General features: G+C 65.0%; 53 protein-coding genes, 3 tRNA genes, 1 other RNA gene and 1 pseudogene (2 of these 58 only partly in view). 27 read left to right on the top strand and 31 right to left on the bottom strand.

Annotated features, from left to right (window positions below):
- Positions 1 to 86, top strand: the final stretch of a protein-coding gene (locus tag DX905_RS00555; protein WP_116089591.1) for a DEAD/DEAH box helicase. Its footprint begins 1381 nt before the window's first position; only the last 86 of its 1467 coding nucleotides appear in the window; its start codon lies off the left edge, out of view; its stop codon occupies positions 84 to 86.
- A 24-nt stretch (positions 87 to 110) separates the two neighbouring features.
- On the opposite strand, the gene DX905_RS00550 is transcribed toward DX905_RS00555, so the two are convergent.
- Positions 111 to 187, bottom strand: a tRNA-Ile gene (locus DX905_RS00550).
- 129 nt (positions 188 to 316) lie between these two features.
- On the opposite strand from DX905_RS00550, the gene DX905_RS00545 reads away from it, so the two are divergent.
- Positions 317 to 796, top strand: coding sequence for an Lrp/AsnC family transcriptional regulator (locus tag DX905_RS00545; RefSeq protein WP_116089590.1), 480 nt, complete (start codon positions 317 to 319; stop codon positions 794 to 796).
- Positions 797 to 835: 39 nt separating this feature from the next.
- Here the strand turns inward: DX905_RS00545 and DX905_RS00540 are convergent, their stop codons facing one another.
- On the bottom strand, positions 836 to 2116 hold the full coding sequence (locus DX905_RS00540) for a hypothetical protein (RefSeq protein ID WP_162875399.1): 1281 nt from the start codon (positions 2114 to 2116) through the stop codon (positions 836 to 838).
- A 155-nt stretch (positions 2117 to 2271) separates the two neighbouring features.
- On the opposite strand from DX905_RS00540, the gene DX905_RS00535 reads away from it, so the two are divergent.
- From DX905_RS00535 to DX905_RS00525, 3 genes are all read left to right on the top strand, one after another.
- Complete coding sequence (locus tag DX905_RS00535; protein ID WP_116089588.1) at positions 2272 to 2508, top strand: DUF6356 family protein; 237 nt, start codon at positions 2272 to 2274, stop codon at positions 2506 to 2508.
- A 121-nt stretch (positions 2509 to 2629) separates the two neighbouring features.
- On the top strand, positions 2630 to 5413 hold the full coding sequence (gene gyrA / locus DX905_RS00530; RefSeq protein WP_116089587.1) for a DNA gyrase subunit A: 2784 nt from the start codon (positions 2630 to 2632) through the stop codon (positions 5411 to 5413).
- 11 nt (positions 5414 to 5424) lie between these two features.
- Positions 5425 to 5772 carry a DUF952 domain-containing protein gene (locus DX905_RS00525; RefSeq protein ID WP_116089586.1) on the top strand — a complete coding sequence of 116 codons (348 nt, stop codon included), beginning with the start codon at positions 5425 to 5427 and terminating at the stop codon, positions 5770 to 5772.
- A gap of 35 nt (positions 5773 to 5807) precedes the next feature.
- Here the strand turns inward: DX905_RS00525 and DX905_RS00520 are convergent, their stop codons facing one another.
- The gene (locus DX905_RS00520; RefSeq protein ID WP_338053746.1) at positions 5808 to 7472 is read right to left on the bottom strand and encodes an AmpG family muropeptide MFS transporter; all 1665 of its coding nucleotides are present in this window, start codon (positions 7470 to 7472) and stop codon (positions 5808 to 5810) included.
- 152 nt (positions 7473 to 7624) lie between these two features.
- Positions 7625 to 8047: a response regulator gene (locus DX905_RS00515; RefSeq protein ID WP_116089585.1), complete on the bottom strand. Its 423-nt coding sequence runs from the start codon at positions 8045 to 8047 to the stop codon at positions 7625 to 7627.
- Positions 8048 to 8121: 74 nt separating this feature from the next.
- Here DX905_RS00515 and DX905_RS00510 point away from each other — a divergent pair, with 74 nt between their 5' ends.
- Positions 8122 to 9378, top strand: a complete 1257-nt coding sequence (locus tag DX905_RS00510) for a dicarboxylate/amino acid:cation symporter (protein WP_116089584.1) — start codon at positions 8122 to 8124, stop codon at positions 9376 to 9378.
- On the opposite strand, the gene DX905_RS00505 is transcribed toward DX905_RS00510, so the two are convergent.
- A complete protein-coding gene (locus tag DX905_RS00505; protein WP_240320665.1) occupies positions 9379 to 10362 on the bottom strand; it encodes a serine hydrolase in 984 nt (327 codons plus the stop codon).
- A gap of 103 nt (positions 10363 to 10465) precedes the next feature.
- Between DX905_RS00505 and DX905_RS00500 the strand changes: the two genes are divergently transcribed.
- Positions 10466 to 11368, top strand: coding sequence for a pseudouridine synthase (locus DX905_RS00500; protein ID WP_116089583.1), 903 nt, complete (start codon positions 10466 to 10468; stop codon positions 11366 to 11368).
- Positions 11369 to 11371: 3 nt separating this feature from the next.
- Complete coding sequence (rsmD, locus tag DX905_RS00495; protein WP_116089582.1) at positions 11372 to 11926, top strand: 16S rRNA (guanine(966)-N(2))-methyltransferase RsmD; 555 nt, start codon at positions 11372 to 11374, stop codon at positions 11924 to 11926.
- On the opposite strand, the gene DX905_RS00490 is transcribed toward rsmD, so the two are convergent.
- On the bottom strand, positions 11880 to 13151 hold the full coding sequence (locus tag DX905_RS00490; RefSeq protein ID WP_116089581.1) for an MFS transporter: 1272 nt from the start codon (positions 13149 to 13151) through the stop codon (positions 11880 to 11882). The genes rsmD and DX905_RS00490 overlap by 47 nt on opposite strands.
- A gap of 92 nt (positions 13152 to 13243) precedes the next feature.
- On the bottom strand, positions 13244 to 13555 hold the full coding sequence (locus DX905_RS15880; protein WP_162875398.1) for a hypothetical protein: 312 nt from the start codon (positions 13553 to 13555) through the stop codon (positions 13244 to 13246).
- Positions 13556 to 13789: 234 nt separating this feature from the next.
- Here DX905_RS15880 and DX905_RS00480 point away from each other — a divergent pair, with 234 nt between their 5' ends.
- Complete coding sequence (locus DX905_RS00480) at positions 13790 to 16060, top strand: ATP-dependent helicase (protein WP_116089579.1); 2271 nt, start codon at positions 13790 to 13792, stop codon at positions 16058 to 16060.
- Positions 16061 to 16156: 96 nt separating this feature from the next.
- Here the strand turns inward: DX905_RS00480 and DX905_RS00475 are convergent, their stop codons facing one another.
- Both DX905_RS00475 and DX905_RS00470 read right to left on the bottom strand, forming a co-directional pair.
- Entirely contained in the window at positions 16157 to 16816 is a 660-nt protein-coding gene (locus DX905_RS00475) for a TauD/TfdA family dioxygenase (protein WP_162875397.1), read from the bottom strand.
- 22 nt (positions 16817 to 16838) lie between these two features.
- A complete protein-coding gene (locus DX905_RS00470; RefSeq protein ID WP_240320906.1) occupies positions 16839 to 17888 on the bottom strand; it encodes a radical SAM/SPASM domain-containing protein in 1050 nt (349 codons plus the stop codon).
- 882 nt (positions 17889 to 18770) lie between these two features.
- Between DX905_RS00470 and DX905_RS00465 the strand changes: the two genes are divergently transcribed.
- From DX905_RS00465 to DX905_RS00455, 3 genes are all read left to right on the top strand, one after another.
- On the top strand, positions 18771 to 19475 hold the full coding sequence (locus DX905_RS00465) for a TonB-dependent receptor (RefSeq protein WP_116089576.1): 705 nt from the start codon (positions 18771 to 18773) through the stop codon (positions 19473 to 19475).
- A gap of 78 nt (positions 19476 to 19553) precedes the next feature.
- The gene (locus DX905_RS00460) at positions 19554 to 20777 is read left to right on the top strand and encodes a tetratricopeptide repeat protein (RefSeq protein WP_116089575.1); all 1224 of its coding nucleotides are present in this window, start codon (positions 19554 to 19556) and stop codon (positions 20775 to 20777) included.
- Positions 20778 to 21139: 362 nt separating this feature from the next.
- Positions 21140 to 21325: a hypothetical protein gene (locus DX905_RS00455; protein WP_162875396.1), complete on the top strand. Its 186-nt coding sequence runs from the start codon at positions 21140 to 21142 to the stop codon at positions 21323 to 21325.
- An 18-nt stretch (positions 21326 to 21343) separates the two neighbouring features.
- Here the strand turns inward: DX905_RS00455 and DX905_RS00450 are convergent, their stop codons facing one another.
- The 5 genes from DX905_RS00450 to DX905_RS00430 form a co-directional block, all read right to left on the bottom strand.
- A complete protein-coding gene (locus DX905_RS00450; RefSeq protein ID WP_116089573.1) occupies positions 21344 to 22225 on the bottom strand; it encodes a DUF1796 family putative cysteine peptidase in 882 nt (293 codons plus the stop codon).
- A gap of 42 nt (positions 22226 to 22267) precedes the next feature.
- Entirely contained in the window at positions 22268 to 22786 is a 519-nt protein-coding gene (locus DX905_RS00445; RefSeq protein ID WP_116089572.1) for a hypothetical protein, read from the bottom strand.
- Complete coding sequence (locus tag DX905_RS00440; RefSeq protein ID WP_116089571.1) at positions 22783 to 24324, bottom strand: FAD-dependent monooxygenase; 1542 nt, start codon at positions 24322 to 24324, stop codon at positions 22783 to 22785. Before DX905_RS00440 ends, DX905_RS00445 begins: the two co-directional genes overlap by 4 nt.
- Positions 24325 to 24556: 232 nt before the next feature.
- Positions 24557 to 24937 (bottom strand): DUF1801 domain-containing protein, encoded by a 381-nt coding sequence (locus tag DX905_RS00435; protein WP_240320664.1) that lies wholly within the window; start codon positions 24935 to 24937, stop codon positions 24557 to 24559.
- A 99-nt stretch (positions 24938 to 25036) separates the two neighbouring features.
- The gene (locus tag DX905_RS00430; protein ID WP_116089569.1) at positions 25037 to 25804 is read right to left on the bottom strand and encodes an OmpA family protein; all 768 of its coding nucleotides are present in this window, start codon (positions 25802 to 25804) and stop codon (positions 25037 to 25039) included.
- Between the two features lie 188 nt (positions 25805 to 25992).
- Between DX905_RS00430 and DX905_RS00425 the strand changes: the two genes are divergently transcribed.
- The 4 genes from DX905_RS00425 (at position 25993) to DX905_RS00410 (ending at position 29026) form a co-directional block, all read left to right on the top strand.
- Entirely contained in the window at positions 25993 to 26820 is an 828-nt protein-coding gene (locus DX905_RS00425; protein WP_162875395.1) for a hypothetical protein, read from the top strand.
- Positions 26821 to 26873: 53 nt separating this feature from the next.
- Positions 26874 to 27626: a copper homeostasis protein CutC gene (locus DX905_RS00420; RefSeq protein ID WP_116089567.1), complete on the top strand. Its 753-nt coding sequence runs from the start codon at positions 26874 to 26876 to the stop codon at positions 27624 to 27626.
- Entirely contained in the window at positions 27623 to 28633 is a 1011-nt protein-coding gene (locus tag DX905_RS00415) for a glycosylasparaginase (RefSeq protein ID WP_116089566.1), read from the top strand. Before DX905_RS00420 ends, DX905_RS00415 begins: the two co-directional genes overlap by 4 nt.
- 141 nt (positions 28634 to 28774) lie before the next feature.
- On the top strand, positions 28775 to 29026 hold the full coding sequence (locus DX905_RS00410; protein WP_162875394.1) for a hypothetical protein: 252 nt from the start codon (positions 28775 to 28777) through the stop codon (positions 29024 to 29026).
- 48 nt (positions 29027 to 29074) lie between these two features.
- Here the strand turns inward: DX905_RS00410 and DX905_RS00405 are convergent, their stop codons facing one another.
- The 5 genes from DX905_RS00405 to DX905_RS00385 form a co-directional block, all read right to left on the bottom strand.
- The gene (locus DX905_RS00405; protein ID WP_116089564.1) at positions 29075 to 31132 is read right to left on the bottom strand and encodes a S9 family peptidase; all 2058 of its coding nucleotides are present in this window, start codon (positions 31130 to 31132) and stop codon (positions 29075 to 29077) included.
- Between the two features lie 44 nt (positions 31133 to 31176).
- On the bottom strand, positions 31177 to 32949 hold the full coding sequence (locus DX905_RS00400; protein ID WP_162875393.1) for an aspartyl protease family protein: 1773 nt from the start codon (positions 32947 to 32949) through the stop codon (positions 31177 to 31179).
- A 62-nt stretch (positions 32950 to 33011) separates the two neighbouring features.
- A complete protein-coding gene (locus DX905_RS00395) occupies positions 33012 to 33389 on the bottom strand; it encodes a DUF2497 domain-containing protein (protein WP_116089562.1) in 378 nt (125 codons plus the stop codon).
- 17 nt (positions 33390 to 33406) lie between these two features.
- Positions 33407 to 34882, bottom strand: a complete 1476-nt coding sequence (locus DX905_RS00390; RefSeq protein WP_116089561.1) for a TolC family outer membrane protein — start codon at positions 34880 to 34882, stop codon at positions 33407 to 33409.
- Positions 34882 to 35556 (bottom strand): protein-L-isoaspartate O-methyltransferase family protein, encoded by a 675-nt coding sequence (locus DX905_RS00385; RefSeq protein ID WP_116089560.1) that lies wholly within the window; start codon positions 35554 to 35556, stop codon positions 34882 to 34884. Before DX905_RS00385 ends, DX905_RS00390 begins: the two co-directional genes overlap by 1 nt.
- Before the next feature lie 224 nt (positions 35557 to 35780).
- Between DX905_RS00385 and DX905_RS00380 the strand changes: the two genes are divergently transcribed.
- Positions 35781 to 35854: transfer RNA gene (locus DX905_RS00380), tRNA-Cys, on the top strand.
- 313 nt (positions 35855 to 36167) lie between these two features.
- Here the strand turns inward: DX905_RS00380 and DX905_RS16440 are convergent.
- Positions 36168 to 37046 (bottom strand): annotated as a pseudogene (locus DX905_RS16440) (DUF763 domain-containing protein); the annotation flags it as partial.
- A gap of 164 nt (positions 37047 to 37210) precedes the next feature.
- A complete protein-coding gene (locus DX905_RS00370) occupies positions 37211 to 38278 on the bottom strand; it encodes an FUSC family protein (protein ID WP_116089559.1) in 1068 nt (355 codons plus the stop codon).
- Between the two features lie 101 nt (positions 38279 to 38379).
- On the opposite strand from DX905_RS00370, the gene ilvD reads away from it, so the two are divergent.
- From ilvD to pstB, 5 genes are all read left to right on the top strand, one after another.
- Positions 38380 to 40221, top strand: coding sequence for a dihydroxy-acid dehydratase (gene ilvD, locus DX905_RS00365; protein ID WP_116089558.1), 1842 nt, complete (start codon positions 38380 to 38382; stop codon positions 40219 to 40221).
- Positions 40222 to 40320: 99 nt separating this feature from the next.
- Positions 40321 to 41355, top strand: coding sequence for a phosphate ABC transporter substrate-binding protein PstS (gene pstS, locus DX905_RS00360; protein ID WP_116089557.1), 1035 nt, complete (start codon positions 40321 to 40323; stop codon positions 41353 to 41355).
- A gap of 58 nt (positions 41356 to 41413) precedes the next feature.
- Positions 41414 to 42367 (top strand): phosphate ABC transporter permease subunit PstC, encoded by a 954-nt coding sequence (gene pstC / locus DX905_RS00355; RefSeq protein WP_116089556.1) that lies wholly within the window; start codon positions 41414 to 41416, stop codon positions 42365 to 42367.
- Positions 42367 to 43209 carry a phosphate ABC transporter permease PstA gene (pstA, locus tag DX905_RS00350; protein WP_240320662.1) on the top strand — a complete coding sequence of 281 codons (843 nt, stop codon included), beginning with the start codon at positions 42367 to 42369 and terminating at the stop codon, positions 43207 to 43209. Before pstC ends, pstA begins: the two co-directional genes overlap by 1 nt.
- A gap of 14 nt (positions 43210 to 43223) precedes the next feature.
- Positions 43224 to 44030, top strand: a complete 807-nt coding sequence (gene pstB / locus DX905_RS00345; RefSeq protein WP_116092216.1) for a phosphate ABC transporter ATP-binding protein PstB — start codon at positions 43224 to 43226, stop codon at positions 44028 to 44030.
- A gap of 44 nt (positions 44031 to 44074) precedes the next feature.
- On the opposite strand, the gene DX905_RS00340 is transcribed toward pstB, so the two are convergent.
- The 3 genes from DX905_RS00340 to DX905_RS00330 all read right to left on the bottom strand — a co-directional run bounded on the left by DX905_RS00340 (position 44075) and on the right by DX905_RS00330 (position 48661).
- Complete coding sequence (locus tag DX905_RS00340) at positions 44075 to 46657, bottom strand: GAF domain-containing protein (RefSeq protein ID WP_240320661.1); 2583 nt, start codon at positions 46655 to 46657, stop codon at positions 44075 to 44077.
- Between the two features lie 100 nt (positions 46658 to 46757).
- A complete protein-coding gene (locus DX905_RS00335; protein ID WP_116089555.1) occupies positions 46758 to 47558 on the bottom strand; it encodes a LytR/AlgR family response regulator transcription factor in 801 nt (266 codons plus the stop codon).
- Between the two features lie 5 nt (positions 47559 to 47563).
- On the bottom strand, positions 47564 to 48661 hold the full coding sequence (locus DX905_RS00330; RefSeq protein ID WP_116089554.1) for a sensor histidine kinase: 1098 nt from the start codon (positions 48659 to 48661) through the stop codon (positions 47564 to 47566).
- Between the two features lie 186 nt (positions 48662 to 48847).
- Between DX905_RS00330 and DX905_RS00325 the strand changes: the two genes are divergently transcribed.
- A complete protein-coding gene (locus DX905_RS00325; protein ID WP_116089553.1) occupies positions 48848 to 49225 on the top strand; it encodes a hypothetical protein in 378 nt (125 codons plus the stop codon).
- Positions 49226 to 49364: 139 nt separating this feature from the next.
- The gene (locus tag DX905_RS00320; RefSeq protein WP_116089552.1) at positions 49365 to 49970 is read left to right on the top strand and encodes a DUF998 domain-containing protein; all 606 of its coding nucleotides are present in this window, start codon (positions 49365 to 49367) and stop codon (positions 49968 to 49970) included.
- 8 nt (positions 49971 to 49978) lie between these two features.
- Here the strand turns inward: DX905_RS00320 and DX905_RS00315 are convergent.
- A tRNA-Leu gene (locus DX905_RS00315) sits at positions 49979 to 50063 on the bottom strand.
- 78 nt (positions 50064 to 50141) lie between these two features.
- On the opposite strand from DX905_RS00315, the gene DX905_RS00310 reads away from it, so the two are divergent.
- The gene (locus DX905_RS00310; RefSeq protein ID WP_116089551.1) at positions 50142 to 50549 is read left to right on the top strand and encodes a SufE family protein; all 408 of its coding nucleotides are present in this window, start codon (positions 50142 to 50144) and stop codon (positions 50547 to 50549) included.
- A 27-nt stretch (positions 50550 to 50576) separates the two neighbouring features.
- Here the strand turns inward: DX905_RS00310 and DX905_RS00305 are convergent, their stop codons facing one another.
- The 5 genes from DX905_RS00305 to DX905_RS00285 all read right to left on the bottom strand — a co-directional run bounded on the left by DX905_RS00305 (position 50577) and on the right by DX905_RS00285 (position 54584).
- Entirely contained in the window at positions 50577 to 50903 is a 327-nt protein-coding gene (locus DX905_RS00305) for a hypothetical protein (protein WP_116089550.1), read from the bottom strand.
- Entirely contained in the window at positions 50900 to 51427 is a 528-nt protein-coding gene (locus tag DX905_RS00300; RefSeq protein WP_116089549.1) for a J domain-containing protein, read from the bottom strand. The genes DX905_RS00305 and DX905_RS00300 overlap by 4 nt, the downstream gene beginning before the upstream one ends.
- A 35-nt stretch (positions 51428 to 51462) precedes the next feature.
- Positions 51463 to 53412, bottom strand: coding sequence for a hypothetical protein (locus DX905_RS00295; RefSeq protein WP_116089548.1), 1950 nt, complete (start codon positions 53410 to 53412; stop codon positions 51463 to 51465).
- A 47-nt stretch (positions 53413 to 53459) separates the two neighbouring features.
- An RNA gene (gene rnpB, locus DX905_RS00290) (RNase P RNA component class A) lies at positions 53460 to 53837 on the bottom strand.
- 33 nt (positions 53838 to 53870) lie between these two features.
- Positions 53871 to 54584 carry an N-acetylmuramoyl-L-alanine amidase gene (locus DX905_RS00285; RefSeq protein ID WP_116089547.1) on the bottom strand — a complete coding sequence of 238 codons (714 nt, stop codon included), beginning with the start codon at positions 54582 to 54584 and terminating at the stop codon, positions 53871 to 53873.
- Here DX905_RS00285 and DX905_RS15875 point away from each other — a divergent pair.
- Complete coding sequence (locus tag DX905_RS15875) at positions 54571 to 55143, top strand: hypothetical protein (RefSeq protein WP_162875392.1); 573 nt, start codon at positions 54571 to 54573, stop codon at positions 55141 to 55143. The genes DX905_RS00285 and DX905_RS15875 overlap by 14 nt on opposite strands.
- Before the next feature lie 115 nt (positions 55144 to 55258).
- Here DX905_RS15875 and DX905_RS00275 read toward each other — a convergent pair whose 3' ends face one another.
- Positions 55259 to 55645, bottom strand: coding sequence for a M67 family metallopeptidase (locus DX905_RS00275; protein ID WP_116092214.1), 387 nt, complete (start codon positions 55643 to 55645; stop codon positions 55259 to 55261).
- Positions 55646 to 55709: 64 nt separating this feature from the next.
- Between DX905_RS00275 and DX905_RS00270 the strand changes: the two genes are divergently transcribed.
- Positions 55710 to 56728 carry the 5' portion of a serine hydrolase domain-containing protein gene (locus tag DX905_RS00270; protein ID WP_116089545.1) on the top strand. It continues 265 nt past the right edge of the window, so 1019 of the gene's 1284 nt are visible here — the first part of the coding sequence; its start codon is at positions 55710 to 55712; the stop codon falls past the right edge of the window.

Genomic DNA, 56728 nt, shown 5'->3' with positions numbered 1-56728 from the left:
AGCGCGAGGCGGAGCTGACCGACGATGGCTGGAATGGCCCCGTCCCGGGTTTCCTTGCGCACGGCTTCGGCACGATTTCCAAATAGCAGCCGCCGTACGGCTGGTGTGAGTGGTGGGCCCGGCAGGACTCGAACCCGCAACCAAGCCGTTATGAGCGGCCGGCTCTAACCAATTGAGCTACAGGCCCACGCCGATCCGTTACGGAGGCCGCTCGCCGCTGGCAAGAGACCTATCAGCAAACTTGCCCGCTATGATGTTGCGCGGCTCCGAAATTATATTATGCAGGATGCGAAAATAGAAACGGGATGATGCCGAAATGGCGGCTGCGACGACTATTGACGATCTTGACCGGTCCATCCTCGGAATTCTCCAGGAAGAGGGTCGAATAACCAACGTAGAGCTGGCGAGCCGAGTCGGGCTGACAGCGCCGCCGTGCCTGCGGCGGATGCGCGCCCTGGAAGAAGCCGGCGTTATCCGCGGCTACCACGCTGAGCTTGACGCCAGTCAGCTGGGCTATGGCATCATGGTATTCGTGCTCGTGAGCCTGCGCAGCCAGGCCGAAGATGCGCTGAAGGCGTTCGAATCGCACGTCGCCGAGCTTCCCGAAGTGCGCGAATGCCATATGCTCAACGGCGAGATCGACTTCATCCTCAAGATCGTGGCGCACGATCTGCAGTCGTTTCAAAGTTTCCTGACGTCGAAGCTTACGCCGGCCCCCAATGTGGCCAGCGTAAAGACTTCGCTCACCATCCGCACCTCGAAAGTCTCGTGCGGCATCCCGGTCGACCCGGCGTAAAAAAAAGGGGCGGCGCAACCGCCGCCCCTCTTCGTTCGGTCAAGCCTGCGGCTTGTTCGGAATGGTCGGGTGATCGAGATGGATGACCCAGAAGTCGGCGATCGGCTTCTTCGGACCGGTAACAGCGGCGAAAGCCGCCTTCGCGCCGGCCGTATCGCCGGACAAAGCCAGCGCCCAGCCGAGATGCAGGTTGACGACGTTCGCATCCACCCCGCTCTTGGTAAGCGCGACCTTATACAGATCGACCGCCTGCGGATATTGGGCGTAGCCGACATAGGCATCCGCCGTGCTGAGCGCACCCTTGCCGCTGGCCGACGCACGCGCCGCCTTTTCGGCAGCCGGTAGCGACGCCTTGTCGGCGGCGACCTTGCCCTTGACGATGCCCATCACGTCGGACGCGTCATTCTTGCCCGTGAGATTGACGATTCCTTTGGAATTGCCCTCCTGCAGCACCGACATGGCTTCATTGGGGAAGCGCAGGTAAACCTGGTCGGCATATTCGCGATAATCGGCGTCGCCGGCGAGCACGCCTGCGTGCCGCATCAGACGTAGCACATCGATGCGGCCATCATTGTCGAGCTTGAACTGCTCTTGATAAATCTGGAGCGCGGCGGTCCAGTTCTTCTTCTGCGGATCGGACGCGACCCAATTCTTGCTGAGCTCCAGCGTCGCGTTGTTGATCGCGGGAATGTCGGCCGGGTTCGCCTTCGCGCGATAGCCGATAGCGATACCGCGCTGATACCATTCTGGGGGCACCGGCTGGCCGGCAGCGGTGAGCTTGGCGGTCTGCTCGTTGAGCGTGGTGAGTGCCTGCAAAGTCTGCCCCGTCGCCGCCATCGATTCCACCATTGCCGGAACGAGCACCGGATCGGTCGATCCCGCGGCCTGCGCAGCCCGGAACGAGGCGAGCGCCTTGGCATAATCGCGCTTGTTGTAGGCGATCTGACCCTGGGCCACGGACAACTGCTGCTGGGCCTGGCCGGAAGCCTTGCCGCTCGCCAGCATCAGATCGATGGATTCGCCGAAGAGGGCCTCATCCTTGTTCTTCTGATAAATCTGGTAACCGACGCGGCCGACCATGAACTTGTCGTCGTCGTTGACGATCGCCGCCTTGGCGGTGGCGTAATTCGCAAGCGCGGTCGGCAGGTCGTTGGCATCTGCTGCCTTCTGCGCGTCGAAGGCAGCCTTCTGCACCGCGGGCGTAGGCTTGCCCGCTGCAGCCGCTGCCGCCTTGTCTTCCTTCTTGGCGGCGAATCCGGGAGCTGCCACGATTGCGCCGCCAAGCGCGACCGCGATGGCCATGGTGGATACGATCCTCATTGCATCATCTCCTGCTGGCCGGAGCCAATATGCTCCGGCGAAAAGCTTTGGTGCTTGCTAATAGCGCCTTTCCCTTGGGGCAAGCTGAACGGTGGACAGCTGCAAACGAGTTCGTAGCGATTGCCTCGACCAAGGGCTCGGTTTAAGCTGCCGCCATGATCCGACGCCTGTTTATCGACCATCCACAGAGCGTGGGTGAAAGCTATGGCGAGCACCTCCGCGTGGCCGGTGGCTTCGGCGTCGCTATGCTGGTCGGGGCGCTGGGCTGCTTCGTTCACGCGTTGATACCCGCGCTGTGCAAGCGCACCGGCAGCACGACGGTCAAACGTCTCAACGCCCGCCTCATCCATGATCCGCAGCGCGACGGCAAACGACCCGAATTCGAGATTTAATCCCCAACAATCCCTCGCGTACGCGCGCGGGCGCACCTGCGCGGGGTGGTTTTATGGGCGGGCGGTGATTAGATAGGTTATCCGGCTGAACGCCGCCTAATCAACCGAACGGAACAGCTTCTTGGCCACGACCCCGCCTGTCATTGACGGCAGCGATATTTCTCCCATCAACATCGTCGACGAGATGAAGTCGAGCTATCTCGACTATGCCATGTCGGTCATCGTTGCGCGGGCTCTGCCCGACGTTCGCGATGGCCTCAAACCGGTCCATCGGCGCATTTTGTATGCCAGCCAGGAAGGTGGATTCGTCCCAGGCCGGCCTTATCGCAAATGCGCCAAGATCGTCGGCGACGTGATGGGCAATTACCATCCGCACGGCGATGCCTCGATCTACATGGCGCTGGCGCGCATGGCCCAGGATTGGGCGATGCGCGTCATGCTCGTCGACGGCCAGGGCAATTTCGGATCGATGGATCCCGACCTTCCCGCGTCGATGCGCTACACCGAAGCGCGCTTGTCCAAGGCGGCGATGCAGCTGCTGGAGGATATCGACAAGGATACTGTCGATTTCGGCCCCAATTATGACGGATCGCGCGACGAGCCGCTGGTTCTCCCGGCGCGTTTCCCGAACCTGCTCGTCAATGGCGCGGGTGGCATTGCCGTCGGTATGGCGACCAACATCCCGCCGCACAATCTTGGCGAGGTGATCGCTGCCTGCAAGGCGATGATCGATCGGATGGTCAATAATGGCGATCCGCTCACCGACGAAGAGTTGATGGAGATCGTGCCCGGACCGGACTTCCCGACCGGCGCCCTGATCCTCGGCCGCAGCGGCGCGCGTAGCGCCTACACGACGGGTCGTGGCTCGATCATCATGCGCTCGCGTCACGTCGTCGAGGAAGGACGCGGCGATCGGCAGTCGATCGTCCTGACCGAGATTCCCTATCAGGTCGGCAAGGCCGGACTGGTCGAAGGCATTGCCGAGGCGGCCAAGGACAAGCGGATCGAGGGCGTCTCGGACATTCGCGACGAATCCAACCGTTTCGGCGTGCGCATCGTCATTGATCTGAAGCGTGACGCGACCCCTGAGGTTGTGCTCAACCAGCTCTGGCGTCACACCCAGGCGCAGACCAGCTTCCCCGCCAATATGCTCGCCTTGCGCGGCGGCCGGCCGGAAGTGCTCTCGCTGCGCGACATCATCGAGGCGTTCATCGGCTTTCGCGAGGAAGTCATCACCCGCCGCTCCAAATATGAGCTGCTCAAGGCGCGCGAGCGCGCGCATGTGTTGCTCGGGCTGGTCGTGGCGGTCACCAATCTCGACGAGGTGGTGAAGATCATCCGCGGCTCCGCCTCGCCAGTCGAGGCACGCGCGGCCTTGTCGGCGCGCGATTGGCCGATCGCGGAGATCGCTCAATATATCCGCTTGGTGGAGGCGGTCGAAGCCGAGATCGAGGGCAGTACCTATCGCCTGTCGGACTTTCAGGTTCGCGCGATCCTCGACCTGCGCCTGCACCGCCTTACCGGTCTCGGCCGCGATGAGATTGGCGGCGAGCTCGAGCAACTTGCCGGCTCGATTGGCGAGCTGCTCGAAATCCTTGGTAACCGGCGCCGTTTGTTCGAGGTGATGGAGGAAGAGCTCGACGCCATCACGTCCGCCTTCGCCACGCCGCGCCGGTCGGAGATCGCAGCGGCGGCCGACGGCATTGATGATGAGGACCTGATCGAGCGCGAGGACATGGTCGTGACTGTGACCATGGGCGGCTACATCAAGCGCACCCCGCTCCAGACCTTTCGCACGCAGAACAAGGGCGGCAAGGGCCGCTCGGGCATGGGCACGAAGGAAGAGGATGCCGTCGCCAAGCTGTTCGTCACCTCGACGCACACGCCGGTGCTGTTCTTCTCGACCGCCGGCAAGGTTTACCGGATGAAGGTGTGGCGCCTGCCAGAGGGCGCTCCGCAAGCGCGTGGCCGGCCGATGATCAACCTGCTGCCGCTGGCGGAGGGCGAGACCATCTCGACCGTGCTGCCCCTGCCCGAGGATGAGGCCGAATGGGGCAAGCTGCACGTCATGTTCGCCACCGCCAAGGGCAGTGTGCGGCGTAACTCGATGGATGCATTCGCCAATATCCGCACCTCCGGCAAGATCGCGATGCGCTTCGAGGAAGGCTCGGAGGACCGCCTGATCGGCGTGTCCTTACTGACCGAAGAGGATGATGTGCTACTCGCCACGCGCAACGGCCGCGCAATCCGTTTTGCATCGACCGACGTCCGCGAATTCCAGAGCCGCGATTCGACCGGCGTGCGCGGTGCGCGGCTTAATGGCGATGATGAAGTCATCTCGCTGTCCGTATTGCGCGGTTTCGACGCGACACCGCAGGAACGGGAAGATTATCTCAAGGCGGCCCCGTGGAAGGAGGGCGACCGTGAGGTAACGCTCAGCCCGGAACGCATGGCGGAATTCGAAGCCGCCGAGGAGTTCATCCTCACCGTGACGGCCAACGGCTATGGCAAACGCACCTCGGCATTCGAATATCGCCGCACCAATCGCGGCGGCCAGGGCATCACCAACATCGTCTCCTCCGACCGTAACGGACCGGTGGTGGCGAGCTTCCCCGCGCATAATGGCGAGCAGCTCATGTTGGTGACGGACCAGGCGAAGCTGATCCGCACTTCGGTTGGCGACATCCGCGTCATCGGCCGCAACACCCAAGGTGTGATCATCTTCCGCGTGGCGGACGACGAGCATGTCGTGTCCGCCGCCCGCATCGAAGAGAGCGAGGACGAGGCCGAGGACGATCTGCGCAGCGAAGTTGAGCTGCTCTCGCCCGAGGTCGATCCTCAAGTCGAAGCAGACACGTCGGAGGATTTATCCGACGGCGGCGAGGCGGAACCGCCAACCGAATAGGAGCGCGACCATTGCCCGAATCGATCGCTTACAAGGTCCTGACCGCCGATCAGCTTTCCATGCTGGAACATAGCGGCACGTTTGCGGGCGCCCCGGTGGATCTGGCCGATGGGTACATCCATCTTTCATCCGCCGAGCAGTTGGCGGAAACCGTCGCCAAGCATTTTGCGGGTCAGGACGACCTGCAGCTTGTCGCGGTCGATCTGGAGGCGCTGGGAGAAGCGGTGAAATGGGAGGAATCGCGCGGCGGTGCCCTGTTCCCGCATCTCTATGGGCCACTCACGCTCGACGTGGTCGTTGCTTATAGCGCGCTCGAATATGAGCCTGACGGATCGGTTCGGCTGCCGGTCACCGGGTAACATTCTCCACCGGCCGCTGAGTTTCCTCGCGAACGCTAGCCGGCCTCACCTGTGCCACCCGGTTCGGCCGGGCGTTCGGCGCGTGCGACGCGGACCCATTCGAACAGCACGAAGGCGATACCGACAATGCCGATGACCGCCGCGAAGCGGAACATCGTCGCATAGCCATATCCCTGAATCCCCTCTCCGAATGCCGCGCGCCCGAGTGCGCCGATCAGCAGCGTCAAAGAGGACAGCAAGGCATATTGCACCGCGCTGTGCTGTTTGGACGTGATGGAGGAGAGATAGGCCACATAGGCCCCTCCCGCGAGGCCGCTGCACGTATTCTCGATCCCAATCGTCAGCAGCAGTCGGTTCATGCGCAGGTCGAAGCCGAACAGGCCGGTCAGGCGATCGATCGCGAACATATGCGAAAAGGCGTCGAGCCATGCGCCGCCTGCGGCCAGATCCGCGTAAAGCAGGTTGGCTAGCGCCGTGATGACGGCGCCGATTAGCAGCGTCGGCAACCGTCCAACCGTCGCGAACAGAATGCCGCCCAGCGTGATGCCCACAATAAGCATCACCACGCCGAAAATCTTGGAGGCGAACGCGACCTCCTCGTTCGTGTAATGCATATATTGAAGGTAGAAGGGATAGGCGAACGGCCCCCAGATCGACTCGCACAGGCGATACGTGAGGATCAGGCCGAACACGATGATCGCGCCCCAGCGCAACCGCTCGATCAGCTCGCCCAGCGGCAGGACCAGGGCGCGATAAAGCCGATCGGCACCGCGGCTCAGCCGGCCGGAAGGATCGGCTTCTCCGTCATGCGAAACCTTGCCATTGAGCCAGGCTGCCACGATCGCAGGAACAAGGATCGTCGCGACGATGATCCAGGGTCCGTAATTACGGGTGAAGTCGCTGGCCGATATCGGCTTGCCGTCCGCGTCCGGTCCGTGAAGGGCCTTGACCATGAAGGCGGCAAGCGTGCCGATCGCCCATATCCACCCGATGCCAACGACGATCAGGCCGATCGTGCGCTCCCGTCTGTTCGGCACGTCGAAGCCGGCCAGCGGCACCACGTTCTGGCCTTCCGGCGAAGGTGTATCGGGCGCGGCAGATGTCGCGATCATGCACAGCGCCATCAGCCCCCCCATGATCGCGTAGACGGATTGCCAGGTCATCTGGGCGGCGAGCACCAGCGCGAAAGCACCCCCCACCAGCGCCGAGACCCGGAAACCGAACTGGTAGATGGAGGAGAGGATCTCCACGGTGGCATGTTCGTCGGCGACGTCCACGCGCCAGGCATCGATAGCGATATTCTGCGTGGCGGAAAGGAATGCGCCGATCACAGCCAGCCCGGCGAGACCGCCAAGCGCGACCGAGGGGTCGGTCGTTGCGAGCAGCACGAAGCATAGGGCCAGCAGACCCTGACATAGGAAGATCCAGCTTCGCCGGCGACCGAAGCGCGCCAGTAAGGGCGGCCGGAATTGATCGACCAGCGGCGACCAGAGGAATTGGAAACCGTAGGCAAGCCCGATCCAGGAAAGGATACCGATCGTGGCAAGGCTGACCTTGGCCTCTCCAAGCCATGCATTGAGCGTGCCGATGAGCAGGGTGAAGGGTAAGCCCGCGGAAAAGCCGAATGCCAGCATCACCGCCGTCTTCCGGTCGCTCAACGCCCTCCGCAGCAGCGCCATGCCACCGATCTTTTCCGCCACCAGCCCTCGCCCCCACTATTCGTGAGAAGCTTAGCGCAAAAGCGGCGTCAGGGAAGCATCAGGCTGCCGTCATGGATCGAACGCACCTCGGGCAGGCTTAGCCGGCCTTTTTTATGGGCTGGACGATCAACCGCGCTATTCGACGAAGTCCGCTATTCGACGAACAAGGTAAAGCTTTTGGGCACCCGTTTTGGCGTCTTGCCGGACAGCTTGGCGTCGACGGCATCGATCGCCGCAAGCAGATCGCGTTGGCTATAAGGCTTGGAGAGCAGGCCTACCGCCAGAGTCTTCGCGCCATCCGGGCAGCTGCCGGTGACGAATATGAGCGGCACGCCTTTGCCTTGCGCGGCACGGGCGACATCATGCCCGCTGCCGCCGTCGGAAAGATTGACGTCGGCGAGCACCAGATCGACCTCGTCGCTGATCGCACTTATGGCCTCAGGTACGGTGTCCACCGTCGCGACGATATCATAGCCGGCGTCACGCAGGAAATGCTCGTTGTCGAACGCGACGAGCGGCTCGTCCTCGACGATGAGGATTCGCTTGAGCTTCCGTTCACGCTTGCCGAACAGCATTCACAATCACCTCATCAGGCGGGCTTGACGGCCCGCCGCTTTGCCGTGACCACTTGGCGATCGGGAGAGCGCGCGTGGCCAAAAGAATTACCCTCTACATTCTCATCGCGATGATTCTGGGAATCATCGTCGGCTTCGTGCTCAACCAGACTATCGCCGATCCGTCCGTTACCGCAACGATCACGGACGGGCTTTCGATCCTGACCGGACTGTTCCTCAAGCTGATAAAGATGATCATCGCGCCGCTGGTGTTCGCGACGCTAGTCGGCGGCATCGCGCACATGGGAGATCGGTCTGCCCTGGGACGTATGGGTGCGCGCACGATCGGCTGGTTCCTCGTCGCCAGTCTCGTCTCGATCACGCTCGGCCTGTTGTTCGTCAACGTCATCAAGCCGGGAGCCGGACTCGGCTTGCCGCTGCCGCCGGTGAATGAGGCGAACGGCGTCGCCCAGGCGCATTTCATGCTCAAGGATTTCATCCTCGATCTGGTGCCGAGTTCGCTGTTCGACGCACTCGCCAAGAACGCCATTTTGCAGATCGTCGTGTTCGCCGTTTTCGCCGGCGTCGCGGCAACCGCGATCGGCGAGAAGGCGGCGCCGCTGGTGCGGGCCGTGGATGCCGTCGCCCAGCTCATGCTCAAGATCACCGATTACGTCATGCGCCTGGCTCCGATCGCCGTGTTCGCAGCGGTGACGAGCGCGGTCTTCAAGGAAGGTCTCGGCATATTGTGGACCTTCGGCTATTTCATGGGCGGCTTCTATCTTGCGTTGGCCGTGCTGTGGGCATTTCTGTTCGGCGTGGCCGTCATCGCGGTCGGGACCGGGCGCGCCAAGGACCTATTCCGCTTCATCCGCGCGCCGTTCCTGATCGCTTTCTCAACTGCCTCCTCCGAGGCTGCCTTTCCGCGCACGCTCGAGGCGCTCGAGGATTTCGGCGTGCCTCCCCGCGTCGCCGGCTTCGTGCTGCCGCTCGGCTACTCGTTCAACCTCGACGGTTCGATGATGTATTGCAGCTTCGCGACCATGTTCATCGCGCAGGCCTACGGCATCCACCTCTCCTTCATGCAGCAGGCGACGATGCTGTTGCTGCTGATGGTCACGTCGAAAGGCATCGCCAGCGTGCCGCGCGCGAGCCTGGTCGTGATCTCCTCGACGCTTGCCACCTTCCATATTCCCGAGGCGGGTTTGCTGCTGATCCTGGCGGTCGACCAATTCCTCGACATGGGACGAACCGGCACCAACGTCATTGGCAATGCGGTTGCCTCGACGCTGGTCGCCAAATGGGAAGGCGTGCTTGGCAAATCGAAGCCGGCCGCGATTACGGCCGGCTGATCAGGGCGCCGTTCCCCAGCTCAACTTGGGCAGGCCGACCGCGCTGAATCGATCGTAGAGCAACCGCGCGAGCTGAGCGATGCTGCGATCGCGCTCCCATTCCGAGCGCATGCCTTTGGCGAAGATGGCCAGCGCGAGGCGATGGCCGTTCGGCAGGCTGACGATGCCGACATCGTCCGACACGCCTGCGAGCGTGCCCGTCTTGTGCGCGACCGGCGTGCCGGCGGGCAGCATGCCCTTGATACGGTGCGGGCCGGTGACGCAGCGCCCCATGACTTCGAACAGATAGCGCGTGCTGTCCGGGCTCAGCAGCACGCCCTGGTGCAGCTTGGCCAGCAGCCCGACCATGGCCGTGGGCGTGGAGGTATCGCGCGCATCGCCGACGAAGGCCGGATTGACCTCGCCATCGTCGGTCAGCGTCGCGGATTGCGCCACCTCCTGCGGGGTCTGCGGGAGATTCGCGGCGACGCGCCGGCTGGGGCGACCGCGATCGTCGAGCACGAGCCGCGCGATCGTGCGGTCCATGCGCTGGCCGCGGATGCCGGCGCGGTTCAGCCAATTGTTTACTGCCTGCGTCCCGCCGACGGCCTGCAGCAAGATGTCGGCGGCGCCATTGTCGCTGCGGATCAGCATCAGTTCGATCAGGCGGCGTGCGGTAAGCACGGTTCCACCCCGCCGATACAATTGATCGAGATCGAAGCGCCTCCGATCGACGCCGGCGAGATAGGTCGCGGCGATCGCGACCTTGACCGTGCTTGCCATCGGGAACGGGTCGCGGGCGGCATAGGTGAAGCTCTCGCCTGTATCGAGATCGGTCGCGGCGATCCCGATCCGGCCGTTGCCACCGGCAGCGATCGTGGCGAGCTGCTCGGCGAGCGTGGGAAATGCGGCGGCCGCCGGGACCTGCGCGCTGAGCGGGAGCGGGAGCGCGAACGTGGTCAGCAAGGCCAGGGCGCTTAACCGATGCCACTTCGATACGCTCACTCAGACACTCCGTCGCCGTTACCTACCTCCACAGAATCGACGAATCGTCATGGCCGCAAGCTTTTTGTGGGAAGCCTGCGCCGCGATGGTCTAGAAGCGCGACGTGTCCCAGTCCCCACCCGAAACCAACCCTGCCCCCCGCCCTGGGCGCGAGCCGCAGCGGATCGCCAAATTGCTCGCGCGCGCCGGCGTCGCCTCGCGTCGCGAGATCGAGCGAATGATCGAGGCACGACGGATCGCGATCGACGGCAAGCCGATTGAAACCCCGGCGACGATCGTGACCTCTCTCCAGGGCGTGACCGTCGACGGCCAACCGGTCGCGGCACCCACCGCGGCGCGCCTGTTCCTCTATCACAAGCCCGCCGGCCTGCTGACCGCCGAGCGCGACCCAAAGGGCCGCCCCACCATCTACGACAAATTGCCGCGGGATCTGCCGCGGGTCGTGCCGGTCGGCCGGCTCGACTTGAACACCGAAGGGCTGCTGCTCCTCACCACCGACGGCGAGCTGAAGCGCCAGCTCGAATTGCCATCGGTCGGGGTCGAGCGTGCCTATCGCGCCCGCGCTTACGGCAATGTCAGCCAGGCGCAGCTCGAAGATCTGATCGACGGCATCGAGATTGAGGGCGTGCGCTACGGATCCATCGACGCCAATCTCGAGCGGCGAACCGGCGCCAATGTCTGGGTCGAGCTGCGGCTGCGTGAAGGCAAGAATCGCGAAGTACGTCGGGTGCTGGAGCATCTGGGGCTGCAGGTCAGCCGGCTGATCCGGACCGCCTACGGCCCCTTCATCCTCGACGATTTGCCGGCGGGCGAAGTCGGCGAGGTCCGCCAGCACGATCTCGCCCAGTTCCGGGCAACGCTCAAGAATCCGGGCGCGGGCCCGAAGCCCGGCCCCAAGCCGCCGGCCTCGGTCAAGCGAGCGGGCGCCCCTGCCCCGCTACCCGGCGGACGGCGTGGCCGTCCGCAACGCCGAACCGGGCCGGCGCCGTCCAAGGGCAAGGCCTGACCGATGCGTATCGTTGCAGGTCAGTGGCGCGGGCGGGTGCTGCGCGCGCCTTCGGGCGAGACTACGCGGCCGACCGGCGATCGCACGCGCGAGGCGCTGTTCTCGATCTTGACCAGCCGGCTTGGATCGTTCGAAGGTCTGGCGGTGGCGGATATCTTTGCGGGCACGGGCGCGCTCGGGCTGGAGGCGATGTCGCGCGGGGCGGCGAGTTGCACCTTCGTCGATCATGATCGCGAGGCGGTGAAGGCGATCAAGGCCAATATCGCGATGCTGGATGCGCGGGCGGATGTCATCGCCAGCCCGGTCGCGTCGCTCGGGCCGTCGCGGCGTGCCTACGATCTGCTGCTGTTCGACCCGCCTTACGGCAGCGGCGGCGCAGGCGCGCTGATCGAGCGGCTGACGCGGCTGGGCTGGGCGAGCGAAACGGCCGTGGCGACGGTCGAGACGCACAAGGACGAGACCGTGACCGCCGAAGGCTGGACGCTCGAGACCGAGCGCAAATACGGCCAGGCTAAGCTTTCCGTGCTCGCCCGAGCGCAAATAGCGCAACCAGACTGATCAGGGCGGCACCGCTGCAATAGAGACCGACCGACGTCAGCCCACCATGCTTCACGAGCACCTGAGCGACGGTCGGGGTAAGCCCGCCGCCGAGAACGCCGGCGACATTGAATGCCATCGACACGCCGGTATAGCGCACGCGCGCCGGAAACAGGCTCGGCAGCCATGCGCCGAGCGGCCCGTAGACGAAGCCCATCATCGTCAGCGCCAGTGCCAGGAAGACGAACACCAAAAGCAGCGAACCCGAGCCCATCAGCGGGCCCATCAGCAGCCCGGCGAACATCGTGCCGACGCAGCCCGCCATCAGGACGCGGCGCTCGTCGAAATGCTTATCGGCGAACCACGCGGCGGCGTAGATACCCGCGGCCATGAATAGGATCGCGCCGAGCTGGACGCCGAGGAATTGCTCCATCGAATAGCCCAGCGTCCTGGTGCCATAACCGAGCGCGAAGGCGGTCGCGACGTAGTAAAGCGCGAAGCAGGCGATTGCGCCGATCGTACCGGTCGCGAGCGCGCTGAAATGGCGCGACAGCAATTCGCCGAGCGGGATGGCGGGCGGCGGCGCTTCGGCCAGCGAGGCCGCGAATTCGGGGGTCTCCGCCAACTTAAGCCGGATCCATAATCCGACACCGACCAGCAAGGCCGACAAAGCGAACGGGACACGCCAGCCCCAATCGTGGAATTGCGCGGGCGTGAGCGTGGCCGCGAGGATGAGGAACAGGCCGTTGGCGGCGATGAAGCCGGCGGGTGCACCGAGTTGGGGGAACATACCATAGCGTGCGCGGTAGCCTGGGGGCGCGTTCTCGACCGCGAGCAGGGCCGCCCCGCCCCATTCCCCACCGAGGCCGAAGCCTTGACCGAAACGCAGCACGCACAGGAACAGGGCCGCGATCCAGCCGGCGGTGAGATAAGTCGGCAGAAAGGCGACGAGCGTAGTGGAGATGCCCATCGTCAGCAGCGAGGCGACGAGGGTCGACTTGCGGCCGACGCGGTCGCCGAAATGGCCGAAGAAGATCGAGCCCAGCGGGCGGGCGACGAAAGCCACGCCGATAGTGGCGAAGGACAACATCTGTTGCGCGGTGGGCGACGCGGTCGGGAAAAAGAGTTGCCCGAACACCAAAGCCGCAGCGGTGGTGTAGACGTAGAAATCGTAGAATTCGATACCGGTCCCGACCAGGCTCGCGACCAGCACGCGCCGTGTCGAAGGCCTTGCCGCACCTGTCATATCCCCACTCCCACAGCGGCTCGATGCCGTCGGGAGTGGGGATTGGCTTGGCCGGCGGCGGCGGTCAACCGCACGCGCGCCGATTCATGGTCTTAGCGGCGGCGAGCGCGGCCTTCATGCTGGACGCAATGGTCGTGCACGGTGCGAGAGCAGGCCGGGTAGCTCGACATGTCGGCCGTCGTCGGGGTCGGCATGGCGTTCATGCCGGCGCTCGGCGCTGGTGCCGCCGTAGTGTCGGCCGCAGGCGCGGTGGTCGTGCTGGCATCGGCCGGCGCGGTCTGCGTGCTCATGCTGCTGTCCGTCTGCGTCGTGGCCGGTGCCGAGGCGTCGGGCGTGGTGGTGGTCTGTGCGATCGCGGCGGTCCCGACGATCAGCGAAGCGGCGATCAGAAAAGTTGCCTTCATGGAATGACTCCTTGCTTGCCGGGCGATTGCGCCCGTTGCCCGCGCGTTTCCGGCGCGGATCGGCATGGCAGGTACGGTGTTGTCGCCGGAAAGTTCCGCCTCCGAAGCGATCCGTGGCAGGAACGGGCCGAAGTGGTCTTCGCGGTTCAAGGCGGAGTTTTTCGGAAAGGCGCGTTTCCGGTAGCGGTGCCGCGAAGGTTGCCCCGGGCGCTGCCGTTCCCTACCTGTTCGCTGGTGAGTCTCCCCGCCCCCTCCCCTAACGACCCGCCTTATCTGCGCGGATTGAACCCGCCGCAGCGTGAGGCGGTGCTGACGACCGACGGGCCGGTGCTGGTGCTGGCGGGGGCCGGCACGGGCAAGACGGCGGCGCTGACGGCGCGGCTGGCGCATCTGATCGCGACGCGGCGCGCCTGGCCGAGTGAGATCCTCGCGGTGACGTTCACCAACAAGGCGGCGCGCGAGATGCGCGAGCGCGTCGGGCGGATCATGGGCGAGGCGGTCGAGGGGATGCCGTGGCTCGGCACCTTCCATTCGGTCGCCGCAAAGATGTTGCGCCGCCATGCCGAGCTGGTCGGCCTGCAGAGCAATTTCACGATCCTCGACACGGACGATCAGCTTCGCCTGCTCAAGCAATTGATCATGGCCGCCGATCTCGATGAGAAACGCTGGACCGCGCGCGCGCTCGCCGGACTCATCGATCGCTGGAAGAATCGCGGCTGGACGCCGGCCGAGATCGACGCTGCCGAGAGCGAGGCGTTCGCCAACGGCCGCGGCCAGGAATTATACGCTGCCTACCAGACGCGGCTGAAGGCGGTGAACGCCTGCGATTTCGGCGATCTGTTGCTGCATATGCTCGTCATCCTGAAGACGCATCGCGACGTGCTGGAGCGATATCAGCAGCGCTTCCGCTACATATTGGTCGATGAATATCAGGACACCAATGCCAGCCAATATCTGTGGCTGCGGCTGCTGGCGCAGGAGCGCAAGAATATCTGCTGCGTGGGCGACGACGACCAGTCGATCTATTCCTGGCGCGGCGCCGAGGTGGCCAACATCCTACGCTTCGAGCGCGATTTCCCGGGCGCCAAGGTGATCAAGCTCGAGCAGAATTACCGTTCGACCCCGCACATCCTCGCCGCCGCATCGGGCGTGATCGCGCATAATGGCGGGCGGCTCGGCAAGACCTTGTGGACCGAGGAAGAAGCCGGCGAGAAGGTACGCGTGATCGGCGTGTGGGACGGGCCGGAGGAAGCGCGCCGCATCGGCGAGGAGATCGAAAGCGCGCAGCGCGCCGGCACCAGGCTCGACCAGGTCGCGATCCTGGTGCGCGCCCAGTTCCAGACGCGCGAGTTCGAGGACCGCTTCATCGCGATCGGCATGCCGTACCGCATCGTCGGCGGCTTCCGCTTCTACGAGCGCGCCGAGATCCGCGACGCGCTCGCTTATCTGCGCGTGATCGCCCAGCCGGCGGACGACCTCGCCTTCGAGCGGATCGTCAACACGCCCAAGCGCGGCATCGGCGACAAGGCGGTGACCAAGCTCCACCAATTGGCGCGCGCCGAGGGCCTCCCCCTCACCCACGCCGCCGCGCGCATCCTCGACACCGATGAGCTGACCCCGCAGGCGCGGCGCGCGCTCGGCAATCTGATCGGCGACATCGCGCGCTGGCGCGCCAAACTGGGCGAGCTGCCGCATGCCGAGCTGGCGCGGATCATGCTCGACGAAAGCGGCTATACCGCGATGCTGCAGGCGGAGCGTTCGGCCGAGGCCGCGGGCCGCCTGGAGAACCTCACCGAGCTGGCACGCGCGATGGAGGAATATGAGACGCTCGGCGCTTTCCTGGAGCATGTCAGCCTGGTGATGGACAATGACGCCAACGCCGACGAGGCGAAGGTGACGATCATGACGATCCACGCCGCCAAGGGGCTGGAATATGACACGGTGTTCCTGGTCGGGTGGGAGGAAGGCGTGTTCCCCTCGCAGCGTTCGCTGGACGAGGGCGGCACCGCCAGCCTGGAGGAAGAACGCCGCCTTGCCTACGTGGCGATCACACGCGCGCGGCGGCGCGCCTTCATCATGCATGCGGCCAATCGGCGCATCTATGGCCAATGGACCTCATCGATCCCCTCGCGCTTCGTCAATGAATTGCCCGCCGAGCATATCGAGAGCGAGACGACGATGAGCGGCGGCGAGAGCCTGTGGCGCGCGCAATGGAGCGAGCAGGCCGACCCGTTCGCGCATGTCGCGCGCGCACAGACGCGCGGCCCGGGCTGGCAGCGCGCGGTCGGCAAGCCGCTCGACATGAGCCCGACAAGGCTGGCGGAGGTAAAATCGAGCGCGGCGAGCTTTGCGGCCAAGCCGAGGGGCGACATTGCGCTGGGGCAACGCGTGTTTCATTCCAAGTTCGGCTATGGGCTGATCGCGGAGATCGAGGGCAACAAGCTGGAGATCGACTTCGAGCACTCCGGGCGGAAGCGTGTGTTGGATAGTTTCGTGCAGGTGTGAGCGTGAAAATGCTTTGCATCATATCGGTGTCCGGGCGCCACCACTGGACCGCGAACCCATCTCTTCATCGCCGACTTAAATAAGAGATAAGCCTCCTTAATTGTAGGTTGGATCGTAAGCATGTTCCGTCATCAACACCGTTCTTTGAAGGACGCGGCCCTTCCCCGGATGCCAGACCAGCGGCCTTGCCGCCGCGGCGCGGCGGGCATGGAGCATCCGCCAATTGTCGATGATGATATATTCGCCGGGCCAGAGAACATGCGCCCAAGCAACCTGACGGGCGATGACCTGGGAAAGCGCGGCAACTCCATGCGAATGGCTTGGAAATCTCGGGCGCATCACGTTCTCGGCATATCGAAAACACGATCTTCCCGTCCGCCGATCAATGTCTAGAAGCCGTATCGGCCGGGGCTTGCCCGAATTTCGTATGACCCACGGCTCCTCCATAAAGATTTTCGCCTGCTGTTTTGTCATGCCGATCGGAGACATATCGACCGCAATAGTTTCAACCGGAAGTCGACCGACGCTGATGCAGCGCATCACGATGAACCTTGGGGGTGATGGCCAGTCGGGATAATCGGTGTGAAGAGATAGTTCCGATGGAGGGCGGCCATAAGAGAGCCAGCGGGGAGGCGTCTCGTCCGACGGCTCATGGAGCTCCTCAACCAGGCCGGGCTTCAGGCGGATGGCGAAGGCACGTTCCAGTTCGCAAACCACCGCGAGCACATTTTCCGCGGCGAAGTGGGCTACGCCCACATTCCGCACCGAGCGTGCAACATCAGAGGGTGAGCGAAGCGCCGAGTTCAAGCTGGGGATCGTAGCCACAATCGGGCTTCTTCCGCCAATCATCACCGCCCTGCATCGCGTCCGGCCGACAATCGAAGCAAGCGTAGCGAAACTCGCACGCCGAGCACCCCTCAATCTCATCTTTTGATAACGAGGCAGCGCCCTGATATGCCGCACTTGCGAATAAAGCGGTGGTTCCGTCCGCGATGTTTCCGTAAGCAACGTTGCGGGTCATGATACATGGGCTGACCAATCCGTCCGGTCGGATAACAAGGTGGTCGTAATAGCAATTGTGCGCGCTGCTCGATATCTTGGCCTGGTGGGGTGAAAATGTCATTGCCGTCGGAAGGTTGTTGACTGCAGCGGGCAATCTCCAATCCTTGTCTATCCCGCGTCCCACCTTCGAGGGGGCGATCACTTCATAACGCTTCACCCGATGTTCCTGCATCCAAGTATCATATCTGGGAAGATCGATCCCGTCGGCCGTGTCCAGATACACACCCACAAAAACGTCTACTCCCTGCTCGGCGCACAGGGAGATGGCAGCCAGCGTAACTTCCCACGACCCAAGCTTGCCGGTCATGGTGTCATGCTGCACTGGATTCAGACCGTAAAGGGCGGTGCCAAATTCGATATCGTGACTTTTCACGACATCTACAATTTCGCGCACCTTCGACCTGATGGCCAGGTTACTGAACATTCTCAGTTGAGTTTTCGGTGATTTCAACTGGATATAGCTTGATAGCTTCTGCACAAGATCAAGCCTGATGCTCGGTTCCCCTCCTATAAAGGTGATCTTCGCCGCCCCGACCGCCAATATATCATCGATCGCCGCGATCCATTGATCGAGGCTCATCTCTCCCGATCGGTCAACGGACGGACCGGAGCTCGCGTAGCAGTGCTGGCAAGTCAGATTGCACGAATTGGTAACTTCAAGCCAAACATTTTCAAGAATATCAGGCTTAGCCAAGCGGGTCGAGCGCGGCAGATCTAAATCCTTGACCCGGGGAGACCCCGCACGGATCCAACCCTTACGCCTCATGCTAACCAGGGTTCGCGTTGAAAATGTCTTGCGAGAACCCACGGACGGGTGAGCTAGCGCCTCGAGCACGTCAATCTCTTCTCCGGTTGCCGGCCAGCACAGTCCGCGATCGAAATCGTAGACAGCGCTTCTCTTCGCGCCCGGCAATATTGCGATGCCCCGCGCGACGCGCATCGACTATTTGGGACAGGCGCCGGAGGGCCTGCAATCCTGCGGTTTTATCGGGCCCCTGGGCTCTTCGTCTTCTTGGGGCTCCGGTGGCCAGATCGTAATAATCTGTACAATTGATCCAATAGCTTGCGCGTCCTGAACGATGCTGGACAGCGTCTCGTACAGACGAGAATCCCCGCCTGGGAAGACCGTTGCCGTCAAATTATTCGCTTCGTCTAGCATACCAAGTTCCCCCGAAAGGAATCACTAGAAAGCAACTCACCCGAAGCTGAGCGAGAGTCCGGGGGACGTCAAGGTGAGAAAGTGTGGATCCAAAGGTTGGCATCCGTGGAGATACTGACTTAACTCTGTCATGCTCACGCATGAGCGTTACTGCAGATCATCCGGCTTTATCGACCAGCCTCTTTTTTCAGGACGTAACCCCCACGGCGGGAATAAGGCATCCGAAAACTAATCGTGCGACCGCCACGAGCCTGGGCACAGTCATATGCTCGATCGTTTCTGTGTATCCAGCGTGCAGGACGTGGGTTAATCTAACAGGCAGCGACAGGCCGGCATGCAGCATTTGAGCTCACCTGGCGACGGGCGGCGAAATCCTATCAGGCGCCTCGGGGGCGACGCGCAGTAGATTCGTTGCCGCCGACCGTGCGGAGCTAGATTGACTTGGGACGAGCCGGAGCTGAAGTTCGGCGGCTTTGGCAGGGGGATGCAATGCGAGGCTTAATTCCGTTTGCGCTGGCTTTAAGTCTGGCCACGCCGTCCTTGGCACAGGACCTCCAGTCGCAGGAGATCATCGTAACCGGCAGCCGCGCCGAACAGGATGGCTATCAGCGCGATATGCCCGCGGTCGGGCTGCGGCGGACGGCGGATTTCCTCGTGCAGGAGGTCATAATCCGCGGCGACACGCGCGATCCGAAACAGCGGGGCGTGGAAATTCGTCAGATGCTGGAGCGGGCCGTGCAACTGGCGGGCAAGCACGGCGTCCAGCTCGCCTTTGGCGACTATATCCTCACGCCGCTGACCCTGGGCAATCTGGATCAGATAACCCTCTCCAACGACACGCGACCGGACAGCCAGAAGATCGAATTTCTGGTCAAAGCACCGCTTGGGGGCAAGGAAAGCGGCACGACCGCCGAAAAACGGATCGCGGACTATATCGAAGCCGTTCCCGAAGTCGGCCGGGCGCAGATGGATATGTCTGGCGACTCCTCCTTGTCGATCGTCGGTCCGGATCAATATCGCGTGCAGATCGCGGACAAGGTGATGGAGGATGCGCGCGCGCTTTCGGCCAAGATGGGCGCGGGCTATGCGGTGTCGATCGAAGGCCTGAATATGCCCGTTCTATGGACACGCGCCGGGGCATCGGAGGTGATGCTGTACGTGCCCTATAAGCTGATTATCGTTCCCAAGCCCTAAGCCTCCGCGTTGAGATGGGAGCGCAGCACCCTCTCAACCCGATTGCGCAAGCCGGCCTCATGAGCCAGCCTAACCGCAATGCCCCATATCATTCCCCTCCAGGTCTGGCTGCTGATCACGCTCGCGGCGTTCGGCCTGCTCCCGGCCCGCTATGTGTGGCGCTATCTCGCGCATTCCGGATCGGCGCGCGACCTCATGCGGCCGCCGGAGGCGCTGGAGTGGCGTTCGACCCGCCAATTCCGGGTGAGTTTGGCGATCCTGGCCGGGCTGGCCGGGCTCGCCGTCTTCATCTTCACGCCGGCGGCCGCGCGGCTTGGCCGGCAATTGACGCAATCGCCCCTGCTGGTGCCGATCCTGCTCGGGGGCGTAGGCGGGTTCGCGCTGTTCGAAGTGTGGCGCGGACTGACGACGGGCACGATCGAGCCGATGTCGCGAGGTACGCTTGGCCCCTATCAGCGCGCGACGCAGCCGAAACGCTTCTGGATATCGCTCGGCTGGAACGCGATGTTCGGCGCGCTGTGCCTGGTGATGGCGGTGGGCTCGTTTCGGCAACGCACTGGCCAGGAGCAGGACGACCAATGCTTTTTGCGGTCGGGGAACGCCGCGCGGGCGGAGGCGCTCGACGCGTGCGACGCGCTCATCGCCGCGCGCGAAAAGGCCGGCGGCAACCCGGCGGATCTGCTGGAGGCACGCGGCCTGATCCATTACCGGACGGGCACGTACCATGACGCACTGGCCGATTTTACGCGCTCGATCCGCCTCAACCCGCGCGAGCCGACGACGCGCTACGACCGCGGCCTGGTCTATGCGCAGCTCGGCGACGATGCGCGCGCCATCGCCGATTACAGCGCGGCGATCGGCATGGGGTTGCATGCGATGGAGGTCTATGTCGACCGCGGCGAGGCGCTGGCGCGGGGGCGCCGGTTCGACGCGGCGTTGGCCGACTTCAGCCATGCGCATGCGCTGCGGCCCAACGACCCCCGCCCGCTTGGCGACCGCGCGTTCGTCTATGTCGAGCAGCGGGATGCGATCCGCGCCGAGCAGGATCTGGCGGCGTTGCGGGCGATCGATCCCTATGATGCCGGCCTGCTCAATGCGGAGGCGCTGCGCAGCATCGGCGAGGGCGACCCGAAGCGGGCGCTCGCGCAGCTTACGCTGGCGCTGACGCACCATCCCGACGATGCTTGGGCGCTGGATATGCGCGCGCAGCTGTACCGGTATTTCCGTCAGCCCGATAAAGCGCGCGCCGACAGGGATGCGCTGGCGCGGCTGACCGCGACGCCCCCGGCATGGGGTGGGTGACGGCTGAGGCGCGTCGCGCGACGGCTGAAAACGGACATTCGCTCCATCGTTTCTGCATCCGAAGGCTGCAAGGTGTGCCGATACGAGCGGGAGGCGGCAGTGAAGCGCTCGGAACTGCGGGCTTATTGCGCGGCGGTGGCGGCTTCGGCAGCCGCGATGGACCTGGCATTCTTCCTTTGGGCGGGAGCTCCCCCGATCGTCGAGAGCCTGTTCGACCTGATGGGGTTGGCAGCGTTCTGGCTTGGCTCCGCCCTGGCGATTCTCCTTGGGTCGTTCGCTCCGGCGGCTGCCATGATCGGCCTGTCGCGGCGCTATCGAATAACGTCATTGCCTTTTTTTTGGCCTGGTCCTGCGCCGCATCCTTGCTGTTTGCGCTGGCGTGCACCGGGCTGACGTGGTGGCCGCAGGTGCCGCCGAGCGACCCGGAGTATCTGAGCTTCGAGCATCTGCTGCGGCGTGTGATCGGCCTGTTCGCGCCCGCTGCGGCGGTCGGCGCATTTACCTATTCGGCGATTGCGGGGCGGCGCGCGGGAGATCCGCAAGAATGACGATGCTCGGCGGACGCGTCAGTCGGCCAGCCGCATATGATATTGCCCGATCATGCCGCGCAGGTTGATGTCATCGATCCAGTTGGTGAAGGTCATGCCGTTAAGCGGCGATGTGGCGCGGTAGCGGATCAACTCATGCACACCGATCTGCCGTTCGAGGCTGCCGCCGATCCGCGCCACATTGTCATCGGGCGCGCGCTCCACATTCACGACCAGCAGCTTGGCGTTGCGATAGCGTTGGGCGACGAGTTCGCACAGAGCGTCGAAATCGTCGTGCGTGGCATGCTTGCCGGCAATGTTGGTCATGAACAGCAATTTGGCCTGTTCGGAGGTCGTGACGGCGCGGAAGCGCGCGACCGCCCGCTCATAATAAGCCCGATGGACCGGCTCAGCGACGTCCCGGTGCATGAAGATCGCATCGATGCCGAAGCGCGCGCGATAATCGAGATGGTCGGCGCAACGCTCGTGGGGTGTGCGCCGCAAATGCATCGGGATCGACCGATGCTGCGCGGGATCGAGAAAGCCGGCGAAATCGTCGCGCAGCATCTCCACCACCATCGGCGGCGACGATAACAGCCAGTCGAACGGATAGGATGCCCGCTTCCATCCCGTCAGCTTGAGCAGGAAGCTGGCATAGCAATCGGTGCCGAGGCTGATGATATGTTCGATCGGGCCGATCGGGCTCGGCCGATCCGCGACGGTAATGCCGCGCAACCTGGCGGCAATGGTCTGGGCTTCGGCCGACTGGCTGAATTCCTGCATCAGCCGAGCGATGCGCTCGGGCGAGCCATCGGCGGCGAGCGCCTGCGTATAGGCGTCCAGCCCGCCTGCGTCGGGCTCGCGCTTGAGGATGCCGCGGTACAGCTCGGTCGCGAGCGCGCGGGCCTGATCCTCATTCATGCGGTCACCACCGTCGGTTGCGGGCTGGTTGCGGCATGCCCCCTACCCCCACTTTTGCTTCGGCTCACGGGCGCCCAACGATATGCCGCATTGATCCGCAATCGCGGCATTCGCTTTGGTCATGACGCGCAGGACATAGGCCTTCTCATCCGGCGGTATCTCCGTCCCGAGCTTGCCCCAGCCGTGATAGATTTCGGTGCGGCCGTCGGTCGAAGGCGCGATGTCGATGCGATAGCCGCCGGTACGCTCCCAGCGCGTATCGTTCGAGGGCAGATCATAGGATATCTGACGCACCATGGTCTCCGCGCGAAACAAAGATCGGGGGCGGGTATAATCGTGCGACTGCACGGACCGCGTGACCGTCCCGAGCGCGGACATGATGCAATCGGGATCGACGCGACCCTGCACCTCGCTCCGCCAGCCGAGGCCGATGCCGGGATCGCACGCAGCGAGCATCAACACTGCCAAGGGGGCGATGCAGCGCAGGTTCTTGGCCCATGACATCAGCCAATGATGCAGCAAGGCCGGGGCCAAGCCAATATGGGCGTGGCGCGGCTTCATCGCGGTCTGCCGAACCAGCGCGACGCGGCCGCGTGCGCGCCGGTAAGGTCCCCGTCGCCCTCGCTGGCCCAGGCGACGAAGCCATCGGGCCGGAGGAGTAGGGCGCGCAGGCCGAGCCCGTTCTCCGCATCGCCCGCGACATAGTCGATCCGCCCCTGCCAGCCTTGGGCGACGGCGCGCAGCGGTGTCTGCGCGGCAAAGTCCAGCAACAGGCCCCTGCCGGCGCGCAGCAGCACGCCGGTCCTGCGGCCGTCGGTCAAGCGGAAGTCGGGGCAACTGCGACCGACGAGCGAATGGCTGCCGCCGAGATCGTAGCGCAGCGACACGCCCCACATCCTTTCTGCGAAATAGGTCGCGCCGTCGCGCGTCGCGACGAGATCGCCGATGATGGCGGCAAGCGCACGGCTGCCCGGGCTCGGCCGCATCAGCGCGACCTGAGCACGCGACCAATCGAGGATGCGGGCGCCCTCCGCATGGCGCTCCTTACAATAACTGTTCAGCAATCCGGCCGGCGCATCGCCGCGGATCGTCGCCGCCAGCTTCCAGCCGAGGTTGATGGCATCGCCAAGGCCGAGGTTGAGCCCCTGCCCGCCCAGCGGCGAATGGATATGGGCGGCATCGCCGGCGAGCAGCACGCGCCCGCGCCGATAGGCAGTCGCTTGGCGGGCACGGTCGGTCCAGGTGGCGGCGAGGCGGAGCGCAGTGAGCGTGACGGCGGTGCCGGATACGCGGCGCAACACCGCCTGAACATGCTCTTGCGTGATCGGCCAAGTGCGGTGGAAGGCGCCGCCATCGAAGTCCACCAGCGCGATCGTGCCGGGCTTCGCATAGGTGTACATGCCGGTCGGCGTGTAGCTGCGCCCCGGCGGGAGCGCGTCGGGATCGGCCAGATCGGCGAGGATCGAATAGCCGGTGAATTCTGGATCGGTGCCGGTGAATGCGAAGTCCCCCGCCTTGCGCACGATGCTGCGGCCGCCATCGCAGCCAATCAGCCAGCGCGCATGGAAAGTGCCCCCGCCGGCCTGAAGGATCACGCGGTCGTTTGCGGGGACAAGCGCTTCGACGCCGACGCCGCGCCGGATCTCCGCCCCGAGCGCGGCGGCACGGGCGGCGAGAATGGTTTCAAGCGCCTGCATGTCGACGGCCAGCGTGGCCCCGGCCGGGCTCGCCAGGCGGTAAGTCCAGCGAGCGGCGTCGACATCGTCGTGGAAGAACTGGATGCCGGCAAAATGGCCTGCGGGCCGCCGCTTCTGCTGCAGCCAGTGGGCCGAGGCCTGGGTCGCGCCGGCTTCATCGTTGGCGCGCTGTGCCGCGGCCACGTCGTCGAGCAATCCGCGGCGATCCAACGCCTCCACCGTCGGCAATGACAGGCCGCGCAGGCCGAAAGGCAGCGCCTTCAGCGGCGAGTGCGGATCGTCGGCGGCCTCGAGGACGAGCACGGCGATGCCGGCCAGCCGCAGCTCGCAGGCGAGCAACAGCCCAACCGGGCCGGCGCCGGCGATGATGACGTCGTGGAGAATGGGATCGGGGGAAGGCATGGCAAGACTCCAGGGTCGATAGCGATCGACCGGAGCGTTCCTCGCGATGGAGACCCGACGGACGACCATGAGGCGCGTGGCAGCGCCCGATGCTCGTCGTGGGGATCCCAGGCACGAGGCCAAAGACCAGAGCTTTCGTTACCGAAAGGACTTGGGCTCACCAGACCAAGTCTGCCTTTTCCGACAGGGATTGCTTAGCGCGGCCGCGCCGAAGCGGCAAGCCGCGCTGGCCTCAGCTGCGCTTCTGAGCCAGGTTCAGTGCGACGGCTGCGCGGATCAGCGACGTGAGCGCCGCCTCGTTCAAGGCGTCACTTTCCTTAAGGTCGATCGCGCGGCGGACCCCGTCGAGGCTGGCGTTGAACAGGCCATGCGGGTCGGGCAAGGCACCGCCCTTCATGAAGGTGAGCTTGACCTTGTCCTTATAGCTTTCGCCGGTGCAGAGAATGCCGCCGTGCGACCAGGCGAGCACGCCGAGCGGATTGGTGGGCTTGCGCCATTTGATCTCCTCGATGACGTCGGCATCGGCCTGCCGGATAAGCATGCGGATGCGGGTGAGCAGCGCGCCGCGCCAGTCGCCGAGGCTGTCGATCTTGGCGTCGATCGGGTCGGTCATGAAGCCGCCTTCCATGCGGTGAATGCCTGTTCGCCGCATTGCCGGTTCCCGCGGGATATTCAAGCATGTGGGGGCGGCCTCGCGACCGCCCCCTTGCATTCAATTGTCGCGATCGAAGCGATCGGCACGCTGGCCGAGCAAGGTAACCTCGACCCGGCGATTGAGGCGCATGCCCTGCGGCGTGGCGTTGCTGGCGACCGGCTCATGCTCGCCATGGCCTTCGACGCGGAAGCGCGCGCGGACGACGCCCATCTGGTCGAACGCGGCACGGACGCTTTCGGCGCGCCGCTCGGACAATTGCTGGTTGTGCGCATCGCTGCCGCGCGCGTCAGTGTGACCGATGATGGCGACGCGGACGCCGCCATTGGCGCGCAGATAGCCCGCGAGCGGCCGCAGCTTGTCGATCGCGCCGGGACGCAGCGCGGCACTATCGGTGCGGAAGAGGACGTCTTCCTGCAGCGTCATGGTCGCGCCGAGCGGAGTTTGGCGGAAGCGGTAATTGCGCATCGCGCGGTGATCCCAGCCGTTGCTTTCGGTGCGGACGACCACCCGGTCGCGCGACCAATCCCCGCCGCGGCCGGAGCGCGCCATCTCGCCAAAGGCGCGGTTGGCCGCCTCGGCTTCACGGGGATTGATCCGACCATCGTCGTTGACGTCGAAATTGCGCATGACGAAGGCGCGGCCGCGCGGCGTGTCGCGCAAAGCGGGGCGAAGCAGCGGCACACCCATGCCAACAAGCTCACGCGTGTCGGCACGATCGTCGCCAGCGTCCCAGGGTCGCGGCTGGGCCAGTGCCGGGCTGCCCGCGGCGAGGATCACGATCGAGGCGGCAAGCGCACGGGCGGTCTGTTTGTACAAGTTTATCATATTTCTTCTCCATGGCCCCCGCCATGCCCGCGAATGTGCCGCCGCAGCGTTGAACCGCGGGTGAGGATCGCCGACAGGCTAGGTTCACGCGTTGCAGGGCCCGACGCCCGCTGGTTGTGATTGCGCGCGCCAGGCGCCAAGCTCGGTTGAGCTCATCATCTGTGGGGTAGATTGGGATGTTTTTGATCATGGCGCTCAGCATCGCGGCGCTCGCGCTTCGGCCCGACGCGCCAGCATTGACCCCCGATCAGGCGCGGATGATGGCAGCCCCGGCATTGGCCGACGCACTATTGGCGACAGGCCACCCGTCCGCCGTGGAGGCACTGGTCGGCACGGAGGGGATGGTTCCGCCACCACCGCCCGGACCAACCGAGATCACGCCGATCACGCTCTATCTGAAGGCAGCGCCCAGCCGTCAGAAGGGTTTCTGCGAGCGGATCGTCGCCCAAATCGCGTTGCAGCCAGCGCAGCGGCTGGGTGGCCGCCGGCTTGCCCCGGCGCTGCCGGACAGGCTGGCGACGAGTATTGCTTATCGCTGGATCGGAAATGACCGCGGCAAGACCGCTTGCGAGGCGCCGCGATGGAACTTCTTCGCGCCCGATCCGGCCGAGACAGCCTCGGTGTTGAAGGCGGTGCGCCTGCTAGCGCGCGCGCAGCAGGAGGCCAAGGCGGGCAAGAGCCTGCCCTTCCCAATCTCCGTGGACGACCAGTACGGCCCGCAAATGCTGGAGTTCGAACGCAGCCACCCCGCCTTACTGCCCTTGCCCGGTCTCAAGATCATCACCGACGGACAGCAGGCGCTTGCCGACCTGCCGATGGAGGCAATCAGATATGCCGGCCCGGCCGATCGGGCATTTCCCATGCTGCTCAAACCCGCCGAGCTTGCACCGCGCCGGGGGATAGCGGTCGAGGCAATGACGCTTTTCCTGGCGGATCGGTGGACTGCGAGCATGGTGCTGGGCGGGCGGCGGATCGTACTTCTGCGGTTGCGGCGCGCTATTCCTGCCCCATTCTGAAGAACTGCAGATCGAGCGCTTGGCACCTTGTGCGGTGCACCATAAGGTAGGGCGTGGCCGTATTGCTCGAAATCTGCGTGGACGATGCCGCTGGCGTTGAAGCGGCGGTCGCCGGCGGCGCGGACCGGATCGAGCTTTGTTCAGCGCTGGAGCTTGGCGGGCTGACACCCCCGCCCGCATTACTTCGGTGCGCGGTGGCAAGCGGGCTCCCGATCCACGCAATGATCCGGCCGCGCTCGGGCGGATTCCTACTCAAGGACGGTGACGTCGCGCTGATGATAGACGAGATCGGGTCGGCGCTAGCGGAAGGTGCGACGGGCGTGGTGGTAGGAGCGCTGCTTGCGGACGGCACGCTCAATCAGGCCGCGCTCGGGGCCTTCCGCGACGCGGCGGGCGACGCGCAGATAGTGCTGCATCGAGCCATCGACCTGACGCCTGACCCTGTTGCCGCCGTCGAGTCCGCCTGCGCGCTCGGCTATGACAAGATATTGAGCTCGGGCGGCGCCACCACCGCGATAGAGGGTGCCGCGACGCTGGCGCGAATGGTGAGCGCGGCGAAGGGGCGGCTGTCGATCATCGCCGGATCCGGCGTGACGCCCGATAATGTCGCCCTGTTGCTGACGCAGACTGGAGTGCTGGAAGTGCATAGCTCGGCGAGCGTCGCCGACGCGCCGCCCGATGAGGCTGCATTGCGGCTGGGTTTTGCGATGGGAGCGCGGCGCGTCACCGATGCGGGCACCGTCCGGCGGCTATGTGCGGCAATCGAACGCAATTCCACTTCACGTGCAAGGGAGACGACGGGATGAGCGGGGGAACGACGCGGCGCGGCGCGATCGGGTTGGGCGCGACGGCATTGGCTTTGGCGGCAGCCGGCCGGGCAAGCGCGGCAGCGAGCGATCCGGTCGCAGTGCTTTCGACCTGGGATTTCGGCAAGGCAGCGAACGAAGCCGCGCTCGCCGCTTTCCGCGCCGGCGGCAGCGCGCTCGATGCGGTCGAGGCCGGGGCCAAAGTGCCCGAGGCCGATCCCGACAACCATTCGGTCGGCTATAGCGGCTATCCCGATCGCGACGGGCATGTCACGCTCGACGCGATCATCATGGACCAGGATGGCCGCGTGGGCGCGGTCGCCGCGCTAGAGAATGTCGTCCACGCCATCTCGGTCGCCCGGCTCGTCATGGAAAAGACCCCGCACACCTTGCTTGTGGGCGAAGGCGCGACCCGGTTCGCACTCGACAACGGCATGCCGCGCGCCAACCTGCTCACGCCCGAGGCGGAGAAAGCGTGGCGCGACTGGCTGAAGACCGCCGACTATCGGCCGATCGCCAATGTGGAGAACCACCTGCCTGGCCCGCCCGGCTCCAGGCTCAACCACGACACGATCGGCATCATGGCGCGCGGGCGCGATGGGCATCTGGCGGCGGCGTGCACCACGTCGGGCATGGCATTCAAGATGCGTGGACGCGTCGGCGACAGTCCCCAGGCAGGTTGCGGATTATTCCTCGAGAAGGGCGTGGGCGCCGCGGCCTCGACCGGCGTCGGTGAAGAGGTAACGCGCATCGCGGGCACGGCGCGGGTGGTGGCATCGATGCGCGCGGGGCTCTCGCCGCAGGCGGCGTGCCGCGAAGCGGTCGAGCATATCGCCCGTCTGCGCGGCGAGGCGATCAAGGGCATGCAGGTCGGTTTCCTCGCCCTGGGCGCGGACGGCCGGATCGGCGCGTTCGCGCTGCTGCCCGGCTTTACTTATGCCGTCACGCGGCATTCCGGCGCGGCGGAAGTTCTGCCGTCGCCGAGCTTGTTGGGGGCGCCGGCATAGGCGATGGAGTCCCGGCAGGCGAATGTGAGGAGAAAGATTATGCGGCGGCTTCCGGTCATTGCGGCCCTTCTTCTTGCCGCCTGCAGCCGGCCTGCGGAAAAGCCTCCCGTAACAACGGCCGAGGACATGGTGCGCGCGGCTATGCCTGCACGACCCCCAGGTAATGAGGCTGGCAGCTTCAATCCGCTTGCGTCGTCGGAGGTCAAGGACGCGATCCATCGTGCCCTGCTGACCGGGCAGGATCAGAGGTGGCAGGCAGGCCCGTGGAGCGGATATGCCGTCCCTTCCCGCCAGACCATGGCCAATGGCTGCCGCACCATCCGCTATACCGTCGATCAGCGTCCCGATGCGCCGGCAACCACGATCAACGCCTGCGACGCGAACAAGCCCTGACCGCGATCGGCTCGCGACTGCAGACTGGCTGCACGTTCTGCGATGAGTTTAGCGTCCGGGATTACCGGTCCACTGGTCCATCCAGCCGAACACATTGGCATACCATTGCAGGCTGTTCTTCGGCTTGAGCACCCAATGATTCTCGTCGGGGAAGACCAGTAACTTCGACGGTATATTGCGCCGCTGGAGGGCGGTGAAGGCAGCGAGCCCCTGCGTGTAGGGGATGCGAAAATCCTTCTCGCTGGTGATCACGAGTTGCGGTGTCTTCCACTTCGTAACGTCGTTTACCGGGTTCCATTTCTCGAACGCTTGCGGATCTTCGTAATAGGCCTTGCCGCCATGCTCCCATTCGTCGAACCATAGCTCTTCGGTCTCATAGGCCATGGCGCGCGCATCGAACACGCCGTCATGCTGGACGATGCACTTGAAACGATCGGGCCAATTGCCCTCGATCCAGTTCATCATATAGCCGCCATAGGAGCCGCCCGCGGCGCAGACATTGTCGCCTGCGAGGAAGTCGAAACGTTCGGTGGCAGCTTTGAGTCCGGCCTTGAGATCAGTCAGCGGGCGGCCGCCCCAGCTCTGGTTGATCCCGTCGGTAAAGGCCTGGCCATAGCCGGTCGAGCCATGGAAATCGACGGACACGACCGCATAGCCGTGGCCGGCCCACGCCATCGGGTTCCAGCGATAGGACCAGCTGTCGTTGAACGTGCCTTGCGGCCCGCCATGGACGAGAAAGGCAACCGGCGCCTTCGCGCCGGGGGCAAGCTGTGCCGGGCGGAGCGCCCAGCCCCAGACGGTGTCGCCGTCGGCGCCCTTGAAGTTGAAGCGCGTCATGCTCGGCAGGTCGACCCCGGCGAGGCGGGCGGCATTGACGTTGGTGAGCCGCGTCTCCCTGCCGTTGGGCGCCCACCAATAGAGGTCGGCGGGCGCGGTCAGGCTGTCGCGCGCATAGACGATCCCGCCCCTGGACAGCACATCCAGCGCGGCGACATGGCCCGCGCCGGTCAGGCGATGGACCTGACCATTGGCGAGGTCGACACGGAAGGCGGCAACGTCGAGCGTGTCCTCGGCGGTGACGTAGAGGCTGGCTGAATCCGGCGCCCATTTGACCGAACCGACCGAGCGGTCCCATTTTTCGGTCAGTGCACGGACCTCGCCAGAACGCAGATCGCGCACCCACAGCACCGCACGGTCCGCTTCGTAACCGGCGCGCTTCATCGCCGTCCAGGCGAGCCACCGTCCGTCGGGCGAGACTGCGGGTGCCGTATCGGTCCCCTTGTTATCGGCGGTGAGATTGACCGGGGGCGCCGAGCCGTTCGCGGGCGCGGCGAAAATGTCGAGGTTGGTGGAGAGCGGTTCGATGCGGCCTGATTCACGCAACGCGAAGTAGATAGTCCTGCCATCGGGGCTCCATGCCAGCTCCTCGCCACCGCCCATCGGCTTGGACGGCGTGTCGCCCACCAGCGCGCCCTCGATGGCGTGGCCGGCCCCTGCGGCTTTACCGCCGACGAGCGGGATCACGAACAATTGAGAGCGCTGGGTGTCGGACCAACTGTCCCAATGGCGTACGAACAATTGGTCGTAAGTGCGGCCGCTGCCGGCATCCTTGGACTTGTCGGGCTGTTTCGCGTCGAGATTCGCGGCGCCGACCGGGCGGTCAGCCCAGACGAGAATGGCATCGCCCTTCGGCGAAAGCTTGAAGCCCGACAGGTCGTAATTGCCGGTCACCTGCGTTGCCGGTCCGCCCGTCATTGCCGCGCGCCAAACCGCGCTTACGTCGCCCTGGCGGTTGGATAGGAAATAGAGCGCGCCGTCGGGCCCGAAGGCGGGATCGCTCTCCTCCGCAGCGGTCGAAGCGAACTTCTCGGGCATGGCGCCCTTCGCCCGGAGATCGAGCCGCCAGAGATCATGACGGCCGCGATTGGCGGCAAGATCCGTCTCCCGCTGATCCCACACGACCCAGCGGCCATCGGGCGATACCGCAGGCGCGCCCACGCGCGACAACGACACCAGGTCCTGTGGGGTGAAAGGGCGCGCCGACGACGGTGCGGCAAGCGCGACGGCAAGCGCGGCGGCGGGCGCCAGCATGGATAATTTTTTCATAATGCCCCGACTAGCAAGCATTTGGACGGACACAAAGGGTGGCCCTAAGGTACCAGGCCCAGCTTCGCAGCCTCCGCCGGCAATGTCGCGTCCAGCGCTTTGGCCCTCGCGAGATCGGCCTCGCCTTCTTGCTTCTGGCCTAGCCGGATCCGCGCGATACCACGGCCGTAATGCGACCAGGCGGCGTTGGGGCTCGCAGCAAGCGCTTCATCATAATCAACGATAGCCCGGGCATAATCCCCCATCCGCACGCGCACCATACCGCGGCTGTCCAGAAAGCTCGCCGTATGCGGGCGGATCGCCAGCGCGGCATTGCAATCCTTCAGCGCACGATCGAAATCCTTGCCCGCCATCGCATTCGCCCAGCACCGGCCATTGAGCGCGACGACCTTCTTGTTGTCGTCCGGATGCGCCGCCAGCCACAAACTATATTGCTCGGCGGCCCGCTGATATTCACCCAGCCCGCTATAGGATCCGGCGATGGCCAGGCGCCGGTCGGATGACTTGGACGCTGCTGCGGCGGCGGCATCGATATCGGAGCGGACGTCAGCATCGCGATCCAGGCTGCGGCGGACGCCGGCGCGCATCAGCAAGGCGTCGACATGGTCCGGCTTGAGCTTCAGCACCCGCGCCGCGTCATCCACCGCCTGCAGCGGCTGGCGCATCTGCAGGTGCAGTTGCGCGCGCTGCCAGAGGTAATCCACATTGTCCGGCGCCAATTTCACCGCCTGGTCGAGATCGGCCAGCCCACCGGCAAAGTCGCCACGTGCCGCTCGCGCGCCGCCGCGCCGGCTGAAGCCGGCGGCGTCGGTCGGCAGCTCGTCGGCGGCCGCCGGCGGTGGCACCTTGGCGGGCTCCCGCGCATCGTCGCCATCGCGATCTCGCAGATAGCGAAGATCGAAGACATGACCTCCGTTGAAGGTGAAGAATAATTTGTGGAGCTTGTCGGACCAATAAACGCGGTGCGACAGGAAGAAGTCCGCCCCGACCAGCATATCGGCGTCCGTGAAATCCCCCCCGAAGCGCAGCCGCGTGTTGCGTATTTCCTCATCGCCGATCTTGATGCTGGCGACCGGGCCGATCCAGGTCGGCACCATCGCGCGGCCGAGCCCGCTCGATGCGCCGGCAGGCTTCACGTCCGGATTGCCGGGCTTGAGCCCGATCCGCGCCGCCGCCTTGAGCGAAACGAACGAAGTGGACGCCCCCGTGTCGAACAAGGCACGAAGCTTGACGCCGTTGACCGAGATGGACGCCACGATGTGCGGACGTTCGCTGCTCATGCGTTCGGTGTCGAGCATCGAATAAGCCTCGCCCGGTGCCAGCCAATAAGCGAGGTTCGCCTTGCTGCTGCAGCCATCGCTGCGCATCAGCCGGATCGCGCCGCGGGCAAGATCGAATTCGGCATCGGCCAGCGCGAGCACATTCTGGCCCAACAGGCCAACCGAACCGACTTCGCTGCCGCCGACCAGGAATTGCACGCGGGGGACGGGAACGCCCGCAAAGGTGAAGGTTTTCACCGTGGTCAGCATGGGCGTGATCGATCCGCCGACCCCGGTCATGCGGAAGCCTGGCGGGAGATGTTCTAGCGACAGCCCATATTCGGCCGCGCTGCCTGGCGAAATCATGCTGAACCAGGCGCCGCTGTCGGCGATGAAGGTCGCGTCCTTGCCATTGATCTGGGCGCGGACCAACGGACGCAGACCGGACATGGTAACCGGTAAGGTAACGATCGCGCTCACCCGGCACGACGTTGCGGCCTGCCCGCCCGATGCCAACGCCAGCATGCCCAAAGCGGCGAATAAATATCGGTGCGTCAATGGCTTCTCCCGCGCTTGATCTTGGCGGTGGGAGGCAGATCGATCAAGCTTTTCGGCGATGATCAGCGCCCGATTGCGCGCGCCACTTCGCGTGTGACGACGCGCTCGACCAACTCGGGCAGGTTGGCCTCAAGCCATTGCTTGAGCATTGGCCGCAGCATCTCACGAACCAGCCCGTCGAGCGTGTTATCGCCGGCGCGCGGATCGATCATCACACCTGCCAGCGCCGCGAGCGCGGCTTTGCTTGCCTCGGCGGTCTTTCCCGAGATGAGCGAACCCGATTCGGGTGCCTCACCAAGTTCAAGGACGCCTTCATCAGGCACGGGCGCCGCGGGTGGCGCCACCGGAAAGCGGCGCGCCGCATCGACGTCAGCGCTGATGATGCGCTTGATCGAAGCGAGTACGTCTTCCATCGATTGTTCGGGCCCACCCTCGCTCATGACACGACGAGTATCGCTTATTGCGAGCGCGGTGTCACGGTCTTGTCGGGGTCATAAGGGGCCACGTCCGGCGCCTCCGGGGTCGGACCGGAGGTACGCGTGCCGCGCGGTGTATATTGCGGCTGATCGCTCCAGTCGCCGATCCAGCGGCGAACGTGGTTATAGTTGGCCGTCGGATCGTATAGCGACCCACCGTCGAGCCCCAGATCGCGCGCTTCGGCCTCCCCCATCGCGTTGAGCAAGGCGAAACCCGCGACATATTGGTCATGCTGCGCGCTGACCAAGTCGACCTGCGCGTTCAGCAATTCCTGTTCCGCGTTGAGAACCTCCAGCACGGTACGTGTGCCGACCCGGTTTTCGGCGCGCACGCCTTCCAGCGCGAGCTCATTGGCTGACACCGCCTGCTGATTGGCGGTGATGGCTTCCGCCGCTGCGCGGTAGCTGGCGAAGGCGGCACGAGTATTGGCGATCACCTGCCGTTCGACGTCGATCCCCTGCTCGGCGGCCTGATTCTGGACCGCCTGCGCCTGGCGGACACGCGCCCCGACAAGGCCGCCCTGGTAGAGCGGAACCGTAAGCGCGATGCCGGCCGAGTTCGAGCCTTGCGAATTGTCGCCGCCGAAGCCGCCCGAAACCTGGTTAATCGTGCCCAGATAATTGTTGTAGTTGGTACCGCCGACGGCCGCCAGCGTCGGCAAGCGCTGTGCCCTGGCGGCACGCACGTCGAAACCGGCGGCCTGGGTGATCGCGCCCGCGGCCTGGATGGCCGGGCTGTTCGATAGCGCGGTCTCGACCGCCTGATCGGGCGTGGCGGGCAGCGGCGGCAGCGCCGGCGGCGGCGCCAAAGTCTCCGGCCAGATGCCGATCACGCGCCGGAAATTCTCGCGGCTGCCGGTCAGATTGCCCTGCGCAGTGACGAGCTGGCTGCGCGCGAGGCTGAGCCGCGCTTCCGACTGGGCGACGTCGGTCCGGGTGAGGTCGCCCACCTGGAAGCGATCGCGGCTCGCCTTGAGGTTGGTGTTGAGGACGTCGACATTCTTTTTGTTAAGATCGACGATGGACGCATCGCGGATCACGTCCATGTAGGCCGCGACCACCTGCGTGAAAATATTGCCCTCGGTCGTGCGCAGATCGGCTCGCCCCCCGGCGACGCGTGATTCCGCAGCGTTGATCGCGTTCTTGACGCGCCCACCCTGAAACAGCGGATAGGACAGGTTGAGCTGCGCGGTCAGCGTTCGGCCGCCATTGTTGAGGCGGGCAATGCCATTGGTGTTCTGGCTAAGCCCAAGCGTGCTCGATGCCTGAAGCCGGGATTCCGCTTTGGCGATCGGCACGCCTTCATCAGTCGCGCGCAACTGGGCGCGCGCGGCATTCAGAGCGGGACTGGAATTATAGGTCTGGATGAACGCTTCCTGCAGCGTGGTCGCCAGCGCGGGCGCGCCCAGCGCGACCCCCGCCAGCAAGGCCGCCACGATCTTCCCCCCCGTACGCATCAGAATGTGAACCCCTTTTCCACCGCGAAACCAGGCAAGGCAGGCGCCTCCGCATCGGCGAACGTGATCATGCCGAACCCGTCGCCCGCCTTGCGGCCGATCGCCAGCCGGCTGACGCCATTCTCCACAATCGGTGCGGCCAGCCGGCCGCCATCGGCCATTTGCGCGATGATTGTTGGAGGCACTCGCTCGATGGCACCATCGAACAGGATCAAATCGTAGGGCGCGCCCTCGGACCAGCCTTCGGTGAGGGGGCCAGTTACACGGCTGACACGCGCCGGCAGCGGCGCATCGCCGACCAATGCAACATCTTCTTCGAGGGCGACGACAGTACCGGCCAGCTCCGCAAGCACGGCGGCGGCATAACCCCCGCCCGCGCCGATAACGAGCGCATGATCGGATGATTTCACGCGGGCCTCCGTGAGCAGCCGGCCCAGCACCATCGGCGCCGGCATTGCCCGACCCGGCGAAATCGGCAGCGCCGCATCCAGATAAGCGAGTGCAGCTTGCGAGGCCGGCAGGAACCGCTCGCGTGCGACCGCCCCCATCGCCGCCACGACGCGTGGATCGTTGACCGCCGTAGTACGCAATTGGCTCGCCACCATCGCACGACGCATCTGCTCGAAATTATGCTCGGTCACTTTATCGTTGCCCTCTTCAGGTGTCTTATTCATACAAGACACCGCTCCGCATGACAACGCCTTATCGAACGCAATTGTCGAGGCCAAGAGGAGCATGATCCATGCCAGTGCTTCACGGCTCAGGAACGGCGTCTACCGACTTCCGGTGTCCGAAAACGGGCACAAGCGACTGCGAGCTGTCCGATAATGGGCAGGTACCCCAATGCAGGGACTTGTTTGACACGGACGCGAAAAGCCACCATCTGCGCACGCCTTCCGGCCCGATGGCGGAGTGGTTACGCAGAGGACTGCAAATCCTTGCACCCGGGTTCGATTCCCGGTCGGGCCTCCACTTCCTGATCGAGTACGACCTGCCCGGCAGGTGGCGGCTCGATTCCAAACACGCTGCGGCCACCATAAGTGTGGCTGGCCGCACGCTCCTGCGCGATCAGCGCTTCCACCGAAGGGCCGTGCGCTTCGCGTTCCAGCTGGCGGGACTGCGCATCCAGCCGCCGGATCGCGGCCAGTTCTTCGGTCTGTCCCAGCTTGGCCCGGTGGATCGCGCTCTTCATCACCGCAATCGTGCGGTCGTAAACCTTGATCGGGACCGGAAAGGGATGGCGGTCCTTGCCGCCATGGGCGAGCGAGAAGCGCGCCGGATCGCTGAACCGGCACGGCGCGCCATGGACCACTTCCGCCACCATCGCCAACGCCCGCACGGTGCGGGCGCCAACGCCGGGAACCAGCAGCAATTCGGCAAAATCCTCCGGTCCCCGCTCCGCTGCGGCCGCAAGATTGCCGTGCAGCCGCCGCGCGATCACGTCCTCGCCGCGTACGTCGTGATGATCGGGCATGATCAGATGCGGCAGCATGGCTTGCGCCGCAGGTGGCAGGGCGGGGGCAGCCTGCCGGGCCAGCTCGGCCCATTCGCGGGCGACGCCGCCCGGGCCGATCGTACCGAGCAGGTCGAGTTGAGCACGGCGCGAGGCCTCGGCGCGGCGATCGGTGAGGTTGACGATCACGCCCTGCCCGCGCCCGTCAATGGCGGCATGTGGCGCATCGACGAAGCTGGTCATCTCTTCCGACAACCAATGATAGCGGCGCGCCTGCCGCCGATCGCCGTTCATCCCCTGCTGCACGACGACCCACTTGCCGTCGTCGCAGACGATGAAGCCGTGCAGGTAGAGATCGAAATTGTCCTGCACGGCGGCGCTATCGACTTTGGCAACCAAGCGGCTGGCCTTGGCAAGCGCGGCGCCATCCACGCCGACCTTCTCGCCAACCATTGCCAGCTCGTCGGGCGTGCGGCGCGAATGACGGCCGCGGCCGCCGCAGACGTGGATGCCCAATTCCCCCGACAGCGGCGCAAGCCCGCGCTTGAGTGCACCCAACACGCTGGTGGTGATCCCGGACGAATGCCAGTCCATCCCCATCACCGCTCCGAAGGATTGAAACCAGAATGGATGGGCCAGCCTGCGGAGGAATTCGTCGCGGCCATATTCGTGGACGATCGCTTGCGTGATCACCGCGCCGAGCTTGGTCATCCTCTCGCCCAGCCACGGCGGAACGCGCCCGCCATGCAGCGGAAGGTCTGCGCTACCGGCCCGCTTCGCCATCAGCACACCGTCATGAGAAAGGGAAAGAGCACGCGATCGGCCATTGCCGCATCGTAGCGATCCTGGAACGAAAAGTGAACCATTACGCGCTTCTAAACGCCGCCCGCCTCCGCGTCAGCCGCACTTGCGTTGCGGGCTTCGTCGCGGGCGATGAGATGCCAGAGGAGCAATACCGGCTCCAGCAGCGCCATGCCGATCAACGTACCGAGCAGGCGGTCCGCGGCCGGGCCGATATGCGCGTCGGCATAGCTGTCGGGTACCAAAGTCACCAATATCGCCAGTACGAATTGCGTACCGGCATAGGCCAGGGCTCCCTTGCCGTTCTCGAGATGCCGTCCGGCCGCAACGCCGATTATTGTGCCCAGGATCAGAATAGGCGCGGACCCGCGGGCGATGAATAGGAAGCACGCGGCCAGCGCCGCGCCGGCGAGGCAGCCGACCACGCGGTTGAGCAGGCGGCGGCTGACGGGAACGAAGCCGCTGACGCCAAGGCTCGTGACTGGCACCAGCATGACCGCCATGATCGCGACCGCACTCTGGGAGAGCGCGGGCAGGTGAAGCCATGCTCCCAGCGCAGGCAGGATCAGCAGGGCGAGGGCCGCTTGCGCGGCGTGGCGCGCGGCGTGGGGGTGCCAGCCGACGCGCGCCGGCGACGCGCTCCGCTCCGCCGGCCAGATACGCCGCAACGTGAGGGTCGAAGCCGTACTGATCACGACACAGGCGACGGTGCCGGCGATCACCTCCAGCATACGTGTGCGGGCGAACTCGATGATGGCGATATCCGGATGCTGGACCTTGTCGAGCAGGATCATGACGAACGTCAGTCCCACGAACAGCCACGCATAAGCCCGCTTTGCAGTCAGCGCGGCGTAGAGCATCGTCCCGCCGATCGCGGCCAACCCGAGCGAAGTGAGCAGGACGTCGCCCGCCACGAGCGGCGTTATCGCCAGGCCCAGGAGAGCGCCGGCGGCGGTTCCGACAATCCGCAGCAGCCCGCGGATGAAGCTTTCGGCAACATGGCCGCGCATCACCATATAGCCGGAGAAAGCCGCCCAGGAGACGTTGGACGCGCCGATCCAATGCGCGAACAGGATCGCCAGCAGGACGGACGCGACGCATTCGAGTTCGTCGACCCGCCGCGCATCGAGAATAGCTTTCATGTGCGCCGGCCAAGAATCATGGGCTGGCCCTAGCGCCGCGCTTGGCGCAACGCGCGCCCTTACATTGCCGCTGCGGTCGCTTCCCCTTATAGGTCTTCGTCATGCCCGCTTACCGTTCCCGTACCACCACCCATGGCCGCAACATGGCAGGCGCGCGCGGTTTGTGGCGCGCGACCGGCATGAAGGATAGCGACTTCGGCAAGCCGATCATCGCGGTCGTCAACAGCTTCACCCAATTCGTGCCCGGCCATGTCCACCTCAAGGATCTCGGGCAATTGGTCGCGCGCGAGATCGAGGCGGCGGGCGGCGTCGCCAAGGAGTTCAACACGATCGCGGTCGATGACGGCATCGCGATGGGGCATGACGGGATGCTCTATTCGCTGCCGAGCCGCGAGCTGATCGCCGACAGCGTCGAATATATGGTCAACGCCCATTGCGCCGATGCGATGGTGTGCATCTCCAATTGCGACAAGATCACGCCCGGCATGCTGATGGCGGCGTTGCGCATCAATGTTCCCGCCGTGTTCGTCTCGGGCGGGCCGATGGAAGCGGGCAAGGTCGTGCTTCGTGGCAAGGAGGTTGCGCTCGACCTGGTCGACGCGATGGTCGCGGCCGGCGACGAAGCCTATTCGGACGAGGAAGTCGACGCGATTGAGAAGGCCGCCTGCCCGACCTGCGGCAGCTGCTCCGGCATGTTCACCGCCAATTCGATGAACTGCCTGACCGAGGCGCTCGGCCTGTCGCTGCCCGGCAACGGATCGGTGCTGGCGACTCATGCCGATCGCGAACGGCTGTTCCGCGAGGCCGGTCACACCATCGTCGATCTCGCCAAGCGCTGGTACGAGCAGGACGACGCCACCGCCCTGCCCCGCAATATCGCGACGTTCGAAGCGTTCGAGAATGCGATGAGCCTCGATATCGCGATGGGCGGATCGACCAACACCGTGCTCCACCTGCTTGCCGCCGCGCATGAGGCAGGGGTCGATTTCACCATGGCCGATATCGATCGCCTGTCGCGGCGCGTACCCTGCCTGTGCAAGGTCGCGCCGGCCAAGTCCGACGTGCATATGGAAGACGTCCACCGCGCGGGCGGGATCATGGCGATCCTCGGCGAGCTCGATCGCGCCAACCTGCTCGATGTCGAACAGCCGACCGTCCACAGCTCGAGCCTTGGCGAGGCGCTGGGCCGCTGGGACGTCGCGCGCACCAACAGCGAATCCGTGCGGACCTTCTACCGCGCCGCCCCGGGTGGCGTGCCCACCCAGACCGCATTCTCCCAGTCGCGCCGGTGGGACGAGCTTGACCTCGATCGCGAAAGCGGCGTGATCCGCTCGGCCAACAACGCCTTCAGCCAGGATGGCGGTCTGGCCGTGCTGTTCGGCAATCTCGCACCTGAGGGCTGCATCGTGAAGACCGCCGGCGTGGACGAGAGCATCCTCACCTTCACCGGACGCGCGATGGTCTATGAGAGCCAGGATGCCGCCGTGGTCGGCATCCTCGGCAACCAGATCAAGGAGGGCGACGTCGTCGTCATCCGTTATGAAGGTCCCAAGGGCGGCCCCGGCATGCAGGAAATGCTCTACCCGACCTCCTATCTGAAGTCGAAGGGCATGGGCAAAGCCTGTGCCCTGCTGACCGACGGCCGCTTCTCCGGCGGCACATCCGGCCTCTCGATCGGGCACGTATCGCCCGAAGCGGCCGAGGGCGGACTGATCGCTTTGGTCGAGCATGGCGACCTGATCGAGATCGACATCCCCAACCGTACGATCAACCTGATGGTCGACGACGCCACCTTGGCCAAGCGCCATGCCGCGATGGAAGATCGCGGGCCCAAGGCGTGGAAGCCGTTTGGGCGCAAGCGGACCGTTTCGAAAGCGCTGCAGGCTTATGCCCTGTTCGCGGGGAACGCCTCACGGGGGGCGGTGCGAGTACTGCCCGACTGAGCCCCGTCCGCCGGGGAAGACTGTCACACAAGAGTCACGGAACCTCCATAAAGGCGGTGACAGCGGCTGATTGCCGCACTTCTTTCCAGGGGTAACCACATGTTCAAGACGTTCGTCGCGGCGATTGGCGGGCTCGCCATCGCGTCCACTGCGGCTGCCGCCGACATTTCGGGCGCCGGAGCGACTTTCCCCGCGCCCGTTTATGCCAAGTGGGCCGAAGCCTATAAGGCGCAGACCGGTATCGGCCTCAATTATCAGGCGATCGGCTCGGGCGGCGGCATCAAGCAGATCAAGGCCAAGACGGTCGATTTCGGCGCGTCGGACAAGCCGCTGAAGCCGGATGAGCTCGCAGCTGCGGGCCTCTATCAGTTCCCGACGGTCGTCGGCGGCGTCGTGCCGGTCATGAACCTCCCCGGCATCCGTCCCGGTCAGATCAAGCTGTCGGGCGCCCTGCTCGGCGACATCTTCCTCGGCAAGGTCACGCGCTGGAATGCGCCGCAGATCGCCGCCCTCAACCGTGGCGTGCCGCTGCCGAACCTGCCGATCACGGTCGTCCACCGGTCGGACGGCTCGGGCACCAGCTTCCTGTTCACCTCTTACCTGGCAATGAAGAACCCGGCCTGGGCTTCGCAGGTCGGCGCGAGCGACTCGGTCCAGTGGCCGACCGGGCTTGGCGGCAAGGGCAATGACGGCGTCGCCGCGTTCGTGAAGCAGACCACCGGCGCGATCGGCTATGTCGAATATGCTTATGCCAAGCAGAACCGCTCGACCTATGCGCTCATGCAGAACAAGGCCGGCAAGTTCGTCGCGCCTGCCGCCCCCGCCTTCGCCGCGGCGGCCGCGAGCGCGCCGTGGCTGCGCTCGCCCGGCAATTACATCCTGCTGCTCGACCAGCCGAGCCCGGCCGCCTGGCCGATCACCGGTGCGACCTTCATCCTCGTCTACCGCAACCAGCCCAATCCCGCCGACGGCGCCCAGGTGCTGAAATTTTTCGAATGGGGCTACAATAAGGGCGACGGCCTTGCCGCCAGCCTCGATTATGTGCCGCTGCCGGCCAACGTGAAGGGCCTGCTCAAGAAGCAGTGGGCGCGCTCGGTTACCGCCGGCGGCAAGCCGGTCTACGTCGCCAAGTAAGACGTCCATGGGCGCCGAAGCACTTCCCACGCTTCGGCGCCCTCTTTACGAGTCCAGCATGGCCCGCACCGACACCGCCAGCCCCCAGGGTGCGCCTCCGGGCCACGCCACGGGGGAGATCGTCTTCCGCTTCGCTTGCGCCGCCGCCGCCACTTTCCTGTTGGCGGCGTTGGCGGGTGTCATCATCAGCCTGTTTATCGGTGGCTTGCCCGCCTTCCGGGAATTCGGCTTCGGCTTCCTGACCTCGACCACCTGGAATCCGGTGACGGAAGTCTACGGCGCCGCCGGCCCGATCGCGGGCACGCTGATCACGGCGTTCCTGTCGCTGCTGATCGCGCTGCCCTTGGCGCTGGGCGTCGCGGTCTTTCTCGTCGAATTCTGCCCGGCGCGAATTTCCGGTTCGATCGCCATCGCGGTCGAGCTGCTCGCCGGCATACCCTCGATCGTCTACGGCATGTGGGGCCTGTTCGTGCTCGCGCCGTGGTTCGCCGCGCACGTGCAGATGCCGATCGCGATGCATGTCGATCCCGACACGTTCCTCGGCAAGTTGCTCGGCGGCACGCCCAACGGCGCCAATATCTTCACCGCGTCGCTGATCCTGGCGATCATGATCCTGCCTTATATGGCAGCGGTGTTCCGGGAGCTGTTCCTGACCGTGCCGCCGCAGGTGCGGGAGGCCGCCTACGGCCTCGGCTGCACCCCGTTCGAGGTGATCAGGGCGGTCGTCATCCCCTATGTCCGCCGCGGCATGATCGGGGTGGTGATGCTCGGCCTCGGCCGCGCGCTCGGCGAGACGATGGCGGTGACCTTCATCATCGGCAACGCGCACGGCTTCCCGCATTCGCTGTTCGACAGCGGCTCGACCATCGCGTCTACCGTCGCCAACGAATTCGCCGAGGCCACCAGCGACATGCATACGTCGGCCTTGATCGCGCTTGGCTTCCTGCTGTTCGTGATCACCTTCGTCGTGCTCGCCTTCGCCCGGCTCCTCTTGCGTGAGGCGAAAGTCTGATGATGACCCGCGCCGCCCGCCGCCGCGCGCAGAACGGAATCTTCGTCGTCCTGTGCGGTATTGCCACCGTCATCGCGCTGAGTGCGCTGGTGATGATCCTGTGGACGCTGCTCAGCAAAGGTCTGGGCGGTGTCGATACGATGATCTTCACGCGCGACCAGCCCGCCCCCGGCTCGCCCGGCGGCTTGCGCAACGCGATCGTCGGCTCACTCATCATGTGCTCGATCGGCATGGCGATCGCTTTGGTGATCGGCATCCTCGCCGGCACCTGGCTCGCCGAATATGGCGCGGGCACCAAATATGGCCAGGTGGTGCGTTTCCTTAACGACGTGTTGATCTCGGCGCCCTCGATCCTGATCGGCCTGTTCGTTTACGAGATGCTGGTCGCCCCCTTCCATGGCTTTTCGGGCTATGCCGGCGGCGTGGCTCTGGCCTTTCTCGCCACGCCGATCGTCGTGCGGACGACCGAGGACATATTGTCGCTTCAGCCCGGCGCACTGCGCGAGGCGGGCATGGCGCTGGGTGCGAGCCGTGCCTTCGTGATCCGCAAGATCATCTGGAAGGCGGCGCGGACCGGCCTGCTCACCGCCGGCCTGCTCGGCTTCGCCCGCATCTCCGGGGAAACGGCGCCGTTGCTGTTCACCTCGCTCGGCAGCCAATTCTACAATGCCGATCCGTCGCAGCCGATGGCGAGCCTGCCGACGACGATCTTCCAGTTCGCGCTCAGCGCCTATGACGACTGGCAGCGGCTTGCCTGGGTCGGTGCGCTGCTGATCGCCGTTGCCGTATTGTTCATCAACATCGTCGGGCGCGTGCTCGCCCGGGAGACGCACCGCAAATGACCGATACCGCCGTGATGACCCCGTCGGGCAGCTCTGCCGGCGACGAGCAGTTCATGACCCGGCCGACTGGGGAGCTGGTGCTGGAAGCCAAGGATCTTGGATTCTTCTACGGCGCCAATCCCGCACTCTACAATGTCGAGCTACCGATCGAGCGCAACAAGATCACCGCTTTGATCGGGCCGTCGGGCTGCGGCAAATCGACGCTGCTGCGCGCGCTCAACCGTATCTACGCGCTCTATCCCGGCCAGCGCGCCGAGGGCGAGATATTGCTCGATGGCGAAGACGTGCTCAAGGGCGGCGACCCGGCCGCGCTGCGCGCGCGCGTTGGCATGGTCTTCCAGAAGCCGACGCCCTTCCCGATGTCGATCTACGACAATGTCGCGTTCGGCGTGCGGCTCTACCACAAGAAGAGCAAGGCCGAGATGGACGAGATCGTCCAGCATTCGCTGACACGTGCGGCGCTGTGGGACGAGGTCAAGGACAAGCTCAACACCTCCGGCCTCGGCCTGTCGGGTGGACAGCAGCAGCGGTTGTGCGTCGCGCGCGGCATCGCGGTTCAGCCGGAGATATTGCTGCTCGACGAGCCTGCGTCGGCGCTCGATCCCGTCTCCACCGCCAAGCTGGAGCAGACCTTGGTCGAGCTCAAGAAGGACGTCACGATCGTGATCGTGACGCACAATCTCCAGCAGGCGAGCCGCATCTCCGACCATACCGGCTTCATGTTTCTCGGGCGGATGATCGAATTCGGGCCGACCGCGGACATCTTTTCCAATCCGCGCTCGCGCCGCACGCGCGATTATGTGACGGGCCGCTTCGGCTGATCCTTCCCCGAGAACCGGGAATTTTAGCGACAAACAGGTAGTTTTTAGCGCGCGAGCATGTCGCGGACGCGGTTACCGAACGTCTCCATCGCGAACGGCTTGGTCACCAACTCCATGCCCGGCTCGAGCGGGCCGTTGCCGACCACCGCGTTTTCGGCATAGCCGGTGATGATCAGCACACCGAGTTCAGGGCGCAAGGCGCGCGCCGCGTCCGCCACCTGGCGGCCGTTCATCGGGCCCGGCAGGCCGATATCCGTTACGAGCAGGTCGATCCTGGCGTCGGACTGAAGCAATTCCAGCGCTGCTGGCCCGTCGGCCGCTTCGATCGTCGAACAGCCCATTTCTTCCAGCACTTCGCACACCAGCATGCGAATGGTGGGCTCGTCATCCACCACCAGCACGGTCTTGTTGCCCTCCGTCTGCGGCATTTCGGACGTGCCGGCGGAATCCTCGTTGCGATCCGCTTCGCCGTAATAGCGCGGCAGGTAGAGGCACATGGTCGTACCCTCTCCCAGCTCACTATAGACGCGCACCTGTCCGCCCGACTGACGCACGAAACCGTAGATCATTGACAGGCCAAGCCCGGTGCCCTCCCCGAGCGGCTTGGTCGTGAAGAAGGGATCGAAGGCCCGCGCCTGCACGTCCGGCGTCATGCCAGTGCCGGTATCGGTGACGCACAGCGACAGATATTGCCCCTCGGGCAAATCCCGCTCGCGCGCGGCGCGCGGATCGAGCCATTTGTTGGCCGTCTCGATCGTGAGGCGACCGCCGTCCGGCATCGCATCGCGGGCGTTGATGGCGAGGTTGAGCAACGCATTTTCAAGCTGGTTCTGATCGACCAGCGTGCTCCACAGACCCGCTGCCTGTACGAATTCGACGGTGATTGCGGGGCCGACGGTGCGGCGCACGATATCTTCCATACCCGCAACCAGGCGGTTGACGTCGGTCGGTCGCGGGTCGAGCGTCTGGCGGCGTGAGAAAGCCAGCAGGCGATGGGTCAAAGCGGCGGCACGGCTGGCGGCGCCCCGCGCGGCGGTGGCATAGCGTTCCAGCTCGCCGGTGCGGCCCTGCTGGATGCGGATTTGCATCATTTCAAGCGCGCCGGAAATGCCGGTCAGCATGTTGTTGAAATCATGGGCGAGGCCGCCAGTAAGCTGGCCGACCGCCTCCATTTTCTGGCTCTGGCGGAGCTGCTCCTCCATTGTCATGAGGTCGGCTGTGCGCCGCTCGACCTCTGCCTCGAGCGAAGCGTTGAGATCGGCCAGTTCCTGCTCGACACGGCGCCGCTCGGTGGCGCTGCGCACCCGCTCGGCCACCTCCCGCAGGAAGCCGAGTTCCTCGCTGCTCCACGGCCGGGCATGGGCATTGTTGAGATAAACCAGAGCGACGAAGCCGCCCTGCTCGGTCAAAGGCATATTGACGAAGGCGCGCGCCGTGATCGCTTCCAGCGCGCCCGCATTTGAATGGGTGCGAGGATCGAGCCGCGCATCCGGGATCACCACCGTCTCGCCGCGCTTCAGTTCCTCGATGTAGGAGCCATAATCGCGGAAGTTCAGAATGCCGGCGAGGCTCGTCACCCCCGGTGCATTCCAATCGCGTTCGATCTCGATCGTCTCGGCCGCAGGATCGATGGTGCCGTAGCCTGCGCGGCTCACGCCTAATGTCTTGCCCAGGATCTCCGATGCGATGAACGCGATTTCGGCCGGATTCGCGACGTCGCGGATCCGGTCGCTCAGTTCGAGCAGGGCGTTGGCGCGCGCCTCCGCGCTTTTCCGCTCGGTGATGTCGAAACTCACGCCGGGGAAGCGAATGGCAGTACCGTCGATATCCAGCATCGGCCGTCCCTGCGCGACCAGCCATTGCGGCGAACCGTCCTCGCGTATCAACCGATATTCCGAACTGAACGGCTGGCCGGTCTGGACCGTGTGCGCGATCTCCTGCTGCAGTCGGGGCAGATCGTCCGGGTGAACACGCTTGAAAAAGCTTTCGAGCGGCGCGCCCGCCGCGGCCTGTGCGGGATCGACACCGTAAATATGCGCGAACCGTTCATCGGCGACCACCCGGTTTCGCCGCAAATCCCAATCCCACGTGCCGATGCCCTGCGAGGCGGACAATGAAACCTCACGCTGGCGAAACAGGGCATTGATTTCGATCTGGGCGATCGTCTGGCGCGCGAGCGCTTCGAGCGCGATGCGCTGGGTTTCGTTCAGCCCCTCGGGACGCGGTTCGACATCGATCGCGCAGAGGCTGCCGAGCGGCAGGCCCTTGGCTGTCACCAGGGGCACGCCGGCATAGAAGCGGATTCTGGGATCGTCGCGCACCAGCGCCATATCCGCCGTACGGGGGTCCGCGGACAGATCACGTATCTCGAAAAGACCCTCGCCGCGTATTGCGAGCGCACAGACCGAAGTCTCGATCGGCGTCTGCGGCACGGTCGTGCCGGTCTTGGCCTTGAACCATTGGCGATCGGCGTCGACCAGGCTGACCAACGCCACCGGCGTCTGGCAGATCGCCTTCACCAGCAGCACGATATCCTCGAACGCCTGTTCGGGCGGTGTGTCGAGGACGCCCGCCTGGATCAGGGCGTCCAGCCGCTCCGCTTCGTCCCAAGAGGGTTGGTCAGTCAAAAGTCCGGAAGAAAGCTGCAACGACACGTCCACCTTGGCGGACGGCCCCGCGCCACCCTGCCCTGCTCAAGTCTTCGTGCGCGCTTCCGTTCCGCTCTGATCAGTGGACGAAGCGGGCAACCACGTCGCGATAGGAGCGCGAAACCTTCACCTGCGCGCCGGAACCGAGCACCAGGAAGCATTCGCCGTTGGTGTGCGGCTTGACCTGCTTGACCAGGTCGAGATTGACGATGGTGGAGCGGTGAATACGCTGGAAACGGCGCGGATCGAGCCGTTTTTCCAGATCCTTCATCGTCTCGCGAAGGATCAAAGTGTTATCGCCGGTGTAGATGCACATATAATCGCCGGCGGCATCGATCCGCTCGATCGAATCCACATCGACGCGGAAAATCTGGCCGCGATCCTTGATGTTGATCAGCTTCTCATAGCGGTTCGACGCATGGGCATCGGCGCTTTCCGGAATCACCTCGGCGGCCTCCGGGGCATGTTCCGCGATCACTTCCTTGAGCTGGGCCACCTCGCCTGCGGCGCGCTTTTCAGCCAGGCGCTGGCGCACGCGCTCCAGCGTGTCGGCCAGCCGATCGGTTTCTACCGGCTTCATCAGATAGTCGACGGCGCCCGCCTCGAACCCGCGCAGTGCATGATCGACATAGGCGGTGACGAACACGAACAAGGGCGGCTCGACCTCCATCAGCCCCTGCACCACCGAGAAACCGTCGAAGCCCGGCATCTGGATATCGAGGAAGACCAGGTCCGGCTTGTGTGTCTTGATCGCGCGGATCGCCTCGCGCCCGTTGTTGCAGGTTTCGATGATCTCGACATCCTCATGCGGCGCGAGTCTCAGCTGCAGGCCCTGAATGGCGAGCGGCTCGTCATCGACCAGGATAGTACGGATGGTCATGGAGTTCAGATCCTCGACGTGTTCGACTGGTAGGGTATTTCGATCGTCACGGTGAAGCCGTCGGGCCTAGCCTCGGTCTCGAAGCGATGTTCGCTACCATAAGCCTGCATCAGGCGATCCCTCGTGTTGACCAGCCCGACGCCGGTCGAAACGGTTGTCGCCGCCCCGCCGTCGCTCGCGCTCGGACCGCTTCCTGGGCCGCTGTCGCTGACCGTGATGTGAACGCGATTGCCCAGCCGGCGGGCGGCAACGGCGATATCGGCACCCTCTTCCTTCGGCGTGACGGCATATTTGATCGCATTTTCGACCAACGGCTGCAGCAGCAGTGATGGGATATTGGCCTGGGCGGCGGCGGGGTCGATGTCGAAGCTGGTGCGCAGCCTCTCCTCGAACCGCATCTTCTCGATATCGAGGTAGAGCTTGAGCGTCTCGACCTCCTGCGACAGCGGCACCTCGCCCTCCGGTTCGCTGACCAAGGTGTAACGCAGGAAGGAAGCCAGCCGCGACAGCATCGCATTGGCGCGCTCGGTCTGCTTGAGCAGCACCAGCGTCGAGATCGAATTGAGCGTGTTGAACAGGAAGTGCGGATTGAGCTGGTAACGCAGCATCGCCAGCTGGGCGGACGACGCCTGGCTCCCCAGCCGCAGCAGCTGATCCCGCTGCTCTTCCACCACGATGTAGAAATTGATGCCGTAATAAAGCGCCGACCAGGCCGCGAGCAGCGAGAAATCCAGCAGAATCGCGGAGAAGAACTGGATCCCCTCCGGCATTGGCCCGGTGCTGTAGAACGTCGCATGCGCCCAGGTCTCAATCGACGAGAACAAGGCCGCCGAGAACATCAGGATCAGGATAGACCCACCCCAGGTCGCAATCGGACGCATGTTGAACAGTCGTCGGTACGCCGCCGACATCAGCAGGGTGAGTGAGTAGCCGGTGGCGGTGGTGAGCGCGGTCGGCACGATGAACAGCCAGCCCATCGCATTGGCGATTCCGCCAAGCGTACGCAGCACGAAATAGCCCGCCCACCCTGCGGACTGGAGGATCCAGAAGGCGCGGTTCTTGTCCTCGAAGAACGGGGCTCGTCTCAGCAGCGTGCGCGGCATCAGGCGCCCGCCTCTACAGGATCGGAATGCATGCTGCCAACCGGGCAGGCATTTGCGACGAACCGCGCAGCCATCGGCCTGCGTGAACGTTGGATAAACACTTGATTCCCGGCCGGTTAAGCCGAATCATGGCACTAGGGCTGGCAATTTGAGGGCGACCTCAAGGAACAGGATGGAGACGAGTTTATGCGTAAGCTTCTGACTGCATCGGTCGCAGCCCTGGCATTGACGGGCGTGACGCTCGGCGCCGCGGCTCCTGCCGAAGCGCGCTATCATGGCGGGCGCGGTTATTACGGCCACGGCTATTATGGTCATTATCATGGCGGCGGCCGCACCGCGGCGGTGCTGGGCGCCGGCATCCTCGGCCTGGCCGCGGGCGCAGCGATCGCCGACAGCCATCGCGGCTATTATGGCGGCTACGGCTATGCCCCGGCTTATTATGGCCCCGGGCCGGCTTATTATGATGGCGGCTATGGCTATTATGACCGCGGCCCGGTGTGCCGGACCGATTGGCGCTGGGACGGCTATGCCCGGCGTTATGTCCGGATCCAGTATTGCGATTAAGGCGCAGCTGACCGGATCACATCAAACGGGCGGCGGAGCAATCCGCCGCCCTTCTTATTCCAGCACTGCACCCTCCGTTGACGACTACAATTGTAGTCTTTATGATTACGTATGTAGTCAACAATGGGGGAGCAGAGTTATGGCCTACCGCGTCGGAAACCAGGCGTCGTCACGCGACGTGGGCACACGCCTGTTCATTTCTGCCGGTTTGATCCCCCTCCCGTGGTTCCTTCTTTGGGTGACGATCGGCGGGCTGTTGGCTCCGAATTATGATCCGATCGGGCAGCATGCGAGCGAACTGAGCCTGCTCGGCGGCGCGCCGCGAATGCTGCTCGCTATTGCTGCGATCGGATCCGGCCTTGCCTTCATCGCCTTCGGGATCGGTCTGTGGCGCGAAAGCGGCCGCGCAATCGCGTTTGGCGCTCTGGCGTGGATGGCGTTCGGCGTGTCGATGATTTCGAACGGTATTTGGGTGATGGGCAGCCCCATGCATGGCCTGTACGCGCTCGGGCTCGCGAGCATTCTGGCGCCGGCCTTTTCGTTGCTGGAGATGCAGCGCCTTCGCGCCGACCGCTCGCTGTTCGTCGTGACTGTCCTGTGCAGCTTCGGCGGGTTGTTCTACCTGTGGCTCAATCTGATGGGCTTCGATGCCCAGCCGACGCACGGACTGACCCAGCGCGTCTTTTCCTCCCTCTGCTCGCTCTGGCCGGCATGGGCGGCCTGGCGCTTCCGGGAGGCCACATGACCGAAATTTGGTGCGGGTGGTCGGGCTCGAACCGACACTCCTTGCGGAACGGGATTTTGAGTCCCGCGCGTCTACCAGTTTCACCACACCCGCACTGGCAGCGCCGTTAGCGCAGGCCACGCCCGCTCGTCCAGCCTTCCGCCACCTTATTGTGTCTGCTAGCCGCGCGCCATGCCCGCCACGATCGACGACCTGCTTGCAGACTATGGCTTTCTCGACGCGGACGACCGCTACCGCCTGCTGATCGATCTCGGCCGCGAGCTGGAACCGATGCCGGACGCGCTCAAGACCGACGCTACCTTGGTGCGCGGCTGCTCGGCGTCGGTTTGGGTCTATCCGACACGTGCCGCAGACGGCCGGCTCCATTTCCTGGCCGACAGCAATGCCGCGATCACCAAGGGGATCATCGCGCTGGTGCTGCTGACGGTGCAGGACCGGGCGCCGGCGGACATCGCCGCCACCGACATCGAAGCCGCGCTTGCCCCGTTCGAACTGACGCGGCAGCTCAGTTCGAATCGGACGCAGGGCATTCCGAACATGATCGCGCTGATCCGGGCGACGGCGGCGCGTTACGCATAATCGCGATCGGGTCCGGAATCCGCTCGGCTATTCCGCCGCGACCAGTAGCGCTTCGGTCAGTCCCAACCGCGCCTCGACCTGCTCGATCGGCGTGCCGGCCTGGACGATCAGCCAGTCGCGCGGGCGCGCGCCATCGACGATGGTCACGGCTCCTTTCGGGCAAATCTTGAGGCACTTGGTCGAGATCACGCCGATGCCGGCCTTGCGGCCCTTGCCGCCGCCGGCGCGCTTGTGGAGCAATTTGGACAGGGGCTGGCTGCCGTCGGGACCGAAGCCCTTCTTGCCCAGCTTCTTCTCGCATTTGGCGCAGACCAGGATCGCGGCCCGCCAGCGCGCGCGGGCGGCGAGGATCACGCCGCGCGCCTTTCCTCGGCCTGGCGGAGCACGTCCCAGGCCGCCTGGATCAGCCGGAACCGCTCGGCCGCTTCCTTGTCGTCAGGCCGCGCGTCGGGATGATTGGCCTTGGCGAGCCTGCGCCAGGCCAGCTTGATCTCGTCGAAACCGGCATCGCTCTCCAGCTCCAGCACGGCCAGCGCGCGCATCTCGTCGCGCGAGCGGCTGCCGTCGCCGGGCCCGCCCCAGCCATAATGCGAGGCCTCGGCAAAGCCGGAGGAGTCGCGCCGCTCGCCCGCCTCGCGCGCGGCCGCTTCTTCGGCGTCCAGGCCTTCGAAATAATTCCAGCCGCGATTATATTCGCCGGCATGCTCGGCGCAAAAATACCAGCGCTCCGGGCTGTTCGGCGATTTGGGCGCGGGGCAATCGCCCGGCTGATCGCAATTGTGGCGGTCGCAGATCCGCACCTTGGTCGCCCCGCGCTCGCTGCCATAGCCGCGCCAGCGGGGAAAACCCCAGTCGGTTGATCGGGTCGAACGTGCCATGCGGGCTACATAGGTGGCCCTGCGTAAAAGACCATCTAGCTCTGCGGCACGACGTAGCGAAAACGCTGCGTCGCGCCGCCGCAGCCAAGTGCACCGTCGGGACGGTAACTCTGGGTATAGCGCGTCTTGGCCATCGCCTTGACCGTCGCATCGCCGAACATCAGCGGCGGATAGGAGATTACTGCGCGACGATTGGTCGTCTGACCGTTGGGCAGGACGTCCAGCTCGATCTGCGTCCATCCGGAAACGCGCATCATCAGCATCTCGGCCGGATAGTCGTTGCTCCCCACGCCGACCTTCGCGATCGCCGGCTGCGCATCGACGAGCGCGCACTGCTGCGCGTCGAGGCCGGACTTGAGGAATGACGCTCGCGCAGCGTCGATCTGCCCCTGCTGCGCCTGGAACGAGGATAAGCGGACCAGCGCGCCCACCCTCAGCGGATCGCGTGCGTCGAGCCGTTTATCGTCGATAACGTCACGCAAGGCAGGTTCGGCATCGGGCGCATAACCCTGGCTCTGCATCGGGGAGCCAAGGATGAGCCGCAACACCGCCGCCGTTTGCGCGTCCGCTGCGATGTCCGGCCGCGCCAACATTGCTCTTACAGCTGCTAAATACCGCTTCCACCCATCCTTGGCCGACATGTCGGCCGTTGAACTGGAGGATAGGTCGAGATAGGCGATGACCGCCGGGGGTGCCTTCAACTGCGAAGCGGCAGCGGCAGCGCGCGCGTACAGATCATGACTCTCGTCGCGATCCGTAGTCGGAGCCGACGCCAGCATCGCCAGCGAGCCGACCAGCGCCCGATCCTTAGCACCAGCTTCGCGCGTGGCGATGCTGGTCCGCAAAATGGAGGCCTCGGCCGCGTTCGGCGCCGTATCGTTATGGAGCGGAAAGGCATCGCCCACCCAGGCTGCAACCTGCGGCCACAGCAAATTGAGGTCGGCCGGCCGCTGGACGGCCGTTGAGCAACGCAACTCGACACGAGTGGCCAGCCGATAGAAGGCCGGGATCTTCGCAGCCCCGCCGGCTTTCCAGGACCAGCCGGACACGGCTTCGGCCAATTCGCGCGCCACCGCGCCGGACCGCGACGCGTAGACCGGATTGGCATAACTGACGGCGCCATCGGTACCGATGCCGAATTCGACAACGGCCCTGTCCTCCGGCTTCAGATTGCCGCCGCACGCCGGCAAGTCCGTCCGTGCCGCGACCGCAAACGGGCCGGCGGGCAGCCGCCCCTCCCCCGTCATGGCAAAATATTCGCGGGCCTTATTGGTATAGCCTGCGAGGAAGCTGGCGAGCGCAAGATCGGCGCGGACCGTGACATCGTTGAGATCGGTCTTGGTGGTCAGCCCGCCAAGGTCCTTCAGCGCAACCTCAAGCTCGGCGAGCGCTCCCTTATAGTCACCGCGATTGAGCAGCACGCGACCGCGCATGTCGCGGAGCGTCGCGTCCACCTCCGGCGCGATCTTGGTCGTTTCCGCCACCTTCATCATCGCATCGGCGTAACCAAGCGCGGCGGCGCTATCGTCGAACATCGTGACCGTGATCAGCGCGAGTAGCGCCTGTATCTTGGCCGTGGGGTCGTTCGCCAGCGACAAAGCCTGCTCAAAGTCGTGTCGCGCCGCGACATAATCATAGGCACCCTTTTCGATGCCTCCAAGGGCAAGATAAGCATCGAGCCGGTCGTTGTTGAGCGTTGCGTCGGCTTGTCCGACGAGCTGCAGGCCGGCCGCGAAAGCCTGTTTTGCCTGGTCGTCCCTTTGCAGGTGATGGAGCGCCGAGCCGGCCCGGAGCATGGCAATCCCGCGCGTGCGCGGGCTGATTCCGGGACGCGCCTCGATCGCTTGGAATCCCGCGAGCGCTTCTGCCCAATTGTCGGCATTGAGTGCGACCGTGGCCTGCTCGAACTGCGCCTGCAACGTCGGCGGCGGGGTCGCGGGCGCCGCGGCTGCAGCCGCCTGCGCGAGGAGCCAAGTCACCAGCATCAAAGTCTCCCTCCGAACGAGGCTGCAGATCGCATGAACGGTAAAAAGACGCCAGAGGGCCTGTAAGCCGGGTTCTGTCCACCGGCCGAAGCCGGATGGGCGACCATTCCTCTAGGACGACGCTCGCGCGCCGCCTCAAGCAACCAACCCGGACGACGGGGGCGAGTAACCCCATATGCCGTCCCTACTCGGTCTTGCTCCAGGTGGGGTTTGCCGTGCCGCCACCGTTACCGGCAGCGCGGTGCGCTCTTACCGCACCCTTTCGCCCTGACGTGGCCGAAGCGCACGCGGTCTGCTTTCTGTTGCACTGTCCCTAAGGCGAAGGTCTCCCCGCGCCCCGCCGGGCGTTACCCGGCACCTTCACTCTGCGGAGCCCGGACTTTCCTCCCGTGCATTGCTGCACCGGCGGCCGCCCGGCCCTCTGGCGCGGCACGGCCTAGCAGCCCGCGGCAGTGGAGTCAGCCCCGGCCCTGCCGCGCCTCCGCGCCCTTGTCGCCGCCGGTGAGCAGCGACAGCAGGATCGCGCGGCATTCGCCGTCGATGATGCCGTCCACCGTCTCGGGCCGGAACCGGCGCTGGAAGGCGCGCACCGCGGCTTGATGGTCGACGATCTCATAGCCGAAGCGTTCGAGCGCGAGCAGGAAACTCGCGTCGCTCCATAGCGGATCGGTGAGATGGCGGCGCGGGCGCGGCAATGCGAGACGCAGCTTGGCGAGCCGCTCCCAGTCGAACAATTCGCCCGGATCGTCCTTGCGCGCGGGCGCGACATCGGAATGGCCGACGATGTTGCCGCGGGTGATGCCATACCGCCTGACGATCTCCGCCATCAGCGGCAGCAAAGCCTCCATCTGCGGCTCGGAGAAAGGACGATAGCCGTTCTCGTGACCGGGATTGACCAATTCGATCCCGATCGAGGCGGAATTGACGTCGTCGATTCCGCGCCAATGCGCCTGGCCGGCATGCCAGGCGCGCTTATCCTCGGCGACGAGGCGCACGATTTGGCCGTCTTCGGTGATCAGATAATGGCTGGAAACCTTGGCGGCGGGATCGGTCAATCGCTGGATCGCGGACGCCGCGTCGACCATGCCGGTATAATGAAGCACGATGATGCTGATCGGCAGCTTGCGCTCGTCGAAATTCGGCGAGGGGCGCTCGGTGATGCCGTGGGTCATTGCGCGAGGGCATAATGGCTATGCCGCGCTACGCCAGCAAAATCCGGGATCGCCGGATCAGCAGGCGGAGGCGCAGCCGGGCGGGAAACCCAGCTGCATCCCTGCTTCAGATGTCGGTGCCTTCCTGGCGGCCGGTATTGCCCGACTGATCAGCCTGATTCGACTGGCTGCCGTCACTGCCCTGGCCGCTGCGACCGCTATTGGCATCGCCCTGCTGGCCTGCCTGATTATTCCGCTGCTGCTCGAGCTGGGTATCGCGATCCTGCTGCTGGTTGCGGTCAGCGCCCTGGCCGCCCTGGCCGCCGGTCTGGCCGGCGCCTTGCTGGCCGCCCTGGTTGTTGCGCTGCTGTTCGAACTGCGTGTCGCGATCCTGCTGCTGGTTGCGATCGGCATTCTGGCCGCCCTCGCCGCCCGTCTGGCCGGCGCCTTGCTGGCCGCCCTGGTTGTTGCGCTGTTGTTCGAACTGGGTGTCGCGGTCCTGCTGCTGATTGCGGTCGGCGCTCTGGCCGCCCTGGCCCGCATTGGCGTTCTGATTATTATCCATGAAATCCACTCCTAGGTTCGGTTTGCCCGGTCCTGGATCAACGGTCCGAGCGGCCCGACGATCCGTCGAAGCTCGATTATCCGACGTGCCGTGCCCCGGATCGGTCGAGTGCGCGTAAGGCCAGGATTGGCTAGGCCAGGATCAACTGCATTTCCCGGAAGGCGCCGATTTCGGCCAGCCACAGGCGCGCTTCGCCGCCGCCGAGGATCAGCCAATAGGCCCCGGGCTCCGCAGCGGCCAAATCGCGCGCCGACGGCTCCGGCCGGCCGTTGGGATGCGAATGATAATAGCCGATCGGCAGCGGCCTCCCGCTGCGCGCGGCGCGCAACGCGGAGAACAATGCTGCCGGATCGAGCTCGAAACTCCGGTGCGGATCGGGAGCGACATTGGCGGCAGGCTCGGCGCGCTGGATGCAATCTTCGGTTCCGAACAGCAGCCCGCAAATCTCCACACTCGGCGTTGCCGCCGCCTCGGCGAGCAATTGCGCCATCACGTCGCTTGCGATCCTTACCTCCATCATGTTCTGCTAGCAGGCGCCGCAGACCTGCGCAGCAGCGGGCGACGCATTTTGGGAGGACGAGATGACGATTCGCTGGTTGGCACCCGCTCTGGCGGCCTTGTTAATCGCCGGCCCATCGCCGGCAGGCGCGCCGGCCCGAGCCGATCATGCCTCCCACGTGCGCATCGATCGGGCTCGCATCGACCGCGCGCTGGCCGCAATGATCGCGGACGGCCGCGCCGCCGGCGTCTCGGCGCTGATCTGGCAGGATGGGCGCGAGGCCTATTTCGGGACTGCGGGCATGGCCGATCGCGAAGCGGGCTTGCCGATGACGCGCGCGACGCAGGTGCAACTGTATTCGATGACCAAGCCGGTCACCGGCGTCGCGCTGATGCAATTGTGGGAGGCGGGCAAATTCCGGCTCGACGATCCGCTCGCGCTTTATCTCCCCGAATTCGCGCACATGCACGTTGCGGGCAAGGACGGTATCCTGCGCCCGGCGAGCCGGCCGATCCTGATCCGCGACATCATGCGTCACACCGCCGGCTTTGCTTACGGATCCGGCACCGACCCGGTCGATGAGCTCTTTCGCAGGGCAGACCCGCTCGGCCTGGACCACGACCTTGCCGAGATGGGCCGGCGCGTCGCCCGCCTGCCGCTGATGTTCGAGCCGGGGACGCAGTGGCGCTACAGCGTGGCGGTCGACGTCCAGGCGCTGCTGGTCGAGACTTTGAGCGGCGAGCCGTTCGAAGCCTATGTCCGCACCCATGTGCTTGACCCGCTCAGGATGACCGAGACCGGCTGGACCAAGCCGCAGGACCGCCTCCCCCGCCTCGCCGCCCTCTATCTGCGCCAACCCGACCGCCCGCTTACACGGCAGGCCGACGCGCTCACGCGCCAGGTCAATTTCGCGCCGCGCAAGCTTACCCCCGGCGGCTATGGCCTCGTCGGCCCGATTGACGATTATATGCGCTTCGCGCGGATGTTACTGGCGGGTGGCGTCTTGGATGGCGCGCACATCCTCAAGCCATCGACGATCCGCCTGATGGCAACCGACCAGCTCGATCCCGCCGTCACGGCGCGCTATTTCCTGCCGGGCAA

The sequence above is a fragment of the Sphingomonas crusticola genome (genome assembly GCF_003391115.1).
In the GTDB taxonomy this organism is placed as follows: domain Bacteria; phylum Pseudomonadota; class Alphaproteobacteria; order Sphingomonadales; family Sphingomonadaceae; genus Sphingomonas_I; species Sphingomonas_I crusticola.
Note: the sequence above shows the minus strand (reverse complement) of the source record. Positions and strands in the feature narration are given on the sequence as shown.

What these genes read in the sequence shown, in the direction of transcription:
- rsmD (WP_116089582.1), top strand. Translation starts at nt 11,372, where the DNA reads ATGCGTATCGTTGCAGGTCAGTGGCGCGGGCGGGTGCTGCGCGCGCCT.
- DX905_RS00370 (WP_116089559.1), bottom strand. Translation starts at nt 38,278, where the DNA reads ATGAAAGCTATTCTCGATGCGCGGCGGGTCGACGAACTCGAATGCGTC.
- DX905_RS00410 (WP_162875394.1), top strand. Translation starts at nt 28,775, where the DNA reads ATGCCTGCACGACCCCCAGGTAATGAGGCTGGCAGCTTCAATCCGCTT.
- ilvD (WP_116089558.1), top strand. Translation starts at nt 38,380, where the DNA reads ATGCCCGCTTACCGTTCCCGTACCACCACCCATGGCCGCAACATGGCA.
- DX905_RS00390 (WP_116089561.1), bottom strand. Translation starts at nt 34,882, where the DNA reads ATGCGTACGGGGGGGAAGATCGTGGCGGCCTTGCTGGCGGGGGTCGCG.
- DX905_RS00325 (WP_116089553.1), top strand. Translation starts at nt 48,848, where the DNA reads ATGCGTAAGCTTCTGACTGCATCGGTCGCAGCCCTGGCATTGACGGGC.
- DX905_RS00275 (WP_116092214.1), bottom strand. Translation starts at nt 55,645, where the DNA reads ATGGAGGTAAGGATCGCAAGCGACGTGATGGCGCAATTGCTCGCCGAG.
- DX905_RS15880 (WP_162875398.1), bottom strand. Translation starts at nt 13,555, where the DNA reads ATGAAGGCAACTTTTCTGATCGCCGCTTCGCTGATCGTCGGGACCGCC.
- DX905_RS00385 (WP_116089560.1), bottom strand. Translation starts at nt 35,556, where the DNA reads ATGAATAAGACACCTGAAGAGGGCAACGATAAAGTGACCGAGCATAAT.
- DX905_RS00335 (WP_116089555.1), bottom strand. Translation starts at nt 47,558, where the DNA reads ATGACCATCCGTACTATCCTGGTCGATGACGAGCCGCTCGCCATTCAG.
- DX905_RS00425 (WP_162875395.1), top strand. Translation starts at nt 25,993, where the DNA reads ATGGCGCTCAGCATCGCGGCGCTCGCGCTTCGGCCCGACGCGCCAGCA.
- DX905_RS00465 (WP_116089576.1), top strand. Translation starts at nt 18,771, where the DNA reads ATGCGAGGCTTAATTCCGTTTGCGCTGGCTTTAAGTCTGGCCACGCCG.
- DX905_RS00470 (WP_240320906.1), bottom strand. Translation starts at nt 17,888, where the DNA reads ATGAGGCGTAAGGGTTGGATCCGTGCGGGGTCTCCCCGGGTCAAGGAT.
- DX905_RS00515 (WP_116089585.1), bottom strand. Translation starts at nt 8,047, where the DNA reads ATGCTGTTCGGCAAGCGTGAACGGAAGCTCAAGCGAATCCTCATCGTC.
- DX905_RS00415 (WP_116089566.1), top strand. Translation starts at nt 27,623, where the DNA reads ATGAGCGGGGGAACGACGCGGCGCGGCGCGATCGGGTTGGGCGCGACG.
- DX905_RS00430 (WP_116089569.1), bottom strand. Translation starts at nt 25,804, where the DNA reads ATGATAAACTTGTACAAACAGACCGCCCGTGCGCTTGCCGCCTCGATC.
- DX905_RS00300 (WP_116089549.1), bottom strand. Translation starts at nt 51,427, where the DNA reads ATGGCACGTTCGACCCGATCAACCGACTGGGGTTTTCCCCGCTGGCGC.
- pstB (WP_116092216.1), top strand. Translation starts at nt 43,224, where the DNA reads ATGACCCCGTCGGGCAGCTCTGCCGGCGACGAGCAGTTCATGACCCGG.
- DX905_RS00535 (WP_116089588.1), top strand. Translation starts at nt 2,272, where the DNA reads ATGATCCGACGCCTGTTTATCGACCATCCACAGAGCGTGGGTGAAAGC.
- DX905_RS00395 (WP_116089562.1), bottom strand. Translation starts at nt 33,389, where the DNA reads ATGAGCGAGGGTGGGCCCGAACAATCGATGGAAGACGTACTCGCTTCG.
- DX905_RS15875 (WP_162875392.1), top strand. Translation starts at nt 54,571, where the DNA reads ATGCCGTGGGTCATTGCGCGAGGGCATAATGGCTATGCCGCGCTACGC.
- DX905_RS00490 (WP_116089581.1), bottom strand. Translation starts at nt 13,151, where the DNA reads ATGACAGGTGCGGCAAGGCCTTCGACACGGCGCGTGCTGGTCGCGAGC.
- DX905_RS00310 (WP_116089551.1), top strand. Translation starts at nt 50,142, where the DNA reads ATGCCCGCCACGATCGACGACCTGCTTGCAGACTATGGCTTTCTCGAC.
- DX905_RS00405 (WP_116089564.1), bottom strand. Translation starts at nt 31,132, where the DNA reads ATGAAAAAATTATCCATGCTGGCGCCCGCCGCCGCGCTTGCCGTCGCG.
- pstA (WP_240320662.1), top strand. Translation starts at nt 42,367, where the DNA reads ATGATGACCCGCGCCGCCCGCCGCCGCGCGCAGAACGGAATCTTCGTC.
- DX905_RS00330 (WP_116089554.1), bottom strand. Translation starts at nt 48,661, where the DNA reads ATGCCGCGCACGCTGCTGAGACGAGCCCCGTTCTTCGAGGACAAGAAC.
- DX905_RS00285 (WP_116089547.1), bottom strand. Translation starts at nt 54,584, where the DNA reads ATGACCCACGGCATCACCGAGCGCCCCTCGCCGAATTTCGACGAGCGC.
- DX905_RS00445 (WP_116089572.1), bottom strand. Translation starts at nt 22,786, where the DNA reads ATGAAGCCGCGCCACGCCCATATTGGCTTGGCCCCGGCCTTGCTGCAT.
- DX905_RS00435 (WP_240320664.1), bottom strand. Translation starts at nt 24,937, where the DNA reads ATGACCGACCCGATCGACGCCAAGATCGACAGCCTCGGCGACTGGCGC.
- DX905_RS00540 (WP_162875399.1), bottom strand. Translation starts at nt 2,116, where the DNA reads ATGAGGATCGTATCCACCATGGCCATCGCGGTCGCGCTTGGCGGCGCA.
- DX905_RS00450 (WP_116089573.1), bottom strand. Translation starts at nt 22,225, where the DNA reads ATGAATGAGGATCAGGCCCGCGCGCTCGCGACCGAGCTGTACCGCGGC.
- DX905_RS00295 (WP_116089548.1), bottom strand. Translation starts at nt 53,412, where the DNA reads ATGCTGGTGACTTGGCTCCTCGCGCAGGCGGCTGCAGCCGCGGCGCCC.
- pstS (WP_116089557.1), top strand. Translation starts at nt 40,321, where the DNA reads ATGTTCAAGACGTTCGTCGCGGCGATTGGCGGGCTCGCCATCGCGTCC.
- DX905_RS00460 (WP_116089575.1), top strand. Translation starts at nt 19,554, where the DNA reads ATGCCCCATATCATTCCCCTCCAGGTCTGGCTGCTGATCACGCTCGCG.
- DX905_RS00545 (WP_116089590.1), top strand. Translation starts at nt 317, where the DNA reads ATGGCGGCTGCGACGACTATTGACGATCTTGACCGGTCCATCCTCGGA.
- DX905_RS00320 (WP_116089552.1), top strand. Translation starts at nt 49,365, where the DNA reads ATGGCCTACCGCGTCGGAAACCAGGCGTCGTCACGCGACGTGGGCACA.
- DX905_RS00440 (WP_116089571.1), bottom strand. Translation starts at nt 24,324, where the DNA reads ATGCCTTCCCCCGATCCCATTCTCCACGACGTCATCATCGCCGGCGCC.
- pstC (WP_116089556.1), top strand. Translation starts at nt 41,414, where the DNA reads ATGGCCCGCACCGACACCGCCAGCCCCCAGGGTGCGCCTCCGGGCCAC.